This is a genomic window from Flavobacterium caeni (genome assembly GCF_900101895.1).
Taxonomy (GTDB): domain Bacteria; phylum Bacteroidota; class Bacteroidia; order Flavobacteriales; family Flavobacteriaceae; genus Flavobacterium; species Flavobacterium caeni.
Genome location: NZ_FMVF01000009.1, coordinates 1 through 57,671 on the forward strand (window position 1 = coordinate 1; position 57,671 = coordinate 57,671).

Consider the following 57,671-nt stretch of genomic DNA (forward strand, 5'->3'; position numbering starts at 1 on the left):
CTCTACACAGCGAAGTTTGAAATCATAACTGTGCTTGACTTTTCTTTCCATAAATACCCTCAAATAGTGTCCAACTTTTGGGGGGCAGTTCAAAGTGTGGTGAATTTTTTGTGATAAAAAAAACACCACAGAAATTTTACCACAAAACAGCATGTAGCTGTTGTCGAACACCGCGAGAGATTTGCATTTATAGTTTAATGTCGCAATGAAACTGGCTACGGATAACGCAAAACAAAGACCTTGAGCAAGCCGAAAAAACCTCGGCCGGCCTATTTTAAACCAACGAAGGCAACACTATATGATCTACATTCGAAGTTGTGACTTTTAATGAATTGTGGCGTGGAGCGCCTAGTGCGGGGTATTTTGACAGATTTTCTACACTTATTGTATTTTCTAATTCCGTAACTTTCAATCAGGGCGGGATATGGTGGGTTCCCTTATACAACAAATCAAATTAACTTCCCGGCAGATTTTCTACACTTATTGTATTTTCTAATTCCGTAACTTTCAATCAGGGCGGGATATGGTGGGTTCCCTTATACAACAAATCAAATTAACTTCCCGGCAGATTTTCTACACTTGTTGTATTTTCTAATTCCGTAACTTTCAATCAGGGCGGGATATGGTGGGTTCCCTTATACAACAAATCAAGTTAACTTCCCGGCAGATTTTCTACACTTATTGTATTTTCTAATTCCGTAACTTTCAATCAGGGCGGGATATGGTGGGTTCCCCTATACAACAAATCAAATTAACTTCCCGGCAGATTTTCTACACTTGTTGTATTTTTTAATTCCATAACTTTAAACCAGGGCGGGATGTAGTGGGTTCCCACCGCATCACGCTCCCAAACCAAAATTTTCCTTAAATTTGACCGTGACGCAATCCCAATCGAATTACCGTAACGACCATTTCTTTTATTTTGTACGACCAAATCAACAAAGCCATCTCGCGCTACGTCGCCTTCAAGCCCGACGAACTCGACGTTTTTGACGGGCTACTCGAACACCGCACCGTTCCCAAAAAAACCATCATGCTGCACGAAGGCGAAGTATGTAATTTTGAAGCGTTTGTCGTCAAGGGCTGTCTGCGCAAATATTACATCGACGAGAACGGACACGAAGTCATCATCCAGTTTGCCGTCGAGGATTCGTGGATCAGCGACATCTCGTTCAGCATCTACGAAAACCAACCCAGCCAGGTATTTATCGAAACCATCGAAGATTGCGAACTGCTTACGTTTACCCCCGAAGCCAAGGAAGCGCTGTTTTTGCGTGCGCCGCGTTTCGAGCGCGCCTTTCGGATCTTGATGCAACGCAACCTGGCCGTCACGCAAAACCGATTGTTTTGTACCATCACGCGCCGCGGGGTCGAAAAATACCAGGACTTTTTGGCCAAATACCCAACCATTCCGCAACGCGTGCCGCAACACTATATCGCTTCCTATTTGGGGATCACGCCCGAATTTTTGTCGAAAGTACGTGCCAAGCTTGCCAAATCCTAAAACTACAATACGCCCGAAGAAGTAAGCGCAAAATCGGCATGCGCCCACGCCTTGTCGAACCGTTCCTTTACTTTTTTGGCCTCGGCTTCACGCCCTTGTTTTAGAAGCGCCTGATAAAGCCCGATCAACGCCCATCCGTTTTCGCGAAAATGCAACAAATCTTCGCGGTAGATTTGCTCGGCCTGTTTGTATTTCCCGTCCTTCACCAGTAAAGCGCCCAGTTCGTGACGAACCGAGAAAAACCAGTCGGGCGGCTCGTCATAATTGAGTTGGTCCTCGAGCGCGATGGCCTCGAGAAAGAGTGTTCGCGCTTGGTCGTACTGTTTTTCGTCTTGCGCGATTTCGGCCCGCAGGACTTTGACGGCAATCTGGATCAAATCATGGGTGGTGTTGATGTTCCAGATGGTCAGGCTTTTGAGTTCAGCTTCTTGCGCGAGCTTTTGCAGGGCGGCCAACTCGGTCTTGGCCTTGATGCGATTGCCTTTGCCCAAATAGGCCATCCCGCGCGCATAATGCAAGACCGCCCTTGGATAAATCAGTTTCTTTTCGGGCATGGGCTGGGCCAGAATCGTGTCCCACATCTTGAGCTTGACGCCCACATAGTACGGGATGGTGTAGTAGTGTTGCAGCGTGGCCCATTCGGGTTGTTCCATGACGTCCTTTGCGGTGTTCGACTGCACTTGTTTGGCCGCCATCCATGCGGTTTTCGAGGCGCCCTCTAAAGTGGCCGTCGCCGACAAAAAATGATAATTGTGCGGATAGTACGCCAACGGATATGCCCCTTGCGCATGGCAGGCCGTAAAATAACTGCTGTCGATTTTTACGGCCGCGAGGTTGGCCAGCGTCGCCAAATGGTAATCGCCCGTATTGATGTAGATGTGCGACGACATGTGCACCAAATGTCCCGAACCCGGCACGAGGTCTTTGAACAGCTTTGCGCTGGGCACGCCTTTTTCGGGATACGCCGATGCTTCGACGGCATGGATGTAAAAATGATGTGCGCCCGGATGCTTGGGATGCAAATCCATCAAATGTTCCAAAACCGAAAGCAACTCGGGCGTCCAGGGTTTGGGCTTCTTGGTGCTTTTTTCGTACAGGTCCCACGGATGCAAATCCATGAGCGATTCGGCATACAATGCGCCTACATCGGGATCGTCGGGATACAGTTGGTAGACTTTTTTCATGGCCTTGTTGTAGGCGATGTCCAGCGCGCTGCGGTCTTCGGGCGGCTGTTTGGCATACCGCGTGGCCAACGCTTCGATCAATGCTTTTTCCTTGGCTGTGGCGTTTTTGGACAACCGAAAAGCCGATTGCGCCGCATCGTAGGCGCGCTCGAAATTGTCGGGTTCCATGCCAGCGTTGTAGTTCGGGCCCAGCACGTAGGCATAGCCCCAAAACGCCATCGCACAATTCGGGTCTAGCCGCGTGGCCTCGAAAAACGACCGCGCGGCCTCGGCGTGGTTAAAGCCATAGGCGAGCATGAGCCCTTGGTTGAAATACGTTTGCGCTTCGGGATGGTTGGTGGATATTTTAAAGGTGATGCCTTCGAGCCCTTTGAATTTGGGCGCCTTTTTACCCGATGTGTACCAATCCTTATCGTTGGTTTGCGCTTTGCAATGGTAACGCGCGCCCACTTTGGGTGGGGTTTCGGCGGGCTCTTTTTGACGGCACCCCGTGAGCAGACAGCCCATGAGGCCCAAGTAGAAAATCAATTGCATGATGTTAATTTTTAGACACTTACATCAAATATAGCAAATATTTCGTGCCGGATCGATTTTGCGTGAGGGATGGTAGCGGCATCCTTTTTTGCCGAGGCACGAAGGCAAAAAAGATAAAGCGGACAGCCCGACGGCGGCCCACTCGACATTCTGACAACCTCAAAATCCCCAGCCGCCGGCACGCCCAAATCACTTCCTTCAACTTTCGACTTTTGACTTTTGCCTTTCGACTTTCGACACACTTCTTGTCCTAGTTCAATGCACACGCCAACCCGCTACCCGAACTTTGCCCTATCTAAAACCACCACCATGGACAGAAAATCATTCCTAAAGAAAGGGCTTATGGGCACGGGCATGTTCGTGACCTCGGCCGCCGTCGGTGACATTTTGAAGAACGACATCGACGAGATCAAGCAACCCGAAGCGATCGGTTTTAATCATTTACCCAACACCAATTCAAAAATTATGGACAACACTGTTTTGCACAAAGCCGCGACACGTGGCCACGCCAACCATGGATGGCTCGATTCGCACCACACGTTTAGTTTTGCCAATTACCACAACCCAGACCGCATGCACTTTGGTGTGTTGCGCGTGCTGAACGACGACCGCGTCGATGCGGGCATGGGCTTTGGCAAGCACCCGCACGACAACATGGAAATCATCTCGATCCCGCTCGAGGGCGATTTGGAACACCAGGATTCGATGGGCAACAAGGCCGTCATCAAAAAAGGCGACATCCAGGTCATGAGCGCGGGCACCGGCATCATGCACAGCGAATACAACCGCAACGCCGACCAGCTGACCAAGTTTTTGCAGATTTGGCTGTATCCGAACAAACGCAACGTGACACCGCGTTACGACCAGATTACGCTCGACCAAAACGACCGCCACAACAAACTGCAGCAGATTTTGTCGCCAAGCGCAGACGATGAAGGCGTTTGGATCCACCAGGACGCGTGGTTCCATTTGGGTACTTTCGACAAGGATTTCTCGACCGAATACGGCTTGAAGAAAAAAGGCAACGGCGTGTATACGTTTGTGATCAAAGGCGATTTTACGATAGGCGATATTGCACTCAACCAGCGCGACGGGCTCGGCATTTGGGACACCAACGCGATTCAGATTACCGCGAATTCTGCCGATGCCGAGATTTTGCTGATGGAAGTGCCGATGGTTTTGTAAACAGACTAGAGTCAAGAGTCAAGAACCAGGAACCAAGAATCTAGAGTCAAGATTCAAGAGTCAAGAATCAAGATTGACTCGTTTGACCCAACCGTATTGGTTCTTGCAGCGAAGCGGTCTTGATTCTTAAAGCGCAACGGTCTTTCTTGTCCTAGTTCAATGCCCAACGAAAAAAACCGACCGAACTTTGCCCCAGAAATAAAAAATAAATAATAACAATAAACAATAAAAAAATGTCAACAACCAAATGGGTCATCGACCCCACCCACTCTGAAATCGGATTCAAAGTCAAACACATGATGTTTACCAACGTGTCCGGGAAATTTACCAAATTCGACGCATCGATAGAAACCGAGGGCGACGATTTCGAAAACGCCAAAATTCACTTTACAGGTGACGTAGAATCGATTGATACCGGCAACAACGACCGCGACGGCCACTTGCGCAGCGCCGACTTTTTTGACGCCGCACAATATCCGGAGATCAAATTCGAAGCCACGTCGTTCACCAAAAAAGACGAAGGCGAATATACCCTCAAAGGTGACTTGACGCTACACGGCACCACCAAACCCGTAACGCTCGACGCCGAATTCAGCGGACAAATGAAAGATCCGTGGGGCAACACCAAAGCCGGTTTTGGGCTCAACGGTAAAATCAACCGCAAGGATTGGGGACTCAACTGGAACTCGGCCCTGGAAACAGGCGGCGTTCTGGTGGCAGAAGAAGTTAGATTGGTGATTGAGCTGCAGTTTATCAAACAATAAACCAGCAAACAAAAGCCCCGCTACAAGAGCGGGGCTTTCCACCAATTATTATTTTATGAAAAAAAATTACTATTAGTCTTCTGCGGCCAATGCCGAATTTTTGTCCTCGGCCTTGACTTGCAAGGTTGTTGCAACACCCTGCTCGTTGACCATCGTCATGTTGAGCGTATCGAGTTGCGCGAGGTTTCTCGAAACCAATCCCGAGAATTGGTTGTAAGAGATGTTCATTTCCTTAAGCCCGTTGATTTTCTCTAAATCGAAAGGCACCTGTCCGTCGAGGTTGTTTTCGAACAAGCTCAGGTTCTCCAGGTTAGACAGGTTGGCCACATCGGGGCTCAATTTTCCGGTCAGTTTATTGCTGCTGAGCAACAAAACCCTTAACGACGTCATGCCGTATACGGTGGTTGGGATGCTTCCGTTCAATTCGTTGTTGTACAAAGACAAGGTCTTGAGATTCTTGAGTTTTCCGATCTCGCTCGGGATATTGCCCGAAAGACGGTTCATGTACAATTCCAAAGACTCCAAAGCGGTCAGGTTGCCCATGCTCGTCGGGATGTTGCCCGACAATTTGTTGAACGCCATGTTGAGCGATTTGAGCGATTTGAGTTGACCAATCTCGGCTGGGATGTTGCCCGTCAAACTGTTGCGGAACAAACGCAAATCCTGCAAGTTTACAAGTTGCTTGACTTCTTTCGGCAATTCGCCGCTCAGGTTGTTGTTCGACAAATCAATCGCGACCACTTTGTCGTTTTGTACCTTTACGCCATACCAGGTAGTAACTGGTGCTTTGAGGTCCCATGTTTTTTTCCATTGCGCGCCGTTGGTCGCATGGTATAATTTGAGCAACGCTTCTTTTTCCGAAGGTGATACGTTGGCCATCACCGCAGAGGCGATCATCAACATCAGGAGTGTAGCAATATTTTTCATAGTAGGGGTATTTGAAATTTCTACGGTGTAAAAGTATGACAGTTTATCGATAATAAGCAAATAAAATCGATGAAATGCATATTTTTGAATTATTTATGGTATTTTTTCTTACAAATATGCATTTCGTCGACAATTTCTTTGGTCACCCGCACCCCGCTAATAACTAAATCGTTAGCGTATTTTCAAAAATTCCTATATTTGAATCACTAACCAACAAAAACAAAAAACCATGAGCATTAATTTTCTGGCGATTCTTGTCGCGGCTCTTTCTACACTACCCGTGGGATTCATCTGGTACAACCCAAAAGTTTTTGGCAATTTGTGGATGCGCGAAAGCGGCATGACCGAAGACAAAGCCAAATCGGGCAACATGCTGAAAATATCGGCACCACCATTGTGTTTGCCTTTTTCATTGCCTTTACGCTACAATTTATGGTGATCCACCAATGGGGCGCCACCGGCATGATTGGCGGCGACCCTAGCGTAGCCAAGCCATCGTTCAACGCCTTTATGGCCGACTACGGCACGGCGTTCCGCACCTTCAAGCACGGCATGCTGCACGGCTTTTTCGCAGGGCTGTTCTTTGCGCTGCCCGTTGTGGGCACCAATTCGCTGTTTGAACAGCGCAGTTGGAAATACATCTTGGTCACCGGCGGCTATTGGGTGGTGTGCTGCATGATCATGGGCGGCATCGTCTGCGCATGGCAATAACAACCAAACAACAATGAACAAGACCGCTCTATGGGCGGTCTTTTTGTATAGGCCTTTTGCGTATCTTTGACAAAATCTCTAGACCGATTTGAGTACCCCCTATACTTTTGCGATTTTCACCAGCGCGGCGTCGTTGCCCAAGGATTGGGACCAACTGGCGCAACACAATTTGTTTTTGGGCCGTGAATATCTTTCGATCCTTGAAACATCGGCGCCAGAGAACATGCGTTGCCGTTTTGTAGGTGTTTTTGATGGCGATGGACTCGTGGGTATCGCAGTGAGCCAGTTTGTCGATTTGAGCAATGTCGAATCGTTTGGCGACCGCGATTCATGCCTCAAGACCAAGGTGCGCAACATCGTCTTCAAGAATTTCTCGTCGAAAGTGTTGTTCATGGGCAACAACATGCTTACGGGGCAAAATGCGTTTGCTTTTTCCGATGGCATTGCCCCGCGCGACTTGTTGCAAATACTGCAAAAAGCCGCCGGGCAACTCTTGGCCGAATTTAAACCGCATCTGGTCGTATGGAAGGATTTCACGACCCAACAGGCCGAATGGTTTACCCAAGGTTTTGCTAACTATTTCCAGTTCCAGACCCAACCCAACATGGTTTTCGACATTCCGTCGTGGCGGTCTTTTGACGACTATCTTGCGGCCTTGCTCAAAAAATACCGCGACCAATACAAACGCGCGCGCAAAAAGGCCGAAGGACTCGACAAACGCAAGATGACGCTCGACGAAATCCGACACCATCAACCCGACATCTACCGGTTGTACCGCACCGTGGCCGACAAGGCGCCGTTCAATACGTTCTATTTACCCGAAGACCATTTTGCCGTGTTCAAACAAGCGCTGGGCGATCGGTTCTTGTTTTACGGTTATTTCGACGAGGGACGGATCGTCGGTTTCAGCACGTTAATCAAGAACGGTTGCGACATCGACACTTATTTTCTAGGCTACGATGCCGATTGCCAGCGCGACAAAATGTTGTATCTGAACATGCTTTACGACATGACGGCCTACTCGATCAACAAAGGATACAAACGCATCATTTTTGCGCGAACCGCTTTGGAAATCAAGAGTTCGGTGGGTGCCGTCCCGAAAGACGCCTGGGGATTCATCCAACACCGCAATGCCTTGGCCAACCGATTCATGCCCAAACTGTTCAAATACTTCGAGCCCGAATCTGTCTGGCAACAGCGCCACCCGTTTAAGGATTAAGGCACCGCCACGCGCATTTGTCGGTGCAGCACGTGGATGTGGAGGTTGGTTTCTTCGCCCACATATTCCCCATCGATTTGAAAATGGACAGGCACCGAGGTGTTGATCGTGGCTTTCTCGGCCGTGATGATTTCGACGTCGTCGGTATCGAGCGGCATGTTGCCCGCGACTATTTTGCCGATGGTGATCAAGTCGGTGTTCTTGAGGATGATGATTTCGAACTTGCCATCGTTCATGCGACCGTTCGGGTTGATGGTCACGCCCGTACCATACTTTTGCGAATTGGCGATCACAATCATACGCGCTTCACATTCGATGATACAACCGTCGGTGTCGATCTTGGCGTGGAATGGCGGATCTTGTTCGTTGAGCGTTGTAATCGCTTGCAACGCATAACCCAGCATACCGCGCGTGTCGCTGGCTTCGTAGTTTTTGACGAGTTGCGCATTGAGTCCCAAATCGCTCAAATGCAAACTTTTTTTGCCGTTGATGCAAACCATGTCCATGTCCATGAACCGGTCGCGGAATGCAATCGCAAGGTTTTCGTCCAAGCTTTTGGGCAAATCCAAGTCTACCGACAAACCGTTGGCCGACCCCGCGGGCAAGATGCCCAACGGCACGTCGTGGTGCTCGACCGCTTCGGCGACGATTTTGATGGTTCCGTCGCCCCCTGCCACGAGGATGCGCTCGGGTTTGTGCTCGTGGTATAACTTTGAAATTTGTGCGCAGTCCTTTGACCCCGTCGTTTCAAACACGACGAGTCGGACCTTCTTTTGGTCGGCAAACTGCTCGACCGTAGCCACAAGGTCGGCTTTGTCGAGACCACCGGCAATGGGATTCACCACCAAGAGCACATTCTTTTTCACGGATTCGCTTCGTTTTATCCTTAAAATTAGCTAAATTAGAAAGTCCCTACAAAACCATTTAACATTTCATGAAGCCGATTTTAAAATTGTACCGAGGATACGCCAACGAAGAAGAATTGATTGTCATGGGACACGTGTTTCGGCCAACCACCAAACAAGAATACGACTTCCAGAAAAAGAATTTCCGCAATGCACGCTCAGTCATCAGGATGTTCCGCATCAAGACCAAGCCCAACGCAAGCGTATATCTGCATTTGGGGACGCAAAAAATCCACACCAAAACGCTCGACGACGGCTACTTCAAGTTTTCGATCCCGCTTCAAAAAGAATTCGGGCACGGCTGGATGGACTACCGCGTCAGCATCGAACACGAAGACGAAGAGATCGTCACACGGGGCAGCTTCCTGAGGCCTTTCGAAGGAAAGTTGGGCTTTATTTCGGATATCGACGATACGTTTTTGGTGTCGTACACCAGAAATCCGTTCCGCAAACTTTATATTTTGTTGTTCCGGAACCTGCGCGGACGCAAAATCTTTGAAGGCGTCGTACCGCATTACCAGGCGCTCAGTACGGCCGGGCGCAACAACAAGCAGGAAGAGAATGCTTTTTTTTATGTGTCGAGCAGCGAGTGGAATTTGTACCGGTTCATCATCGATTTTACCGAACTGCACGATTTGCCGCGCGCCGTGCTGCTTTTAAAGGACATCAAGACAAGCCTGACCGACTTTTTCATCACGGGCCGCGGCGACCACAACCACAAGTTCGAAAAAATCAAACACATCCTCGAGTTCTATCCGCATTTGACCTATACGTTGCTCGGCGACGATTCGCAGCAGGATCCGTATTTGTACGAAGACATCTGCAAGATTTTCCCGATCAACGTCAAGGCGGTGTACATCCGGCAAACGGGCAAGCGAAAAAAGCAAAAAGCGGTCGAAGCCTTAAGAAATATGGAAACGCTGGATGTAGCCACCTGCTATTTCGAGGAGTCGAGCGAAGCCATCGAACATTCCAAACGGATCGGGCTGATCCACTAAATGTCGCCTCAAGAATTTTCGATTTCCAGCTGTACGGCCTCCCATTCGGCCAACAGGCGTTCCAATTCGGCTTTTTTCTTGTTGTAGGCGGTAAAGAAATTGGCGTCCTCGAGGTGTTTGTCGTAATTTGATTCGAGCGCCTTGTCGTCGTTCTGGATGTCTTTCTCGAGCTGCGCGATCTGGCTTTCCACCTTGCTCAATTTGTTTTGCAGCGCCTTGCCTTTCTTTTGGTCTTCGTACGACAATTTGGGTTGTTCCTTGGGCGCCTCTTTTTTGACGGCATCCTTCTTCTCTACTTCGCGCATGTTCTGCAAGCTGCGTTGTTCGAGAAAGAAGTTGATATCGCCCAAATATTCCCTGACCTTTTGGTCCTTGAATTCGTAGACGATGTTCGACATGCCCTGTAGGAAATCACGGTCGTGCGACACGATCAAAAGCGTGCCTTCGTATTTTTGGAGCGCGGCTTTGAGCACATTCTTCGATTTGATGTCGAGGTGGTTCGTGGGTTCGTCCATCACCAATACGTTGATGGGCTGCAACAACAACTTACAAAGCGCCAACCGGTTGCGTTCGCCGCCCGAAAGCACCTTGACTTTCTTTTCGACATCGTCGCCGCGGAACAAAAATGCCCCGAGCATGTCGCGTACTTTGGCGCGGTTGGTGTCGGTCGCGGCGTTTTGCATTGTTTCCAGGAGCGTGATCTCGCCATCGAGGTATTCGGCCTGGTTTTGCGCGAAGTAGCCCACCTGTACATTGTGCCCCAACTTGATGGTCCCGTCGAACGGAAATTCGTTGACGATGGCCTTGATAAAAGTCGATTTGCCCTGGCCGTTTTGCCCGACAAACGCAATCTTGGAACCGCGTTCGACGAGCAGGTTGATGTCTTTCAAAACCGTCTTCTCGCCAAAACGCTTGGTGACGTGCTCGGCTTCGATCACGACCTTTCCGGGCACTTTCGAGACCGGAAACGAGATCGTCATGACCGACGTATCTTCTTCATCTACCTCGATGCGTTCGACCTTGTCGAGTTTCTTGATCAGCGATTGCGCCATCGACGACTTGGTCGCGCTGTAACGAAAACGGTCGATGAGTTTTTGGGTCTCCTCGATTTTCTTTTGCTGGTTTTTTTGCGTCGCCAATTGCTTTTCGCGGATTTCCTGTCGCAACACCAGGTATTCGGTATACGGCTTGTTGAAATCGTAGGCCTTGCCCAATGAAATCTCGATGGTGCGGTTGGTCACGTTGTCGAGGAACATCTTGTCGTGCGAAACGATGACCACCACGCCCGGGAAATTCCGGAGAAATCCTTCGAGCCAGATGATCGACTCGATGTCGAGGTGGTTGGTAGGCTCATCGAGCAACAGCACATCGTTCGATTGGAGCAGCAATTTGGCGAGTTCGATACGCATGCGCCATCCGCCCGAAAAAGTATCGGTAGCGTTGTTGAATTCTTCGCGTTTGAACCCAAGACCTAGCAACACCTTTTCGGTATCGCCCACGTAATTGTATCCGCCAAGCAACTCAAAACGATGCGTATAATCGGATAAATCCTCAATGATTTGCGAATAGGCTTCGCTTTCGTAATCGGTGCGGGTGACAAGTTGATGGTTGATCTGTTCGAGTTTCTGTTCGACCTGTTTGATGTCGATGAACGCCTGATAGGCTTCCTCGAGCACGGTGCGGCCTTGCTCAAAGTCGATGTCCTGACGCAAAAAACCAATCTTGACTTCTTTTTCGGTGGCGATGCTGCCCGAATCTGGGGCGATGTCCCGCGACAAAATCTTGAGCATCGTAGACTTGCCCGCGCCGTTTTTACCGACCAGTCCTACGCGATCGCCTGCGCCAAGCCGAAATGTGACTTCTTCGAACAAATAGGTCCCGCCAAAAGAAACCGAAAGATTGTGGATGTTAAGCATTTATTGTGATTTAAACGATGGTGAAAGCCGTATCTTTGCGTCAACCAAAACGAACAGCGAAAATTTTTGCAAATGTTAAAAAAAGGATCCAAACTCAATAGCATTTTAACAGGAAGTTGCCCCAGATGCCAGCAGGAAAGCATGTATGTTGCCAAGAACCCCTACACGCTGGGCAAAACACTCAAAATGAACGAACATTGCAGCCACTGCGGACTCAAGTACCACATGGAACCGTCGTTCTTTTTTGGTGCGATGTACGTAAGTTATGCCGTTAATGTCGCGTTGGCGATTGCGGTGTTCGTGATTTGCTGGGGACTGTTCGGAATGGGCTTGCTGGCCACTTTTGGATGCATTTTCGGGGTGATGCTGTTGCTGATGCCACCCATCTTGCGTTGGTCGCGCACGTTGTACATCAACATGTTTGTATCCTACGACCCCAATGCCGCGCGCTGATCACGCAAACCGTTTGATGTCGAGCGATGCCGGAATGGCCGTTCCCTGTTCGATATGCTCAAAAAGGATTTGTGCGCAATAAGGCCCGAGCATCACGCCACGCGTACCCAACCCGTTGAGCAGATGAAGCCGATTGTATTGCGCATGTGTTCCAAGCAAGGGCTTGCGGTCTTTCACCGTTGGGCGGATGCCCGCTTGTTGATCGACGATTTCATAGTCACATGAGATCAATTCCGTTAACTTTTCGATGAGTTCTTGCCTGGCTGCCGGGGTCGCTTCGGTGGTTTTGTCTTCCCAGTTGTAGGTGGCGCCCACTTTGTACAGGTCCGAACCCATGGGCAATACAAAGACATTGCCTTTGATGATGGCATCGAGGCTTAGTTTTGGGGCGCGAATCAGCAACACTTCTCCCTTGGTCCCGTTGAGCGGCAAATGATTGAAATACGGATTGCTTTTTAGTCCAAAACCTTCGGCAAACACAACATGGTGCGCGCGGAGGTCTTGATAGGCAACCCCATCGTCACTGACAACCAATTCCTGTGGGTTGAACGACGTGCGAAAAAAGCACCCTTTGTCTTGCAGATACGAATGGTAAGCGCGCAACAGCGCTTGGGTGTCTACGTAACCCGTATGCGTGACCAATCCAAAATCAAAAGGCGATTCGACGTAGGCGTAATGGTCTTTCACAAGCTGCGTAGACAAAAAATCCGACAACCCCGGACGATCCGACGCGGCAAACCAATTGTTCTGTTCCTCGACCGAAAAAAACCTGCGCAAGATGGGCATCGGAAAATTCACTTTGACACCCAGCCTAGCTTCAAGTCTTTCGTAAAAAACCCGTAGCCCTTCGAGTTGCTCCTGCGCGTGTTGCAAACCGCTAAAACGTTTCAGAATCACCGGGTTGTAGACGCCGGCAGCTACACCCGATGCATTGGCCAAGCCGCTGTCAAACACCGCCACCGATTTTCCTTTGGCCAACACCGTTTCGGCCATTGCGATTCCGGCCAACCCACCTCCTACAACTATGTAATCTATCATGGTACAAAAATAAAAACTCCCGCCGATTGGCAGGAGTTTCTATACTGAAATATGGTTTTAATAATTCCACATGTCTTGCTCAAAGTCGCGGATCTTGCTTTTGACGCGTTCCGACTCGAGGAGCTGCATTTGCGAGTTGTCCTTGAGGTACTCGGCAATCTCACGGTCGCCGTATACGTTTTCCTCTTTGTAGATCACCGCATTGAAACGTCTCGAATTAAGCAAGTGGTCGAACGTGATTGGCATGGCCGAGTTTCGGTCGTTGAAAGCCTTGGCTTCGTGCAACACGTCTCTGGCTGCCGGGAAATAAATCCAAAACAGTTCGATATAATCTTGTTCTTCCTTACCTACTGTAAATACATCGGGGGTTACCGGGCACAATCCCAAAAGACGGTACTTGAGTTCGCTTTGACGCTTGTCAAAATACCAATATCCCTTGATCTTGTAATCGGATACGTCGATGGCACCCAAATCGGTTCTCACGATGTACTGCGGATCGATCGTAATCCCGGCATTGAATTGCTCTCTACCTGGGTCGGTCGTGTCGATACGCGTCAATGAAGACTCGATGTCCTTGAGTGTTTTTTTGGTGTTGAAATAGCTGTCGGTATACACTTCTGTGATTTTACCTTGCTTCATCGCCTTGGTCAGTACGTCGTACAACGAACGTCTGTCGGTACCGATGTTGGCGCTATCGATCGGGTAATACATCGGGAAGTTGATCCTTTCGTCAAGGTCGATGATTTCCCATGTGGTCTTCCCCATCAATACATCCCTGTCGTGCACGTAGCCATAAGGCAACGGCTTGTCGTTGTCAGAAATGAGCTGGGCAGCCGTCTTCTTCCCGATTTCGTCAGGCGTCTTTGCGTTGAGCAAATTCGACTGCGCAGCGGCAGAAAGGGTTCCGGCGGCAAAAGCAATAACCATTAAAAAATTTCTACACTTCATTTTTTTAACTTTAAGTTATTTAAGTAGGTTAACGGCTAACTTAAATTATTATTGTACTTCAAAAATAACCGGAGCGGTTCTTGGCAACATATAGTTTCCTGCGCCGTCCAATTTTACCTTGATCTCAGAAATCGTAACCTGATCGCCGCGTGACACGGTAGACAATACCGCTTGCGCTTGAGAATTCAGTTTGTTTCCTGAAACCACTACGGTTGGTTTACCAGCTACTTTCAAGTTGAATCCGGTAACGGTCAAGCCCACCTCGAAATCGAAGTCGTTGAGCTTGGCACCAACAGTCGAAACGAGTAAGCTTGACTTAGGACCTTTAACCACACCTTGCTCACCACGAATGGTACCGGCCGGTGCTGGAATACCTTTGATACGGAATGTCTTCTTGTCGCTGACCGATTTACCGTCTGGCAATTTGGCGTTGACGTTAATGGTCAACTCAGTCCCTTGACCAGGACGGATTTCGTACTTACCTGGCTTACCACCTTTGGTCATACCTGGCGCCGAAGCTGATACGTTGTTGTCAGAAACACCTGCAAACGAGATGGTCATCGGGTTAACAACGCCGCGGTAAACCACGTTCATCTTATCGGCTGAAATCGTTGCAGAGTTTGGTTTAGGAACCACTACGTAAGAACCTTCGATTGGAATCGGCACTTCTTTGCCGTCTTCGATAAAGGTAAACTTACCGTTGATGTCGTGCTCACCTACAGATCCTGCTCCGAAAGAGAATACGGCTTGACCGTTCTCGATCTTAACAGCACTACCATTTACGGTTACTGCAGTTGGTACGGTAGACTCGTCATAACGACCGAGTACGACACGACCAGTTACAGACTCTCCAGAGAAGAATGCGTTTTTGTCGGTGATGACGATTGCCTTGTAATTTTTCATCGACGCAGCCTTGGCCTGCGTGTTTCCGATCAAACCATTGTAAATGTCCTGCTCGGTCTTACGGATGTCGTTCTGCACGGCAGACAACTTGGTCAATGACGCAATAGACGGGAAGCCTTTGTAATGGTAATCCAAGTACATTTTCTTGGCACCGTCTTGTGCTTTTACATCAGCGGTGCTGAACTTAGAGTTGATGTCGTCTACAATGAACTTGTATTTTACATCGTTGCCCATAGCCGCGATAAGGTCTTTTTTGTACTTGTCGATCGTCGACATGATTTCCTTACCTTTTTTAGACAAGCCGTCACCTTCGAACCAATCTTCGTCGATTTTGTCTCCCTTGTCCATCGCTTCGTACGGAAGCTTACCGTCTTTGTCTTTCTCAATTCCGGTGGTGATGTCTTTCTTAAGGGATTCGACATACTTGTAGAAGTTATCCGAGATAACCTTTACTTCCTTGGCCTTGCGGAACGGCTCAGCAAACTGGGCTGCGTTCTCACCGGCTTTGGATTCCAATTGGCCAAACAAACTGCCGTTGTACTCAGCGGCATCTTTGTTTACACCTTCGAATTTTTCATTCATGAGTCCAAAAGCCGACAAGACTTCTTTGGACATGTTCAATGCTAACATGGCGATGAAAACCAGATACATCAGGTTGATCATCTTTTGCCTAGGGGTTAATTTACCTGAAGCCATTTCTAATAATCAGTTAGTTAAGTTAATAAAAATAGTCAGGAATTATCCTCTGTTGCTCATTGCAGACAACATACCGCCGTAAACATTGTTCAATGAAGACAAGTTTGACGTAAGCGATTGCATTTGGTCTTTCAATTTTAAGTTGTTTTCTGCTACTTCGTTGTTGATTTGTGCGTTTCTTGAAGCACTTTCCAACTGAATTTTGTACAGGCTGTTCAAAGACTCCATCTGGGCTGCAGCCATGTTCATCTCTTCGCTGTATTTTTTAGTAGAAGCAATCGCGTCTACTGTAGGAGAAATACCTTTGGCAGCACCTTCGAAGTTTCTGATGCTGTTGCCCAAGCTCGCCATCAAATCGGCATCGATTTTGGCTTCTTTAAGCATGTTGTCCAATTTTTGTGACAACAAACCTTGTGCGTCTTTTGGATCTTCTTTGGCTTCTCTTTTCTTGGCTTCGCCACCGGCCAATTCAGGGTAAACAAGTGACCAATCTACTTCTTGATCTACTGGATCAAACGCAGAAAGACCGAAAATCAAAGCCTCTGTTCCAAGACCAACAATAAGCATGACGCTCGCTCCTGGCCAGTGCATCAACTTGAAGAGTGCCCCGACGATTACTACTGCCGCTCCCATACCGTAAGCGAAATTCATTGCTTTTTTGCTTAAAAATGCCATAATAATAATTTTTAGTTAGTTAAGTTAATATATAAAATTGGTCAAATTTTATCTTCCTGGTGTGCCGGTAATGTCTGTCCCCATGTAATCCTGAACAGTCCTAAACCCGATGTAGCTTCTTGCCGTGTCTGCGTATTCGAAGTCACGCGTACTTACTTGGAGGAAATAAGCCACATCTTTCCACGAACCACCTCTAACGACTTTTCTCATGTTCTTAGAATCGCCAACAGTTGGGTTCATGGTCGAAACGTATTCGTAGGCCGCCGCGTCGTACGATGAATCGGTCCACTCGGCTACGTTACCAGCCATATTGTAAAGGTTGTATCCGTTTGGTTCGAATGATTTGGCCTCGACCGTGTACAAAGCCTGGTCGGCAGCATAATCACCACGGTTTGGCTTGAAGTTGGCCAAGAAACAACCACGGTCGTTTTTGGTATAAGGACCACCCCAAGGGTAAGCGCCCGATTCAAGACCACCACGCGCAGAATATTCCCACTCTGCTTCGGTTGGCAAACGGAAAGAGTTTACCAAGTCACGTCCTTTTTTCTTAGACTTGATCCAAGTATTTTTCTTCAAGGTTCTCCAGGCGCAAAACGCTTTGGCCTGCTTCCAGTTCACACCCACAACCGGGTACTCGCCGTAGGCTTGGTGCCACAGGTAATCGTTGTGCATTGGCTCGTTGTAAGAGTATGCGAAGTCTTTGATCCAAACCGTAGTATCGGGATAAACCTTAACCTGCTCGGTCTTGATGAAGTCTTTTCTTTTGCCCACCTTGGCTTTGGCCGCCGCCTGGATGTCCATCCAAGAATAACGGAATTTTAGTTTGCTCACGTCTACGGTGCGCAATCCGTTGTAAGCCTCGGCAACAGGGATGTACATACTATCCATTACTTCGGTGTAGTATTCGTCTGGATACTTAGAGGTATCGGTGATCAGCTTCACTTTTCTGTTCAGCTTTCTTCCCGCATACGGATCGTCGTCGGTACCTACACTATAATAGTTCTCGTACATGTACTTGTCATACGGCGTCATTTTCGCAGGGTCGGCATCGTTGAATGCAAAGTCGCCAATACTGCCGCCTTTACCGCTCTTCTTGCCATCGCCTCCGGTTGCGCCACCGCCACCGACTTCGTCGGCCAAAATCGCCAGACGAACGCGCATGGTAGAATCTTTAACCCACTCTACAAACTCGCGGTACTCACTGTTGGTGATCTCGGTTTCGTCCATGTAGAAAGACCTAACCGTAACAGTTTTCGTAGGCGCGTCCTGCACATTGGCCAAATCGTCATCGGATTTACCCATGATAAAAGAACCGCCAGGGACCAGTGTCATACCGTAAGGTTTCTCAGGATGCCATTTTCTACCTTTGACACCCACCAATTCACCTTTGTCACTAGACCCTCCACAGCCAACCAAAAAGGCCGAAATTACTGTAAATGCAATGAATTTCTTCATATAAATTTGGGTTATGTATGTATTCATAATTTTAAGGGCGTAAACCTATTTATTATTTTTCAAAAAAGCAATTTATTTATCGTAAAATTTCTTTCACGAACCAAAATTAGAATTTAATACGAATAAAAAAAACTTTTTAATCGATAAAATGCAAAAAACATCGTCAAAATACACTTTTTACATGTATTTGTAATCTTATTCGCTCAATAAATTGTTAAACTGTTCTAAAATAAAACCAAAATTAACTTTAAAAAGTTGCGAATACGTTTTCGAATTCCGTTAAAATGTTACAAGATATTCTTGCGTTGGGCTTTCCACCATCTTTCGGGCACTTCCTGGTTGCAAGCAGCCAGATATTCTTCGTAAGAACATGGTAATAACGTACTTTTTTTGAGTTTATTATTACCGGTTACCACAAACGGGATTTCTATCCACCAACGGTCTGTTTTGTTGCTCTTGTAAAAAACCAATTCCTCGCTTTCCGAAGGAATGATGTATTTCAAGTACTGTTCTTTGCTTCCGTAAGGGTATTCGTTCGACCGGTAGTGGAACCCCTCAATGAAATACCACATGATTTGTGCGACCAATGTCGCCTCCTGCTTGGCGTTGTCCTGGTTGAATATCCCCAGCACACTGACTTTATCGCTGATTCCCGCATACCTTGACAAAGCACATATCTCTTTGCCGTTGAATCCGTTAGGCATAAAAGTAGTGAAATTTCCTGAACTCGATGACTGAACCGATGTTAAATCGATGCTCACCAAGTCGGCGTCGCGAAAAACGGGTTCGGCGATGGCAATGTTGTTCGACACGTCGCCCAAGCGGTACGCATCAAAAAATAACTTGTCGATCAGGTCTATTTCTTCCTGCGAATTATAGTAGGTTTGGAAACCAATGTTGCAATAGTTGAACAAATTGTTGGGCTCGTCCACTACGACTTTGGTCAAATACGAATTGGCCGAAATCGGTTCGCTCTCTTTCCCGAAATCGAAACGGCTGTCTACCGCAACCAGGTTCACCATTTGCTCGAGACCGTCATACGCGCGGTACAGTGCATAGGTCAAATCCTGCGAACCGCCAATCACCACCGGAATGATGTTGCGTTTGAGCAGCTCGGCCACGGCCCGTTGCAGCGCAAAATAAGAATCATCTAGTGAGTCGCCCGGAAGTATGTTTCCCAGGTCGGCAATCGACACATGCCAATTCCCCGGAAACAGCGAATAAAAAGCGCGGCGGATGTGCGCGAGTTCCACCTCTTGGGCGTGACGCCCGCGGTGTTCCATCGCACCTATGATGGCGATCTTGACCTGGTTCAAATCGGGAAAATCGCTTTCGGTATGAAAAACGACTTTGCTGCCCAAATGCTGCGAAGTGAGATTTTCTATGAACTTCATCATTTCGGCATCGAGCGGCGCTAGGAAATCAAGTCCCATGGTCTATTTCTTTTTGGTGGTTGCTTTTTTTGCGGTGGTTTTGGTGGCGGTCTTTTTGGCTGCCGTTTTCTTGGCCGGCGCCTTCTTCTCGATCAGGTCCTTGACTTGGTCGAGCGTCAGTTTCGAAGCATCGACGTCTTTGCTGAGCTCGATCTTGATTTTGCCCTTGGTGATAACCGATCGGCCCCAGCGTGCCTTCTCGACCACGATGCCTTCCGATTCCCAATTGTGGATCACTTTGTCGATATCCTTTTGCAACTTGTCTTCGATGAGCTCGACGATGTCGGATTGCGAAAGGTTATCGAAATTGTATTTACGGCTCACGTTGATGAACAACCCATTCCATTTGATGAACGGCCCAAAACGGCCCACGCCCTTCTGTACGCCCTCGCCTTTGTAGGTGGCAATCGGCGCATCGGCCTTGAGTTTTTCGTCGATGAGTTCCTGCGCGCGCACCATCGTCACGTCGAGTGGGTCTTCGCCCTTGGGCAGCGAAATGAATGTCTTGCCAAAACGCACATACGGTCCAAAACGGCCATTGCTGACTTCGACGTCTTCGCCTTTGTAGGTCCCCAGGTTTTTTGGAAGCAAGAACAAATTCAACGCTTCTTCGAGAGTGATGTTTCCGATGTTCTGGTCTTGGCGCAGGCTCGCGAACTGTTTGTCGTCGTCGTCGGGTTCGCCGATTTGCGCCATCGGACCAAATTTGCCCAAACGCACGCTCACGGGTTTGCCGGTTTTCGGGTCTTTCCCCAGGATGCGCTCGCCGCTTTCGCGATCGGCATTGGCCTCGACTTCCTTCACGTTCGGATGGAAATGCGCATAAAAATCCTTCATCATGTTGGCCCAGTTGCGGTTGCCCTCGGCGATCTCGTCGAAGTCCTGCTCTACCCTGGCCGTAAAATTATAATCGAGGATGTTTTCGAAATTCTTGACCAGGAAGTCGGTCACAATCGATCCGATATCGGTTGGCACCAATTTTCCTTTGTCGGAACCTGTGTTTTCGGTAAGCGTCTTTTGGTTGATTTTGCCCGACTCGAGCGTCAGCTGCGCATACTGGCGCTCCTGCCCGTCCAGATTTCCTTTCTCTACATAATTGCGGTTGATGATGGTCGAAATCGTCGGCGCGTACGTCGACGGACGGCCTATCCCCAATTCCTCCAACTTCTTGACCAACGACGCTTCGGTATAACGCGCCGCGGGTCTCGAATAGCGCTCGGTGGCCGTGATGGATTGGTTTTGGAGCTTCTCGCCCACCTTCATGGCCGGCAACATGCCCTCTTGTTCTTCGTCGTCGTCGTCGTTGCCTTCGAGGTATACTTTGAGGAATCCCTCGAAAAGCAACACTTCGCCAGTGGCCGCAAACAATTCCGAATGGTTGTTGGCTTCAATCTTGACGTTGGTGCGCTCGAGTTCGGCATCGCTCATTTGCGAAGCCAGTGTCCTTTTCCAGATCAAATCGTACAAACGGGCCTGGTCGCGCTCTACGTTGACCGAATGACGCGACATGTCGGTCGGTCGGATGGCCTCGTGCGCTTCCTGCGCGCCCTTGCTCTTGGTCACAAAACTGCGCGGCTTTGAAAATTCCTTGCCGTACGAACGCGTGATTTCGTCTTCGGCGGCTTTCATCGCTTCGGCCGAAAGGTTCACGCTGTCGGTTCTCATGTAAGTGATGAGTCCGGCCTCGTACAAACGTTGCGCGAGCTGCATCGTGATGCCCACCGGCAAATACAGTTTACGCGCGGCCTCCTGTTGTAAGGTCGAGGTCGTAAACGGTGCGGCGGGTGATTTTTTGGTCGGCTTGGTTTCAAGATCCGACACCTTATATATAGAACCGATATTTTTCTGTAAGAAATCTTCGGCTTCTTTCTTCGTATTGAAATTTTTGGGCAGTCTTGCCTTGAACGACTTGCCCGATTCGTTCGTGAACTCGGCCACTACCGAAAAAGTCGCGACCGGCTTGAAATCCTGGATCTCGCGTTCGCGCTCGACGATCAAACGCACCGCCACCGACTGGACACGTCCGGCCGAAAGCCCGCTTTTGATTTTGCGCCAAAGCACCGGCGAAAGTTCGTAACCCACCAAACGGTCGAGCACGCGACGCGCCTGTTGCGCATTGACCAAATCGTAGTTGATCTCGCGCGGGTTGTCGATGGCCTTGAGGATGGCCGACTTGGTGATCTCGTGAAAAACGATGCGCTTGGTCTTGGCCTTGTCGAGTTTCAATTCTTCGGCCAAATGCCATGAGATGGCCTCCCCTTCGCGGTCCTCATCGGAAGCGAGCCAAACCGTTTCGGCATTTTTGGAAAGCGTCTTGAGCTTGCTCACCAGGGCTTTTTTGTCGGGCGACACTTCGTATTTGGGCGTAAAACCGTTCTCTACGTCGATGGCCATTTCCTTGGACGGCAAATCGACGATGTGCCCGTAACTCGACTCGACCTGAAAATCGCTGCCTAGGAATTTCTCTATCGTCTTTGCCTTTGCAGGCGACTCCACAATCACTAAATTCTTTGCCATATGCGCTTTTAATTTGTCGCAAAAGTATGGATTTTTTTTAAAGTCGGATTTTTTTTGACGACCACCATCAACGAAGCACGCGACGGCCTTTCTAAATCAATGTTAATCTTCGACTGCCATCTTGTCAGATTTTGATTTTTAGTCTTATCTTTGCAAGCCGACGAAAACCCGTTTTGAACCGTATGGAAAAGATCATTGAGGAAAGCAAGCAAGGCGAAAGTCTCGTACTCGAACACAACCCGCAAAACAAAAAGAAACTTTTTATCGAGAGCTATGGCTGCGCGATGAATTTTTCCGACAGCGAAGTCGTCGCGTCTATTTTGGCGACCAACGGCTACAACACCACGTCTGTTTTGGAGGAAGCCGATTTGGTATTGGTGAACACCTGTTCGATCCGCGACAAAGCCGAACAAACCGTGCGCAAACGCCTCGAAAAATACAATGCCGTCAAACGCAAGCAAAACCCGACCATGAAAGTGGGCGTACTGGGTTGTATGGCCGAACGTTTGAAAGAAAAGTTTCTCGACGAAGAAAAAATCGTCGACCTGGTCGTAGGTCCTGATGCCTACAAGGACTTGCCGAATTTGCTCAAGGAAGTCGAAGATGGCCGCGATGCCATCAACGTCATCCTTTCGAAAGAGGAAACCTACGGCGACATCGCCCCGGTGCGTTTGGGCAGCAACGGCGTATCGGCCTTTGTATCGATTACACGCGGATGCGACAACATGTGTACGTTTTGCGTCGTGCCGTTTACACGCGGACGCGAACGCAGCCGTGAACCGAAAAGCATCATGGACGAAATCCGCAATCTTTATGAAAACGGCTATAAGGAAGTGACTTTGCTTGGCCAGAACGTAGACAGTTATTTGTGGTACGGCGGCGGACTCAAGAAAGATTTTGTCAAGGCCACCGACATGCAAAAAGCCACGGCCGTCGATTTTGCGCAGCTGCTCGAAATGGCCGCCGTCGCGTTCCCAAAAATGCGTTTGCGTTTCTCGACGTCGAATCCGCAGGACATGCACGAAGAAGTGCTGCACGTGATCGCGAAATACCCGAACGTGTGCAAACACATCCATTTGCCGGTACAATCGGGCAGCGACCGCATTTTGAAGGAAATGAACCGCCAGCACACACGCGAGGAATACATGCGTTTGATAGACAAGGTGTATTCGATCATTCCGGGTTGTGCGCTCACGCAGGACATGATTGCAGGCTTCCCGACCGAAACAGAACAAGACCACCAGGACACGCTCAGTTTGATGGAATACGTCAAATATGACTTTGGCTACATGTATGCCTATTCCGAAAGACCGGGCACGCTCGCCGGGCGAAAAATGGAGGACGATGTGCCCGAGGAAACCAAAATCCGCCGATTGATGGAAATCGTCGATCTGCAACGCGAGCACAGTTTGTTCCGCAGCAAAGAATACATCGGGCAGGTGGTCGAAGTTTTGATCGACAAGACGTCTAAAAAATCGGAAGCTGATTTCTCGGGAAGGAACACGCAAAACGTCACCGTGGTATTTCCGCGCGAAGACTACAAAATTGGCGATTTCGTCAACGTAAAAATCACCGATTGCACCAGCGGCACGCTCATTGGACACGCCGTCGGGTATTCAAATATGATGAATTAAACTCCAAGCACCAAATTCCAAATCCCAAGCACGCCTATTGGGATTTGGAATTTGGAATTTGGGATTTCAACCTTGAAATTATGGAATCTGTACAAGCCATCAAACAACGTTTCGAAATCATCGGCAACGACCCGAAACTCAACCGTGCCGTCGAGAAAGCCATCCAGGTCGCCCCGACCGATATTTCGGTATTGGTGGTGGGCGAAAGCGGCGTGGGCAAGGAAAGTATTCCCAAAATTATCCATTCGCTCTCGCACCGCAAACACGGCAAATACATCGCGGTCAACTGCGGCGCGATTCCCGAAGGCACGATCGACAGCGAACTTTTTGGGCACGAAAAAGGGGCGTTTACGGGCGCGACCGGTACACGCGAAGGCTATTTTGAAGTGGCCAACGGCGGAACAATTTTCCTGGACGAAGTGGGCGAATTGCCGCTGACCACCCAAGTTCGTTTGCTGCGCGTACTCGAAAACGGCGAATTCATCAAGGTGGGTTCGTCGCAGGTGCAAAAAACCAATGTGCGTATCGTGGCGGCCACCAACGTCAACATGTTCGATGCGATCCAAAAAGGCAAATTCCGCGAAGACCTTTATTACAGGTTGAGCACGGTAGAGATCCATTTGCCGCCGTTGCGCGAACGCAAAGACGACATCCATCTGCTGTTCCGTAAGTTTTCGTCGGATTTTGCGCACAAATACAAGATGCCGCCGCTCAAATTGGATGACGCCGCGGTGAACCTACTGCAAAAATTCCGCTGGGGCGGCAACATCCGTCAATTGCGCAACGTGGCCGAACAGTTGTCGGTTTTGGAAACCAACCGCGATATTTCGGGCGCGACGTTGCAAAGCTATTTGCCCGAAGAAGGTTCGAATTTACCGTCGGTCATCTCGGATAAAAAATCGGAAAGCGATTTTGCAACCGAGCGCGACATCCTGTACCGCGTGTTGTTTGACATGAAAAGCGATTTGAACGATCTGAAGAAACTCACGCTCGAACTCATGAAAAACGGCGCGTCGAAAGTACAGGAGACCAATCCACATTTGATCCAAAAGATATACGGCGCACACGACGACAGCGAAATCGACTATGTTCCTACGCGCGAGTTGTCGGTGATTCCTTCGCAAAAACCCGTCATTGAAACCGTCGACCCAGACGACAACTATTCGTTTGCCGAAACCATCGAGGAAGAGGAAACGTTGCGTTTGGAGCAAAAAGAAATCGAGATGATCAAAAAATCGCTCGAGAAAAACAAGGGCAAACGCAAGGCCGCGGCCGATGAACTGGGCATTTCGGAACGCACGTTGTACCGAAAGATCAAACAATTTGATTTGTAAAAACTTGAATCTACCCCATGAAAAAACTTCAACTCCTCGCGTTGTTTTTTGTCGGCCTTACCTTTAGCGGTTGCTCGGTCTACAATTTTACCGGCACCGGCAAGATTGACGCCGAGACCGTCCAGGTCAACTATTTCCTGAACAACGCGCCACTAGTCGAGCCCGGGCTTGACCGTACGTTTACGCTCAAATTGCGCGATTTGATCCAGAACCAAACCAACCTGAACCTTGTCAATACAGGCGGCGATTTGGTGTATGAAGGCGAGATCGTCGATTACCGCATCAGCCCGATGACGGCCACTGCCGACCAACGTGCGGCGCAAAACCGACTCACGATTTCGGTGAATGTGCGCTTTACCAACAAAAAGAAAGAGGCCGACGATTTCGAGAAGCGCTTTTCGTTCTTTCACGATTACCCCGCGGCAACGCAATTGGTAGGCGCTCCGTTCAACACGGCCGTCGAGGAGATTTTCGAGCGCATCACGCAGGACATTTTCAACGAATCGCTCGCCAAATGGTAAATTTTGAATTGGCGAAGTTTATTCGTTAATTTGCTTGACAAACCCTTTACTTTGAACCTGACCGAATACATTTACCTGATCAACAAACCCGAAGCCATCCACGAGAAGCAGACGGCGGTATTGGAAAAAATCGTTCAGGAGTTCCCGTATTTTCAAAGCGCGCGCGCCCTTTACCTCAAAGGGTTGTACAACCAGAACAGCTTCAAATACAATTACGTTTTGAAGGTGACCGCGGCCCATACCTGCGACCGGAGCGTGTTGTTCGATTTTATTACGTCGGATACGTTCACGTCGGTCAACCGCGGGCTGCTCGACCAAAAACTGCGGGCCATCGAGGCGATTCCCGTAGCCGACAGCGAAGTTGTAGAACATAAACTCGAGGTGCGCGAGAACACCATCGAACAATCGATCCTTTCGTCTATCGAAAAAGCCGGACAAGAGCCAGAACCATCGGATATTCCTGCCGAAATAGCGTCGGAAATAGAGCCGATGGTGCTGTCGAAAGCCGCCGATGAAGAAGACGATTGGAAAGACCCGACCGCAATCGAAGTTGTGGAAACGCTCGAAATAGAAGCCCCAAAGGAATTTGTCTTTGAACCGGTAGCCGATGTGCCCGTCGTGTCTTCTCCCGAAGAAGAAATCGTGATTCATGCGCCTGAAATTGACCAGCCAGCACAAAACCTTGAGCTCGGCAAACCGCTGGCGTTCGCTAGGGACGAACGACACTCTTTTCAGGAATGGTTGCAGCTTTCGCAGTTCAAACCCATCGACCGAAACCAACCCGAGCCCACGCCCGATAGCGAACCATCAGCCGACGAAAGCACATTCTCAGACTCCGATCTCGAGAAGCAAAAAAAAAACGAACTGATTGATCGTTTTATCGAAACGAGCCCGCGCATCCCGCCCGTCAAGCACGACGCCCCGCTTACGGCAAGCATGATCGTCGAACCCAGCATGGACGACAAGACCTTCCTGATGACCGAAACGCTCGCGCGCGTGTACCTCGAACAAAAGAAGTACAACAAGGCGATCCAGGCCTATGAAATTTTAATTTTGAAATATCCGGAAAAAAGTAGTTTCTTTGCAGACCGAATTTTAGATATCAAGAATTTACAACAAAATAACAAGTAATAAAAAATGAGCACTTTTTCAATTTTCTTAGTTTTAATCACGATCGTTTGTTTCCTGTTGATCATCGTGATCATGGTACAAAATCCAAAGGGTGGCGGTTTGTCATCGTCATTGGGCGGTTCGCAAATGTTGGGCGGTGTACAAAAAACCACCGACTTCCTCGACAAAAGCACCTGGACCTTGGGAACTATTTTGATCGTGTTGATTATGTTGTCGAGCTTGAGCTTTAGCGGTTCACTCAACGACAACAGTTCTAAGATCATCGACGAAATTCCGGCTGCAGAAGCACCTGCGGCTGCATCGGCTACTCCGGCTACCGAAACACCGGCTTCCGACGCTGCAAAAACCGAAGCGGCTCCGGCCGAAGCTACGCCTGCAACCGAAGCGCCTGCTACAAAATAATCTGCGCGTCAGACACCCCAAAATGCCAGCTTGTCACCATGCTGGCATTTTTTTTACCAATTTGTCAGTTTGGGCGACATGGCACAATTTCTGACAAACGCACACCCGAAAAACAACAAATCAAAATACAACCATTATGGCATTAAACATCAAACCGCTTTCAGACCGTGTCTTGATCGAACCTGTGGCAGCCGAAACGCAAACTGCTTCAGGTATTTTTATTCCCGATACCGCCAAGGAAAAACCGCAAAAAGGAACCGTGGTGGCCGTAGGAAACGGCACCAAGGACCACACGATGACCGTCAAGGTGGGCGACACCGTGCTGTACGGCAAATACGCCGGAACCGAGCTCAAACTCGAGGGCAAGGATTATTTGATCATGCGCGAAGACGACATCTTGGCCATCATCTGATCCAAATAAACGATTCAACAATTAAACGATTCAACAAAAAATGGCAAAAGACATTAAATTCGATATTGAAGCACGCGACGGACTCAAGCGCGGCGTAGACGCATTGGCCAATGCAGTAAAAGTAACCCTGGGACCTAAAGGACGCAACGTCATCATCGGCAAGTCATTCGGCGGGCCGAACGTGACCAAGGACGGCGTAACCGTAGCCAAGGAAATCGAACTCAAGGACGCACTCGAGAACATGGGCGCGCAAATGGTAAAGGAAGTGGCCTCTAAAACCAACGATTTGGCAGGCGACGGAACGACAACCGCAACGGTTTTGGCGCAGGCCATCGTCAAGGAAGGCTTGAAGAACGTAGCCGCAGGCGCCAATCCGATGGATTTGAAGCGCGGGATCGACAAGGCCGTAGAGGCCATCGTCACCGATTTGGGCAAACAGGCCAAAGAAGTCGGGTCATCTTCCGAAAAAATCAAGCAAGTTGCTTCTATTTCGGCCAACAACGATGAAACCATCGGCGAACTGATCGCCAAGGCGTTCGGCAAAGTCGGCAAAGAAGGCGTAATTACCGTCGAGGAAGCCAAAGGAACCGAAACCTATGTAGATGTAGTAGAAGGCATGCAGTTCGACCGCGGCTACCTGTCGGCTTACTTTGTGACCAACACCGACAAAATGGAAGTCGAACTCGAAAGACCGTACATTTTGCTGTATGACAAAAAAGTATCGTCGCTCAAGGAACTACTTCCTGTGCTCGAACCGGTTGCGCAATCGGGCAAACCGCTTTTGATCATTGCCGAAGACGTAGACGGCGAAGCTTTGTCGACGCTTGTCGTGAACAAATTGCGTGGCGCGCTCAAGATTGCGGCCGTAAAAGCACCTGGTTTTGGTGACCGCAGAAAAGCGATGCTCGAAGACATTGCGATTTTGACCGGCGGTACCGTCATTTCGGAAGAAAGCGGTTACACTTTAGAGAACGCTACATTGGAAATGCTCGGAACAGCCGAAAAAGTCACCATCGACAAAGACAACACCACCATTGTGAACGGGGCGGGCGATGCCGCGACCATCAAGTTGCGCATCAACCAGATCAAGTCGCAAATGGAAACGACCACTTCTGACTACGACCGCGAAAAATTGCAGGAGCGTCTGGCCAAACTGGCCGGAGGTGTGGCTGTATTGTATGTAGGTGCTGCTTCAGAAGTCGAAATGAAAGAGAAAAAAGACCGCGTAGACGATGCGCTTCACGCCACCCGTGCAGCCGTCGAAGAAGGCATCGTAGCCGGCGGCGGCGTAGCGTTGTTGCGCGCCAAATCGGTTTTGGGCAGCATCAAGGCCGACAATGCCGATGAAGCGACCGGCGTGCAGATTGTGGCGCGTGCCATCGAAGCACCGTTGCGTACGATTGTCGAAAACGCAGGCCTCGAAGGATCGGTTGTGGTAGCCAAAGTAGCCGAAGGCAAAAAAGATTTTGGTTACAACGCCAAGACCGACGAATACGTAGACATGCTCAAGGCGGGCATCATCGACCCGAAAAAAGTAACCCGTGTGGCGCTTGAAAATGCCGCCTCGGTTTCGGGAATGATCCTGACCACCGAATGTGCGCTTGTCGACATCAAAGAAGAAACCCCTGCAGGCGGTATGCCGATGGGCGGTGGAATGCCGGGGATGATGTAATTCCCGATCCGTTAAAAATAAAAATCCCGCCTCGAAAGAAGCGGGATTTTTTTGGTCTAAACCAAATATTTTTTACACGGCTGGCTTCGGCTTCTTCAACAACTTCAAAAACACCGGCACCGTCGACAGCAAGATGATGATGATGATGATGTATTCGATGTAATGCTTGAGGTCGATGCCAAATTTATCGAGGAACAACCCGTACAGGTAGTGCCCCGCGAACACCAACGTAAACGACCAAAGGAACGAACTCAGCACGTTGTAGAACATGAATTTCTTTTTGTCCATGGTCACGATGCCTGCAATGATGGGCGCAAAAGTCCTGAAAATAGGCAGGAAACGCGCAAAGATAATCGCCTTGCCGCCGTATTTCTCAAAAAAATCTTTCGATTGCAGCAGGTATTTTTTCTTGAACCAGAAACTGTCTTCTTTCTTGAACAGGTAGTATCCGCTTTTGGCGCCAAACCAATAGCCCACCATGTTGCCCAAAATCCCCGCCGCGGCGATGATGGTGGCCAACAGCGTCACATTGGCCAAATCACTCGAAATGATCAGGACGTTCTCGATCAAATCGCGGCTGTAAATCCCCGAAAGGAACAGCAAACTGTCACCTGGCAAAAAGAATCCGGCAAACAAACCCGTCTCGGCAAAAACGATGAACGCAACGATATACAAACCCCATTCGATCCCGCCTATTTTGAGCGTGATGTAAAATTCGGGGTTGAGCAATTGGGTCCATTCAAAGTTGTCCATGGGGTGTTTTGTTTTTTGAGCCGTGAAAGTAATCAATATTTGCGCAACCCGCAATACATCGCAGAACTTTTAGCTTTTCTTAACGGTTTACATGTGGTTCCAAATCATCAAAAGTGCCATGACGATCATGATGCTGTTTTCGATAAACGTCGCCTTGGTCATCGGCAATTTGAGCGCCGTGCCCAAACATGCACATTGGATCGCCTTTTTGTCGAGCAAAACCCTGGTCACGCCATAGGTTGTGATGCCCAAAATGACGAGCGTCGCGTAAAGCGCCACGTCGGTCTGGAACCGCAGCAGGAACATCAGCCCCAACGCCGTCTCAAGGAACGGGTAGATTGTCGCATAAAAGGGTACTTTCTTGGCCAGCGGATCGTACATGCGGAACGAATCGGGAAACCCTTTCAAATCGAGCATCTTGAAAAAACTGAACACGATGTAAAACAACCCCATGAAATCGAGCATAAAACCTTCGCCATCCCACGGACTGCGGTTGATCAGTACCGCCGCAACGGTGATGTATCCGAAAATCAGGAACAACGGGGTCAGTTTCTTCCAATCCGATACTTCTTCCTCAGACGTCATCATGAGCATGTCGTTCTTTTCGTAGATTTTGTATTTGTCGCCAATCGCGTTCTGCAACGCACCTGTCGAAATGTGCGTTTTCATCTCGATCACGGCCTCCGATTGCTCGAGGCTTACCGTCGCACGGACCACCCCCGGGATCCTCCCGAGTTTGTCCTCGATACCCACCCTGCATCCGTTGCAGGTCATTCCGGTTACTGTATAGGTATGGGTCATGGCTTTCTTTCGTAAAGGCAACAGTGGTGCAGTTTTTCGTAATCTTCATCGGTCGATTTGACCTCGTCTGTATCGTGTCCTACCTTGGCGATGGCTTTCTTGACTTGTGAAACCGACGACTTTTCTTCATTGAGGATGATGTTGAGTTGGTGTGTATCGACATCCCAAACCGCCATCTTCACGCCCGAGACCGAGTAAGCGGCTTTTTCGATGCGTTTTTTGCATTGGTCGCAATTGCCGTTGACCTCGAAAGTGTGTTTGGCGCTTTTGCTTTTTTGCTGCGCTTGTGCCGTGAATCCGATCAGGGCAACAAGCAATATCAGTATGTTTTTCATCTTTGTTTTTTATTTATTTGATTTTGAACCGTAGGCCCGCATAATACATTTGGCCAAAAACAGGTCCGTAAATGATTGAACTGTCGAACGTTGGGCCAAAAGGGTTATCGGCACCCAAAATGGCTTGGCTTTGCTGGTAATTGCCGATGTTCTCACCGCCCACATACATCTCGAACGTAGACGAAAAGGTACGGGTTATTTGCGCATTCATCAAAGAAAATGGCTTCGAAAAATCGGGCAAACGGTCTGTTTCAGGGTTGGTGCCCGTGTAAGGCAACTGCTGCGCGCCCATCCAGTTGTAGGTGAAATCGAATTTCCAACGGTGTCCTTTGTCATCAATGTGCGTCGCGTACTCCAAATTGGTAAAAAAGCGGTGCTTGGCCTGCAACGGACGTTGTTCGGAACCTCCCAGGTAATCGGTTTGGATGTCGTAAAACTTATACGCCGTACGCACGTTCAAATGTTTGACGGGCTCGATATTGAAATCGACCTGCAGGCTGTTGGCGAACGACTTGCCGTCGAGGTTGTAAAACAAAGCCTGTTGCGGCGATGCATACCAATCCACCACGGCCTGGTTCACAAAATCGGTGCGGTACAAATCGAATCCTGCATCGGCACCCATGCCAAAAACTTTAAACTGCTGGTTAAAACTGATGCCATAATTCCAGGCGATTTCGGGGTCGAGTCCGTACACTTTGCCACGCGTGTCCAAAATCGACAGCACGCGGTTGGTGGCAAAAAGCTGCTGGTTCTCGGCAAAAATATTGGCCGCGCGTTTACCTCTTCCGGCCGAAGCGCGAAACGTAGCTTTCTCCCACGGGTTGTAGCGCAAATGCAAACGCGGCGTGGCAAAAACCCCCAAGCGGTTGTGGTTGTCGATGCGTCCGCCCGCAATGAGGCTAAAATTGTCGTTGTTGTCGTAGGTGTATTCGAAAAACGCGCCGATGTTGTTGTCGATGCGGTCGAAATTGCCGTCGATGCCCGACGCAAGCACGCGTTCGTCGTAACGGTCGTAGCTAAAGTTCAAACCCGTCGCGAACTTGTGCATGGTATTGCTGATGATCGAATTGAAAATCAAATTCGAATAATAGCTGAGCTGGCCAATGTCGTAGACGTTCAAACCAAAATACGATTCCTGGTTGTGGTTGCTCAGCGCGTTCTGGAAACCGATGCTTTGGTACGGCGCGTCGGGAAACACATAACCCACCTTGGTCGAAACATCGAAGCGCTGGGTGTTGATCTCTGAACCCCAGTGGTTGGTCGTGAATTTGTCGCGGTCTGGGTTAAAATCGACCATACCGGTTTGCTTCTCGTCGTTCATGTAGCGAAAGTTGATGAAGCTCACCCAGCCTTTCTCGGCATCGGCATACTGCCATCGGTTCATCACGTTGACTTGCTTGCCGAGCGGGTTGTCGAGGAAATGGTCGTCGTTCATGTCGTTCTTCGACAAACGCGTGTTGGTGTGCAAAAACAACGACGTCGCCCATTTGTCGGACAATTTTTGGTTGAAATGCACATTGCCCTCGAAACGCGAATCGGTCGAACCGTAAACGTTCAGAAAAAACGGAATGTCGTTCATGGGCTTGAGTAGTTCGGTGTTGATTTGGCCCGAAATGCTCTCGAACCCATTGACCACCGACCCTGCACCCTTGGTGATCTGGATGCTCTCGACCCAGGTACCCGGCGTAAAGGTCATGCCATAGGCTTGCGATGCACCGCGCACCGACGGAATGTTTTCCTCGGCGATGACCAGGTACGGACTCGTCAGGCCAAGCATCTTGATTTGCTTGGTGCCCGTGAGTGCGTCCGAGAAATTGACGTCGATGGACGGATTGGTTTCGAAACTCTCGGCCAAATTACAACACGCCGCCTTGAGCAATTCGCGGCTCGTCATGATCGAGGTATTGGCGGTAATCGTCGAAGATTTCTTGATGCTTTTGCGCGAACCTTCGATCGTGACACCTTGCAAGGTATCTTTTTGGGTGTCTTCCTGTGCGCCCGCATAAAACGTGACCAACAACAGGAAAACCGTTATTTTCTTATACATAAAAAGATCTTTAATGTTTGTAATCGATTAAAGCCCTAAGGCCGTCGGGAAAACATCAAAAATCTCAGGCGTAAAAAATGTATTGGGAATACAGCTGGTAGAGCGGCGGCGCATGGGCCTCGCAGTAGTAAGCCGCGGGTTGCGACGGCGTGGTTTGCGGCACCGAACCAAAAACGATGGGTTTCCAGCTTTCGGCCAAAAAAGGCGCCTCCAATTGCAACGAAAATGTCTTGACAACGGTTTGCGAATCGGTCTTTTTATCGACCTTGACGAGCTTGTTGTCGCAACAGCCCTTCTCGCCCGCTTCGGTCATGCAGCATGATTTTTCTACCGATTGAAAATCGTCGGTAGAAATATCCGAAAGGTTGTAGGCTGTAGAAATCCCGGCGATTTGTCCGCCGCAATAGTGCACGTTGACCGCCAGCCCGATGTGCGAAACCATCACGAGCAAAGCGAGTAACAAACTGGTGCCTTTTTTGAATTTCATGCGCCAAAGGTATTTAAAATTCCAATTGGTGGTTCTTTACGAAATGTTATTTTTTGCCGAACGTTTCTGATAGTAGAAAGCGGGAATGAACAAAAGCACGAATATTGGCTGGATCAAGAAACGCCTGACATAGAAGATGATAAAATTGTTCTCGTTGCCCGAAAACGTGATCAGCGCGAAAAACGACACAATCAAAACAACATAAAAAAGACCGTACAATACCGCCGAGAATTTCGTCAGCGGCACATCGCGGAACAGTACAAAAATGATCGCGAGCGAAATCATGGCGTTCAAGGCATAGCGTCCGGTAAGGCTACCCAGCAACGCCCAACCTTTGTATTCGGGAAACGTCAAATTCAAATAATCGCCTTCGAAATAGTACGCGAACGGATCGTAAAACAACGCATGTTCGAAAATCCTGACCAGCGCCAGCAAAAACACGAGCAGCAACGCCACGGCGATCTTGAGTCTATTTTTCCACAGGTTTTGCAGCATACAACGAAAATTTATTGACCCAAATTACCCATAAGATAAAAACGACCCCGTAAATGATCAGCGGAAAAATCACGCCGTGCAACAGGTCTTCGTATTCGGGAAAATGGTACAACGCCACGACCAAAAAAGCAATCCGCGCTATGTTAAGCACGTGCACAAGCAAACTTCCTGCAACGATGTACCCAATGGTGGTTTTGGTTTTTCCCGTAAAGGCCACCACAAACGAAACAAACAAGATAATGACACTCAGCGCGTTGCACCCCTCTACAATGCGCGCCACAAACCGGTGGTGGTAAAACATTTTGATGCTGGCTTGCTCCAGATGGGGCGCCGTAGCCACTTGGTTGTCGAACACCGCAATAAGCCACTTTGTTTGGTGCGCGACCGATTCGGTAAATGAATCTACTTCGAAATCGGCTTTCGAGAATTGGCCCAGATACGCTTGGTACACCAATGTGAGCAGCGCATAGGTCAACAGGAATTTCCCGAGAAAAACCAAAAAGGGCTTGTATTTGACGAAGTACTCGGTCACGGCGATTTTTAACAAATTTATAAAATTTATGTTCCCGCGAAGCCGTACTTTTACGGAATACAAATTCCACACCCATGACGCTCGAAGAATTAATGCCCAAAGTAGACGATATCCTGCACCACACCAGCCAGTTGCGCGACGACAAATTACTTCAAATTTGCCACCTGTTGCGCGACAACATCGACTACTACGACTGGGTTGGGTTCTACTTTCGCAACGGCGACAAAGAGGAGCTGATCCTCGGACCGTACGCGGGCGAGCCCACCGACCACACCGTGATTCCTTTCGGAAAAGGCATTTGCGGACAGGTAGCCGTTTCGAATCAAAACTTCGTGGTTCCCGACGTGACCGCACAGGACAATTACATCGCCTGTTCGATCACGGTAAAATCTGAGATTGTCGTGCCTTTGTTTGTCGATGGTGCAAACATCGGTCAAATCGACATCGATTCCAATTTGATCGACGCGTTCGACGAAGCCGATGAGCGTTTCTTGGAGTTTGTCAACAACGGCATCGCAAAGTTGTTCTAAAAAGAAAACCCACCCTCAAAACGAGCGTGGATTTCCGACCTATTCAACTACCTAACTATTTTTTGCTTTCCAATTCCGACAGCCTGTGCAACACCTTTTGCAGCAAGGCCTCCTGCGCTTGGAGTTGTTTTTCGAGCGCCCTTTTTTTGTCGTTGAGTTCCTTGAACGCATTGACCGACGCGACCAGAACCGAATAGATGTTCAAATTCAAGTAACCGTCGTCATCGACGCCCACGGCTTCGGGAAAAATATTTTTCACCTCTTGCGCGCTAAAACCTGCATATTCGGTGTCTAGTACTTGTTTTTCGAACGTTTTTTCGCCCACGTTTTTGTAATGGTAAACGATGGGTTGCAGCTTGACAATTTCAGACAATCCTTTGCCGTAATTGCCGTGAATGTTTTTGAGCCTTTCGTCGGATGGAACTGTCCAAGTGTTCGTGCCGGGCTTGCGGCCTTCGTCGAGCGACAATTGGAATTGTCCGCCGGGCGTAATGTTGCCGAGTGCCGTTCGTCCATTCTTGAGCATCAAAAAACCATTGCGCCGTTCGGTTTGCTCAACGATGCCGTCGTTGTTGCTGTCTATCGCATTGCCGATGACAAACAACCGGTCGGCACCATTGGCAGGACCAAACTCGGTAACGCCCGTAGCCGACGGCGTGAAATTGGCCGCTCCGATCCCGAAAACCGTTTCCCCAAAAGTATAAGCCGTATTCAAAATCCCGAAACCCATGGAATAATTTCCCGTCGCACGCGATTGTCGTCCCCATGAAAGCGAACCCATGCCTTCGGCGACATTAGAAAAGCCCATGCTGGTACTAATCATGCCACTGGCACGCCCATTGTTCCCCAAAGCGACTGAATGATCGCCGCTGGCTTGGTTGCCATTTCCGAAACTGACCGAAAATTTGCCGACATTGTTCTCGTCCCATTCGCCCGCGCTGCACCTTCCTGCGCGGAACGCCGCTTTTCTGGGATTCCAAAAAAACTTAGAGCCGTCGCCGGCTGGAATGGTGGCGCCTGCATCCAAAGTACCTGTCGAGACGATGCCGTCGGTGCCATTGATCAGCAGTGCACCTGCATCTGCCGTGATGGTACGACCCAGGCCCGCGCCGCCAAAATCATACGCCTGATCGAGCGTTCCGCTGGCGAGCGTACCCACGGCGGTCCAAGAGGCCGTACCGTTGGCGTTGCTGGTCATGATACGACCATTGGCTTGTGTGCCGTCGACCATCCTGATTTTGCCGACCACATGCAACCGCTCTTGCGGCGTAGTGGTGCCGATACCTACATTCGTATCGGCGGTCGCGCTGTTGACGCCGTTGATACTGCCCAAAACCAATGAATTGCTCGCCCCTGCTTCGGCTCGTGCTCCTATAGCCGTAGCGTTGGTCAACGCACCCGCCGCCACGTCTGCCGCGGCGCCCAAAACAGTATTTGACGATCCTGTGGTGTTGGTGACCATCGCGGCATAGCCCACCGCCACGTTTCGGTCTCCATCGGAATTGGCTTGCAGGGTGTTGGCCCCCAAGCCCACGTTGAAACCGCCTGTAGTATTGACAGACATCGAATCTGAGCCCAGCGCGGTGTTTTTATAGCCGACTGAATTGGCCGTCAAGGCACTTTCGCCAATGGCGACATTTTCATTCCCGCCACTGTTGGCCGCCAACGCGCTTTCGCCAAAAGCACTGTTGAAAGAACCGGATACATTTGCCAGCAGCGCACGGTCGCCCACGGCCACGTTCCGCGTACCTCCGGCGTTTTCGTGCAAGGCATCGGTGCCGATTGCTATATTTCTGGCGCCGATTGTGGTTTGCAGTGCATTGGTGCCAAGCGCGATATTGTTATTTCCGCCGTTGGTTGCAAGCGCATTGGTGCCGAATGAAACATTGCTACCGATACGCCCTGAGAGAACGCTGTTCCTTCTGAATACCAAATCGGCGTCGGTGGTGGTACCGATAAAATTGATCGACGGATTGGTCCCAGCATTTCCCGCCAGCCCCCAAGCATTCGTCGCCGAATTGACTTGCCAGCTTGCGGTACCGTTGGCGTCGCTGACCAAAATGCGGCCGGCGGCTTGACTGCCGTCCTGAAGTCTGAGGTTTCCGACAACATGCAAACGCGTCTGCGGTGTGGTGGTGCCGACACCCACATTGACGTTGCTTGTCGCCGAATTGACACCCGCCACACTGCCCAAAACAAGCGTATTGCTCGCGCCTGCAACGGCATAATTCCCGACGGCGGTGGCATTGGTCAACCCATCTGCGGCGACATCGGAAAAATAGCCGATGGCGGTATTGTGATTGCCGGTAAGGTTGCCGTCGAGCGCGCGGCGGCCAACGGCGGTGTTGTAGCTGCCGCTGCTGTTGTCGAGCAATGCTTGGCGTCCGATGGCGGTGTTTTGGTTGCCCGCGAGGTTGTTGCGCAGCGATTGGTATCCGTAGGCGGCATTCGATTCGCCCGAGAGATTTTCGAACATCGATGCGCGCCCGAAAGCTGAGTCGTAATAGCCATCTGCATTGTTCTGCAGCGCGGCATAACCTACCGCTGTATTTTCATAGCCCGTGGTACTATTCGAAAGGGCCATTGCTCCTATAGCAGTATTGAAATTTCCGGTAGCTCCCGAATTGGACAATGCCGCAAACCCGAATGTGGTGTTCGTTTCTCCGAGGCGCCCTGAAAGTATGCCGCCACGCCTAAAACGCACGTCGGTGAGATCGGTGGTGCCGATAAAATTGGCGCTCGTGATTCCGGAATTGCCCGACAATCCCCAACTCGGAAACGGTGTGACGGGTTTCCAAAGCGCGGGATTGTTGTCCCAATAATAAAAACCAGGCAGTTGCGTCCCGAAACCGTTGTTCATGAATACCAGCATGCCGTGTTGGGCAATCGTAGGATTGGTGGTGGGGAACGCATTGATCCGGGGAATCAAAATCCCGTCGGTGTTGGAGGGGGCGGCGGGATTGCTCGCGCGGATGTCGAGTTGGGCCTGTGGCGAAACGGTGTTGACGCCGACCTGCGCAAAAACAGGAATGGCGAAAAGCAGGACGAGTAAGTGTAGTCTCATGGGATTTTACTTTGCGGTAAAATTCTGACTTTATGATTGTGGGCGCAATACGATTATGGGCGTAGGGCTTTATTGTTATTGTTTATTGTTTATTGTTTATTTTCAGTGAATTACAAAAAATTTCGCTTGTAGACATTGTTACTTTGGGATTGAAAAATACGCCAAAGCGCGTAGGGACGTTTTGCGAAGATTGACATGCCCGTGTGGATGCGTTAGCGATAGAGGCAGGCACCGCGTGCGGCCGATAGCGCGGCCGCGGCCAACAAACGCAAAACGAGGCAGAAAACTTGTTCCGCGGAAACGCCCCAAAAAAAATTGATTTCGACAAACGACATTTAAAACATTTGCAATTCCAAAAAATAAAATTACCTTTGCGCACGAATTCGGAAAGTCCGGGTTCCTACATAATAATCATTTTAACAATATTAGCATGTACTTAACATCAGAAGTAAAAGCTGAGATCTTCGCTAAACACGGAGGAAAAGCAGAGAACACAGGCTCTGCAGAAGGACAAATCGCTTTGTTCACATTCAGGATCAACCACTTGACCGAGCACTTGAAAAAGAACCGTCACGATTACAACACCGAGCGCTCACTCGTGAAGTTGGTAGGTAAAAGAAGAAGCCTTCTCGACTACCTGAAAAAGACTGAAATCAACAGATATCGCGAGATCATCAAAGAATTGAATATCAGAAAATAATCAAGAAGAGGTGCCAGCGCGCCTCTTTTTGTTTTTACGTTCTTACAAAATACGCCGAATCCGAGAGGACGGGCGAACCGAAAAAAAGTAATGGTTTTTCATTGGGTTTTAGATAACTACGCAACAACTACAACAACTACAACACAACTAAAACCCATTGTTTAATCATCAAAAATAACTTATGATTCCACAAGTTACGAAGGAAGTAATCGATTTGGGAGATGGCAGAAGCATCTCGATCGAGACCGGAAAATTGGCCAAACAAGCCGACGGTTCAGTAGTAGTACGCATGGGAGACGCTATGTTGCTCGGCACCGTAGTCTCTGCCCGTAAAGCAAGTCCAGGCGTGGACTTTTTACCACTCACGGTAGATTACCGTGAAAAATTTGCCGCAGCGGGCCGTTTCCCGGGCGGATTCTTTAAGCGCGAGGCGCGTCCATCAGACAAAGAGGTTTTGACCATGCGTTTGGTAGACCGCGTATTGCGTCCGTTGTTCCCCGATGATTACCATGCCGAAACGCAGGTGATGATCCAACTCATGTCGCACGACGAAACCGTAATCCCTGATGCATTGGCCGGTTTGGCTGCATCGACGGCTTTGGCTTTGTCTGACATTCCGTTCGAAACGTTGATTTCTGAAGTGCGTGTGGCGCGCGTTGACGGACAATTCGTCATCAACCCAAGCCCGGAGCAATTGGCGCTTTCAGACATCGACATGATGATCGGTGCGTCCGAAGATTCGATTGCGATGGTCGAAGGCGAGATGAAAGAAATCTCGGAGAAAGAAATGGTCGAGGCGATCAAATTCGCACACGAAGCCATCAAGGTCCAGATCGCAGCGCAAAAAAGATTGCAGGCGGCTTTCGGCAAGAAAGACATCCGCGAGTATGAAGAAGAGCGCACCGACGACGACATCAAGAAAAAAGTATACGATTTGTCATACGGCCAATACTACGCCATCGCGCAGGAAGCTTCGGCCAAGCACGAACGTTCAGAGAAATTCAGCGCCGTAAAGGACGAAGTACTCGCTGCGTTTACCGAAGAAGAATTGCTCGAAAACGGGGATTTGGTTTCGAAATATTTGTACAAGTCACAAAAAGAAGCCGTCCGCAACGTCATCCTCGATTTGGGATTGCGTCTTGACGGTCGTAAGACTACCGAGATTCGTCCGATTTGGTGCGAAATCGACTACTTGCCACGCGCACACGGTTCGGCCGTATTTACCCGTGGCGAAACCCAGGCTTTGGCTACGGTCACTTTGGGAACGTCACGCGAGGCGAACATCATCGATGCGCCGAGCGAGCAAGGCGAAGAAAGATTCTACTTGCACTACAACTTCCCGCCGTTCTCTACCGGTGAAGCAAGACCTTTGAGAGGTACTTCACGCCGTGAGGTGGGTCACGGGAACCTGGCGCAACGTGCCTTGAAAAACATGATTTCTGAAGAAAATCCGTATACGGTTCGTGTGGTTTCTGAAGTTTTGGAATCGAACGGTTCGTCTTCGATGGCTACGGTTTGTGCCGGAACTTTGGCGCTCATGGACGCGGGTGTGAAAATGTCGAAACCGGTTTCTGGTATTGCGATGGGATTGATCACAGACGGCGAAAGATTTGCCGTTTTGTCGGACATCTTGGGCGACGAGGATCACTTGGGCGACATGGACTTCAAGGTAACCGGTACCGCCGACGGTATCACCGCTTGCCAGATGGACATCAAAATCGACGGTTTGCGTTACGACATCATGGAACAAGCGCTCGACCAGGCACGCGATGGCCGTTTGCACATTTTGGGCAAATTGACCGAAGTGATCGAAACGCCGCGCGAAGATGTGAAACGTCACGCTCCGAAGATCATCATGGCTTCTATCCCATCAGACTTGATCGGCGCGTTCATCGGACCAGGTGGAAAAGTCATCCAGGAATTGCAGAAGAACTCTGGCACTACAATCGTAGTTACAGAAGCCGACAACTTGGGTATGATCGAAATCTTGGGTACTTCTCCAGAAGGCATCGATATGGTTCTCAAGAAAATCGACTCTTTGGTGTTCAAACCGCAAATCGGAGAGATTTACAAAGTGAAAGTCATCAAGATCATGGATTTTGGCGCGGTCGTAGAATACATGGACGCTCCAGGAAACGAAATCTTGCTCCACGTATCTGAACTTGCTTGGGAACGTACCGAAAATGTTACCGATTTGGTAAACATGGGCGACGAATTCGAAGTGAAATACATGGGCATCGATCCGAAGACGAGAAAAGAGCGCGTGTCTAAGAAAGCGCTGACGCCACGTCCACCACGCGACGAGAATGCACCGCGTCCGGAAAGACGTGACGGCGACCGCGGACCAAGACGCGACGACCGTGGCCCAAGACGTGACGACAGACGTCGTGACGACCGTGGCCCACGTCCGGAAAGAAGGGAAAACAATGAAAACAAAGAATCCGGCGAGTCAGCTCCGCAGGAATAATCATTTTCTTTCCAAATAGTAAAAACCCGATCAATCACTTGATCGGGTTTTATATTTTTAATAAATTGTTTGTCAGCAAGTTAAATGAAGTTCGATTGTTTTTTATCGTGCTTCTGCAAATTTTTTGTAACTTTTTGAAACCCCTTTACGTACAAGACCCGTACGCTCTTAAAAAAGGACACGAAAAACATGAGACAACTCAAAATTACCAAGCAGGTAACCAACCGGGAAACTGCATCTCTAGACAAGTACCTGCAAGAAATTGGAAAAGTCGATCTGATTACCGCCGACGAGGAGGTAGAATTAGCACAAAGAATCAAGGCCGGAGACCAAAGAGCACTCGAAAAGCTCACCAAAGCGAACTTGCGTTTCGTGGTTTCGGTGGCCAAACAATACCAGAATCAAGGACTCACCCTCCCCGATTTGATCAACGAAGGAAATTTGGGTCTCATCAAAGCGGCACAACGTTTTGACGAAACCCGAGGATTTAAGTTCATTTCTTACGCCGTTTGGTGGATCCGTCAGTCGATTTTGCAGGCATTGGCCGAACAATCGCGTATCGTGCGTTTGCCGCTCAACAAAATCGGCTCGATCAACAAGATCAACAAGATGTATGCTTTGCTCGAGCAATCGAATGAGCGTCCGCCAAGTGCCGAGGAAATTGCAAAAGAGCTCGACATGACGGTCAACGATGTCAAGGAATCGATGAAGAATTCCGGTCGTCACCTGTCGATGGATGCGCCGCTCGTAGAAGGCGAAGATTCGAACCTGTACGACGTTTTGCGTTCGGGCGAGTCACCAAACCCAGACCGCGAACTGATCCACGAATCGTTGCGTACAGAAATTGAGCGTTCTTTGGAGACTTTGACGCCGCGTGAAGCCGATGTCGTTCGCCTTTATTTCGGGCTCGGCGACCAGCATCCGATGACGCTCGAAGAGATCGGCGAAACCTTCGATTTGACCCGCGAACGTGTGCGTCAAATCAAGGAAAAAGCCATCCGCAGGCTCAAGCATACCTCAAGAAGTAAGATTTTAAAGACTTATTTAGGTTAAATTTTTTAAATTTGTAGGTACAAATAATAATTTTGATTATGTTTGAAACCTGAACGAAATCTATTTATCGAAATTCTGGCACAGAATTTTCTATATAACCGCAACAACAGTCTGATTAACTGTTCGTTTTTTGATTGATGATTGAAACTCCGGCTGATTACCGGAGTTTTGTTTTTTTAAGCATTTGGGCGTTGCCTTTCACACCGGCCTACGCACCTCCTGGCTCCTCGCTAAAACAGTCCACTGGACTGTTTCTTAACGCTCGGCCCTGGCCCGCGCTTTCCGTTCCAATCTTTATTGTTTCGCTACGCCGCACAATAAAGGATTTTCACTTCAAACGAAGTTCACTGAACACCTATTAAAAATATTAACTCAGTGAAGTAATCGCTAACGCGACCATCTGCAATATCGACGCTTAATTTATCCCACAACTTCGCGTTCTTTGCGAAAATCTTTGCTGCCTTTGCGGTAAAAAACTACTTTTGCACAACAACACCACTACAATGAAAAATACACTCATCGCTCCATCGGTATTGGCCGCCGATTTCGCCAACCTCCAACGCGACATCGAAATGGTCAACAACTCCAACGCCGACTGGTTCCACATCGACATCATGGACGGCGTTTTTGTCCCAAACATTTCATTCGGCATGCCCGTTTTGGAAGCCATCACCAAGCACGCCCAAAAAACCATCGACGTCCACCTGATGATTGTCGATCCAGACCGCTACATCAAAACCTTTGCTGATTTGGGCGCCAACAACCTGGCCGTCCATTTCGAAGCGTGTACGCATTTGCACCGCACGTTGCAAGCCATCAAGGCCGAAGGGATGAAAGCGGGCGTTGCGCTCAATCCGCACACCAACGTGGCGCTTTTGGAAGATGTGATCAACGATGTCGATTTGGTTTGTTTGATGAGCGTCAACCCAGGATTCGGCGGACAATCATTCATCGAAAACACGTACCGCAAAATCCGCCAGCTCAAGGAAATCATCGCGCGCAACGGTGCGTCGACCTTAATTGAAATCGACGGTGGTGTCAACGCGCAAAATGCAGTCGCCTTGGTCGAAGCGGGCGCCGATGTTTTGGTGGCCGGAAACTTTGTCTTTCGCGCGCAAAACCCAACGCAAACCATCGCGGAACTTAAGGCGATGACTTCGCTCGCGGTTTAGGGTTTGAACATCGACCTTTGCGTAACTTATCTGGCAGGTATCGTCAGTGACAGCCCGAACTTTTCGTTCATCTTCTTGATGAAATGCCCGGCCAAAAGCGGCGACTCGAGCTCGATGTTTTGGTGTACAAAGAAATAGAGCTTTTGCAGGCCCTCGGCGCGCCACTTCTCGATCCGCTCGATCCAATCGTCAAGCCTGTCGACATCGGTAGGATGGTTCGCCCCTACGTAACGCACAAAAGCCTCGGGACCCGTGAGCCGCATGTGCAGCATGTCACGGCGGCCGGCCGTATCGACCACGATGTTGGCCATTTGAAGTTCCTCGAGCAGGTTGCAAAAACGATCCAAATTATCGGGCGCAAACCATTCGGCATTGCGCACCTCTACCGCGAGCGGAAACCCTTGCGGAAACATCCTGAGTGCCGCGTCGAGCTTCGCAAAATCCTTGGGTTTGAAATTGTCGTGCAGCTGTAAAAACGCCATCCCTAGTTTTTCCTGAAAGTTGCTCACCGCGTTCGAAAACGTCGCGATTGGTTCGTCTACATTGTTGAGCCGGCGGTAGTGCGTGATCAAATCGCTCACCTTGGGGAAAAACTTGAACCCATCGGGGGTTTTCTCACGCCAGGTCTCGACCTGCTCCCATTTGGGCATGCCATAGAACGTGGCGTTGAGCTCGATGGAGTTGAACTGCGTCGCGTAATACGTCAGCTCGTCCTTGGTGCCGCGCGGATAAAAACCTTTCAAATCCGATCGGTTCCATTTGGCGCAGCCGATGTATACCTCGAAAGGCGCATTGGTTTTGTTTTTTTCGAGTATCGCCTTGGTTTGTGGCGCATCGGGCGGAAGCGTAAAATCGACGGCTTCGGGGTGTTCTACTTGACCGAATTTCATGGTATCGTTATTTATTGCAAGATAACGATTATTGCGTTACGCGTGTCGGTGGTTGAGCATCAGTTCTACATTGCGGTACAATTTCGGATGCTCCTGTTTGAATTGGTCGGGCGTTTCGAAATAATGTTCGACCAGCACGGCAAGGAATTCAAAATCGTTTGTATAGGCATAGATCCTGAAATAGTTCGAATCGATGAGCTGTTGCCGCGTCGCGCCGCGAACCTCGCTGGTGATTCGTTTGTACATCCTGGCAAAAAGAATCGCGCTGCTGTCTTCATTTTGCGTGCCGTGGTAATGCACCACATGCGCAAACTCGTGCAACCCCAGGTTCAGGTTGTCGTTAGCGTCGAATCCGCTTTTAAAATCTTCCCAGGAGAACACTACCGCGCGGTGCCTTGGGTTGAATTCGCCTTTGTGGTATTCGTTGGTGATGGTCGACAGATAAACCGACGGATACACAATGATTTTATCGACGATCTCGAACAGGTAGCGACGCATGCCAAAGGTTAGCATGACGGCCGTGGCCGCAACCATGACACGCACCTCGTCGGTGATCACAAAACCTTCCTTGCCTACGAATTCGTGTTTTTTGATGAAACGCGCCACACGGTGCCTGAAATAACCCTGGTGCTTTTCGGACAGGTTGTTATAGAACGGAAATGCACGTCTCAGGATACTGGCCTCGGCATCGGTCAAGTCCTGTCGGTTGGGATAAAAGTGTACGTATATTGGCTTTTTAAAGACGTGCATGTACATTTCCTCGGTGACCGAAACAACAGTCAGTCCAACCAACCAAATTGTCATCGCGATAACGACCAAAAAGATAAGCACAGCAAGTAGCATAGTGTGAATTTTGAACCGCAATATAGGCAAGATTGGGCATTGGACGTTATGTAGGTTGGATTTTGTATTGGGGATTGAAAATGGTAGGCGCTTTAAAAAGTTGGAAGCTATACGTTCGGGCTTTTGATGAATTTAAAATACCTGACAGCCACTGGCTGTCCTCCTTTTAATTTCAAATGCGCTGAAAAACAAAACCCCAGAAAAAGAAAATTGAAAGCGAGCTTAGACAACGAGAGGACTGAACTCCGCTGCGCTGCGTTCTTCCTCACAGCGCTCCGCGCTGAAAAAAGAACCGCCCAAAAAATGCTCAAGCGAGCTTGGCATTTTTTGGGCTTGTTCTTTTTATTTGTGATCCCGAGAGGACTCGAACCTCCATCATCAGAACCGGAATCTGACATTCTATCCGTTGAACTACGGGACCTGTATTTTTAGGAAAGCAATTTCTTGACGATGGTCGAGATGGTCTTGCCGTCGGCTTTTCCGGCGAGTTCGGCAGAAACCAAGCCCATGACCTTGCCCATCGACGCCATGCCCGACGCACCGCTTTGCGCGATGGTACGCGCTACGACCGCTTCTATTTCGGCTTCGCTGAGCTGCGCGGGAAGGAACCGCTCGATGATGGCGGCTTGCGCGAGCTCGGGTTCGGCCAAGTCGGGACGATTTTGTTCAGTAAAGATGCGCGCGCTTTCCTTACGGGTCTTGACCAGTCGCTGGAGCAACTTGATTTCTTCTTCGGGAGATACTTCTTCCTTAGAACCCGTTGCGGTTTGCAACAACAGCAACTCCGACTTGACGGCGCGCAACGACTCGAGCGCGACGGTATCTTTGGCTTTCATGGCGTTTTTGATTTCGTCCATGATTTGGGTTTGTAAACTCATCTTGATTGTGGATTTACTCCGCTGCGCTCCATACAGTTCGGCTGCGCCTCGGGTTGTTAATTCGTGGATTGGTTATTCGTTACACAGGACCGGCCCCCGGATGGCAGCGGAAAGCCTTTTGGAGAAAAACCTATTTTTTTCACGACGATGACGGCGACCAGCGGAAGCCGAAAGCGGCGCAGTAAAAAAAGGTTTTTGACAAAAGCTTGCAGCGTACAGCCGGAATTGTGGCCCCAAACCAAAACCTGCGCGAAGATAAAAAAAATAACCCGAACTTAATACTAAATTCGGGTCAAGGCTAGAGTTTGAGTTAGCTTAATCGACGTTGTCGTGCAGGAACGAATTGTTGGAACGCAACTGGATGTCGTCGTTGCTGTCGGTCCCGAGCGATGTACGCGATTGGTTATTGTTTTCGGGCTTGCCCGATATGTCTATTCCGAGTCTTTTGTAGGCGGGTTCTTTTTCGAATTCCTCCATGCGCGATGGGTTGTTGTGGAATTTGTAGTTGAACTCCTTTAACTTTCTGCGGCGCTCGTCGGCGCGGAATTTAAGCGTCTCCTCGATCGACATTTCCATAGGCGACACCTCTTCGAACGCTGGCGAGAAAGCCGATGGCACTTCTTCTTTTTGCGTCATTTTGATGTCGAGTTCGGGCGCGATCGGTTCGGCCACTTCTTTGTTCTCGACCGGTTTCGAGCCAAGCAGGTCGTTCTCGAGTTCCATGTATTCTTCGAGCGAATACTTGACGATGCCGTTCTCGTTGAGTTCGGTCATGGGCACCACCTGTACCGGCTGGTTGACCTTGATTTCCTTGGTTTCGTCGGTGAGTTCGAAAAGGATTTTGTTCTCGTCGATAAAGGCTTCGGTCACTTCGGGCTTGGCCACGGGCAACTCGAAAGAGAACGACAATTCTGGCGTCTCGACCTGGTGGTCGACCACCTTGATCTCGGTCACGTCGAAAGCTGGCGTAGCGGTAAAGTCGAGCGGTTTTTCGGGCGATACGATTTCGAACGTCACGTCTAAGTTCTTGATGAATTCAGAGATGACGATGAGTTCGTTTGGGTCAAGCACGGGTTCGTCGATCGTATTGATGATGGGCGCTTCGACCTCGGCCACAGGCGTTTCGGCTTGGGCGGCGGGCTCTTCTTCGGTCAGTTCAAAAACCACTTTCTCTCCGGCCTTCGCGATCGGCTGGTCGAAACCCACGTTAAAAGACGCGAGGTTTTTCTTGGTCAAATCGTGCGTCAGCTTTTGCTCGCCGTCGAGCGAATGGATGATCTTTTTGGGTTCGGTATTGACGATTTCATTTTGTTGTTCGACGTTGAATCCCGTGGCAATGATGGTCACGGCAATCGAATCGCCCAAGGTTTCGTCTTCGCCCACACCCATAATGATGTTGGCGTTGTAACCGGCCTCGGCCTGGATGTGGTCGTTGATTTCGCCGATCTCGTCGATCGTGATTTCGTTGGTGCCCGAAACGATAAGCAACAATACGTTTTTGGCGCCGGTGATTTTGTTGTCGTTCAAAAGTGGCGAATCAAGCGCAGCAACGATCGCTTCCTTCGCACGGTTTTCGCCAATGGCCACAGCCGATCCCATGATGGCCGTTCCACTGTTCGACAATACCGTCTTGGCATCTTTCAAGTCGATGTTTTGGGTGTAATGGTGCGTGATGACCTCGGCAATCCCGCGGGAGGCGGTCGCCAAGACTTCGTCGGCTTTCGAGAACCCTGCTTTAAAGCCCAGGTTGCCGTATACCTCGCGCAATTTGTTGTTGTTGATCACAATCAGTGAATCGACCTGCTTACGCAATTTCTCGACCCCGATAAGCGCTTGGTCTGAACGAACCTTGCCCTCGAACTGGAAAGGGATGGTCACGATGCCCACAGTCAGGATGTCGCGCTCTTTGGCCAATTGTGCGATCACTGGGGCCGCACCGGTTCCCGTACCACCGCCCATACCGGCCGTGATGAAAACCATTTTGGTATTCGAGTCGAGCATCTTTTCGATGTCGGCGATGCTTTCGATGGCCGATTGCTGGCCTACTTCAGGGTTGGCGCCCGCACCGAGTCCTTCGGTAAGGTTCACCCCGAGTTGGATTTTGTTCGGCACGGCGCTGTTTTGCAGGGCTTGCGAGTCGGTGTTACAGACGATGAAATCTACACCCTTGATGCCCTGCTTGAACATGTGGTTGATGGCGTTACTCCCGCCGCCGCCAACACCGATTACTTTGATGACGTTCGACTGGTTCTTTGGTAGGTCGAACGAAATGCTGCCAAAATCTGAGTTGCTTGTCATAATATTTTGGTTTACTGTTTTATGCTTTTGTTTCTTGTTTGCTTTACTGTCGGGTTTCTAATCACTCTGCATTGTCTAGAAACTCCTTGATCTTGTCTACGTACTTGTCAAAAAACGACTTGCGGATCTTGACCTCGGTAGACTCCTGCTTGGGCTGCGCCGTTTCGTGATAAACGGCCACAGGCTCTGGCTTAGGCTCGGCAGGTTGTTCCTGATAAGCCGCAGGTTCTGGTGCCTTGACGGTGTCGAACTGGTACTCCTTTTGGAACGTCACCTTTTCTGGAACCACTTGGGTTTCGATCTTGACCGCGCTTTGCGTCTTGTTCTCGATGCTGTTCATCACAAGCCCAACCGCCGTGGCATACAATGGGCTCGAAATCTCCTCGTCTGAATTCCCCGCGAGGTGCTCGTTCGGATAACCGATACGCGTATCCATGCCGGTGATGTATTCGACGAGTTGCTTGATGTGTTTCAAGTTCGCGCCGCCGCCCGTTAGAACGATGCCTGCGATCAATTTCTTGCGCGGGTCTTCGTGCCCGTAGGCTTTGATTTCGGCAAACACCTGCTCGATGATCTCGACCACACGTGCGTGAATGATTTTCGACAGGTTTTTGAGCGATATTTCTTTTGGTTCGCGTCCGCGCAAGCCCGGAATCGAAACGATTTCGTTGTCTTTGTTTTCGCCCGGCCATGCCGATCCGAATTTCACCTTGAGCAATTCGGCTTGCTTTTCGATGATCGAGCAGCCTTCCTTGATGTCGTCGGTGATGACGTTGCCGCCAAACGGGATCACGGCCGTGTGACGGATGATGCCGTCCTTGAAAATGGCGAGGTCGGTGGTGCCGCCGCCGATATCGATCAAGGCCACACCCGCTTCTTTTTCTTCCTGAGAAAGCACCGCATCGGCCGAAGCCAACGGTTCGAGCGTGAGTCCAGACAATTCGATGCCCGAACTTTGGATGCATCGGCCCACATTGCGGATCGAAGACGCCTGCCCTACGACCACGTGGAAACTGCTTTCCAAACGTCCGCCGTACATACCAATCGGCTCTTTAATGTCGGACTGCCCGTCGATCTTGAACTCCTGCGGCAACACGTGGATGATTTCTTCGCCCGGCAACATTGCGAGTTTGTGCACCTGGTTGATGAGCAAATCGATGTCTTTGCCGCCGATGACTTCTTCGGCATTGCTGCGGCTGATGTAATCGGAGTGCTGGATGCTGCGGATGTGTTGTCCGGCGATGCCCACCACCACGTCCTTGATCTTGTAGCCCGATTTGTTCTCGGCTTCGGTGATCGCGAGTTGGATGGATTGGATCGTTTGCGTGATGTTGTTCACCACACCGCGCGCCACACCAAGGCTCTTTGACTTTCCGACACCCAAAATCTCCAGCTTGCCGTACTCGTTTTTCTTGCCGATCATCGCAACAATCTTGGTTGTCCCGATGTCTAAACCTACTGCAATGTTTTCTTTTTCCATATTCCTTTATTTGGTGCACACGACTTGCTGTGTGAATTTCAGGTTGATGTTTTTATACTTGTACAAAGAACTGTCGGTAACCGCTTTTTGAAAAAAGGCTTTGTAATTGCCGAATTTTCGTTCGATGTTGATGGTTTTCCCGAAATCGATCGCAAAATCGAAATCCCTGTTCAACATTTTTAGGCTGCCATTGGACAAAACTTGGATGCCAATGATATTCTTTCTCAAAAATTCATCGTCGTAAACAAATTGCAACAATTTGCTCAGTTCCTGTCTGTTTGCTTTGTTAATTTCCCCCGAAATGATTGGAACCCTTGCGGTAAATTCTTCCGAAAGCGGCATCTCATTTCCTTGATAGTCAATGTAAAAAGACCCGCTTTGGTCGAACACCCTCGCGATGGGCGTCTTTTGTTTGACGACCGCTTTGAGGACGCCATCGATGCTCACAAAAACCTCTGATTTTTCGATCATCGGGTTGCTGTCGATGGACTTTTCCAACTTGTTCAAATCTACTTTATCTTTTCGGATGCTTCTCGCGTCGTTTCTATTTTCTATTAACAATTTATTAACCGCTTCCTGTTTGATAAACGGGTCTGAATCGGTGCTGAAAACCACAACCGATTTGGCCAATTTCCTTTGTGCATTGCGGCTTGACGTAAACGAATACAATCCTATTACTAACGCCAACATTAGTAACAATCTGATGCTGTCCCAGTTGATTTTATTTTTCATAACAACGCTTTTTTGATGTCGTTTACCATTTCTCCGATGTCGCCCGCGCCTATGGTCACGATGACTTTTTTGCCGCTGTTCTTGATCGACGCAATCAAATCGGTTTTGGCGACCAATTTGGTGTTCGGATTCGTCATTTTTTGCATCAGCCAACCCGACGTAATTCCTTCGATCGGCTCCTCGCGCGCCGGATAAATATCCAGCAGGATCACCTGGTCGAATGCCGACAGGCTTTTGGCGAAATCATCGGCAAAATCCTTGGTACGGCTAAACAAATGCGGCTGGAATACGGCCAACACTTCGCGCTCCGGATACAGCTCGGAAACGGCCTGGTGTACCGCGTTGATTTCGGTCGGATGGTGTGCATAGTCGTCGATGTACACCAAATCGTCGGTTTGGATCTGATACGAAAACCTGCGTTTGATTCCTTTAAATGACACCAAGGCTTTGGCGATACGGTCGGTCGGGGTGCCGAACGTTCTGGCCATGGCCAAAGCCATCAGCGCATTTGTTAAATTGTGCGTACCCGGCAGGGCAAACCGCAAATCTTTGATGATGCCGGTAGGCGTCTGCACGTCAAAAACGTATTGGGAATTGTCGATGCGGATGTTGAACGCCTTGTACTCGGCATCCTGGTTGACCGCCACCGTAACGCCTTCGAGCGGCAGTCCTTTGGCGATGAACAACTTGCTTTTGTCTTCGACTTTGTCGGCGAATTCGGTAAACGATGCCTCAATGGCCGACGCATCTCCGTAAATATCCAAATGATCGGCATCCATCGACGTCACGCACGCAATGTCTGGATGCAGGTGCAAAAACGACCGGTCGAACTCATCGGCCTCGACTACCGTCACCGATTTTCCGGTACCAATAAGGTTCGAATCGTAGTTCTCGACGATACCGCCCAAAAAGGCCGTCACATCGGCACCGCTCTCGTACAAGATGTGCCCAAGGATGCTCGACGTGGTGGTCTTGCCATGCGTGCCGGCCACCGCAAAACAAAACGTGTCCTTGGTGATCAAACCCAACACGGCCGCGCGTTTCATGACCAGGTATTGGCGCTCGACAAAATAATTCCACTCCGAATGGGTGATCGGCACCGCGGGCGTGATGACCACGAGCGTATTCTCGACATAAAAATCTTTGGGAATCAAATCGATCTCGTCGGTAAAATGGATGTCGATACCGTCGGCCGCAAGCTGGTCGGTGAGCATGGTTCGCGTTTTGTCGTAGCCGCGCACATTTTTGCCGATGTGCTTGAAATACCGCGCGAGTGCACTCATGCCGATTCCGCCGATGCCGATGAAGTAGACGTTATGGATTTGACTTAAATTCATGTCTTAAGGTCTTTAAAGTCTTAAGGTCTTAAAGGCAGTGCCTTTGTTTGTTTATTTATTTATTGAATCATCTTCGGTCGCAAGCCTTTATGACTTTAGGACCTTACGACTTTACGACTTGATTAATTTCACGATTTCGTCGGCGATGTCTTTGGTCGCATTGACTTTCGCCAGTTTCTTCATGTTGTCAGACAATTGCCGTTGCAGGTTTTCGTCTGAAACCAGTTTGTTGAAAATCCCAGAAAATTGGGTATCGAGTTCGCTTTCGCGGATCAGGATCGCGCCGCCTTTGTCTACTATTGATTGCGCATTCTTTGTTTGATGGTCTTCGGCCACATTCGGCGACGGGATAAAAACCGTCGGTTTGCCCACGATGCACAGCTCCGAAACCGACGAAGCGCCGGCGCGCGAAATCACGAAATCGGACGCGGCATACACCAGATCCATGCGGTCGATGAACGCCAACACCTGAACATTCGTTTTTTCGTCAAAATGCTGGTATTGCTCGTGGTACAATTTGCCGCATTGCCAGATGACCTGCAACCCCAGCGCTTCGAACACAACCAATTCCTTGGCGATAAGTTGGTTGATGCGTCGCGCACCCAAACTCCCGCCCAGTACGAGCAATGTTTTTTTGTTCGGATCGAGATTGAAATAGGCCACGGCCTCTGCCCTTTTGCCCGCCACATCGATCAAATCCTGCCGCACCGGATTGCCCGTGAACACGATTTTTGATTTCGGGAAAAACCGTTCGAGCCCGTCGTAAGCCACGCAAATCTTGCTGGCCTTTTTGGCGAGCAGCTTGTTGGTGATGCCGGGGTAAGAGTTCTGTTCCTGAATCACGCTCGGCACGCCCGCAAACGAAGCGACCTGCAACAGCGGGCCACTCGCAAATCCGCCCGTACCGATCACGACATCGGGTTTAAATTCGGCCAAGATTCTTCTTGCCTTGAGCAAACTGGTGATCAGTTTTACGGGAAACAACGTATTGTCGAACGTGAGTTTGCGCTGCAGTCCAGCAATCCAAAGGCCTCGGATTTTATAACCCGCCTGCGGCACTTTTTGCATCTCCATTTTGTCCTTGGCGCCAACAAACAAAAACTCGGCGTCGGGAAAACGCGACTTCAATTCATTGGCAATCGCAATGGCCGGGTAGATGTGCCCGCCGGTGCCGCCGCCGCTTAGTATGAATCGAAATTTATTCATTATTGTTTATTGTTATTATTTATTGGCCTCTCGACCTTATGGCTTTATGGCTTTACGACTTTATGACTTTATGACTTTATGACTTTACGACTTTACGACTTTATAACCGCGTTCATCGGGTTGGTGGTGTTGTCTTCTATCGAATAGCCGTCTGATTTTTCGAGTTCTTCCTGTTCGCGCAACGCCGCTTCGGCCTCTTCCTCGCGTTTGATTTGCGCGTCGATCATGCGCGCGAGTGTTTCTTCGCGTTTTTGTTTTTCTTCTTTTTCGGCGGCGATTTCTTCTTCTTTCTTGGTCACGCCTATGATGATACCCAGCGCGATACACGTCATCCAAATCGAACTACCACCCGAAGAAATCAGCGGCAACGTTTGCCCTGTTACCGGAAGCAATTCGACCGCCACGGCCATGTTGATGAGCGCCTGGAACACAATCGGGAAGCCTACGCCCACGACCACCAGCTTGCCGAACATCGTATTGGCTTTGTGCGCGGCCACGATGAACCTAAAAAACAGCAGCATGTACAGCCCCAGCACAGTGAATCCGCCAATGAGACCATATTCCTCTACGATGATCGCATAGATAAAATCGGAGGACGACTGCGGCAGAAAATTCTTTTGCACCGACTTGCCTGGCCCGAGCCCTTGGATCCCGCCCGAAGCGATCGCGATTTTTGCTTTTTCGATCTGGTAGTGCTCGTCGTCGGTGTCTTTGTTTTCATCGTTGGATGCAAAGCTCTCGAGCCGGCTTTCCCAGGTGTGCACACGGCTAAAGAAACGCGAATCGGGAAACGCCTTGCTCAAGAGCACGAACAACATCAGCGCCGCAATACCCGCACCGATGATGATGCCGATGTATTTGAGCGGATACTTGCCGATAAAAGTCAGCATGAGCACCATCGAAAACATGAGCGCCGCCGTCGAAAAGTTGGCAGGGAGGATAAACCCGAGCGTCACGAACACCGGCGTCCACAGTTCCCAAAACGAATTTTTGAACGTAAGCGGCGTTTCGCGTTTTTTTGACAGGTAACGCGCCACGAAAATCATCAGCACGATGAACGCCAAAGTCGAGGTCTGGAACGTGATCCCGATGAAAGGTACCTGGATCCAACGGCTCGCATTGGCCCCCGCAATCACGGTTCCCTTGACGAGCGTATAGGCGAGCAACAGCCAAACGACGGGCAGCGCCACGATCGAAATCGCCCTAAAATAATGGTACGGCACCTTGTGCACCCAGTAAATGATGCCAAGCCCGATGCAAATGTGCACAAAATGCTTGGCCAAATAACCGAGCGTATTGCCCGTACCGTGGCCCATGTAGGCCAGGTTCGAGCTCGCGCTAAAGACCGGCATGAACGAAAACAACGCGAGCAGTGCGACGAACGTCCAGATGACTTTGTCTCCTTTTAAACTTTGCAGCAGCTGCTTCACTTTGTTATTGTTTATTATTTATTGTTATTTTTTATTCTGGGCGTTGCCGCGCATCACATCTTATCTTCTAATCTAGTTTAGTTCGCGCGGCCGGGCTTTACGCGGTGCGCGGCACCCAGCTTCAATCCCTAACGCGGGCCCTGTCGTTTATTTCGAGCCCTAGCCCTGATAGAGCCGATATCCTCGCAGCGCAGCGGAGAGATAAAGGCGAAAGCAGGTTCCCGGCTCCAAGTCCTTCGACTTTTGACTTTCGACATTCGACTTTATAAATTCTGCACCGCCTGCTTAAACTGTCTTCCCCGATCCTCGTAATTCTCAAACAAATCAAAACTCGCGCACGCCGGCGACAACAACACCGCGTCGCCTTTTTCGGTCATGCGTTGGCCCATGCGCACGGCATCGACCATGTTGTCTACTTCGATCATCACGTCGACGACGGCGCCAAACGCGTCGATGATCTTTTTGTTGTCGAGCCCGAGGCAAATGATGCCTTTGACTTTCTCGCGCACGAGCGGCATCAGTTCTGAATAATCGTTTCCTTTATCGACACCCCCAACAATCCAAACCGTTGGCGTGGTCATGCTGTCGAGCGCAAAAAACGTCGCGTTGACGTTGGTGGCCTTCGAATCGTTGATGTATTGTACGTTCCCAATCTTGAGCACCTTCTCTAACCGGTGTTCGACACCCTGGAAGTTCGAAAGGCTCTCGCGGATCGTGGCTTTGCGAATCTGCATCAACTTGGCTACCGAGGTGGCCGCCATTGCATTTTTCATATTGTGCTTGCCTTCGAGCGCAATATGTTCGGTTTCCATGATGAATTCTTCTTCGTTGATGTTTACTTCCATGTTGTTGTCTTTTAAGTAGGCTCCGTTCTTGAACTGTTTGGTGATCGAGAAAGGAATTAGTTGGGCTTTTATTTTGTTATTTTGGAGCCAATTCGTGATGGCTTCGTCGTCTGCGTCGTAAATCAAAAAATCGTCTTTCTTTTGATTCATGGTGATCCGAAACTTCGAATCGATGTATTTCTCGTATTTGTAATCGTACCGGTCGAGATGGTCCGGGCTGATGTTGGTGATGATCGCAATCTCGGGCTTGTAATCGACGATACCGTCCAATTGAAAACTCGAGAGTTCCAACACATACCAGTCGAATTTGTCCTCGGCCACCTGCCAGGCGAAACTCTTGCCGATGTTCCCGCCAAGACCCACATTCAACCCGCCCGATTTGAGCAAGTGGTAGGTGAGCATCGTGGTCGTGGTCTTGCCGTTGCTTCCCGTGATGCCGACCGTTTTGGCCTTGGTGTGCTTACAGGCGAACTCGATTTCCGAAATCACCGGAATCCCTTTTTCCCGAAGCGCCTTGACGATGGGCGATTTATCGGGAATACCGGGGCTTTTCATGACCACATCGGCATTTAGGATTTTTTTCTCGGTATGGGTTTCGTCTTCCCATTTGATGCCATTAATCGTAAGAACTTCGCGGTAGTTGTTTTTTATTTTTCCCTTATCGGACACAAACACATCGTATCCTTTTTTCTTCCCCAAAATGGCCGTGCCGACACCGCTTTCGCCACCGCCCAGGATTACAAGCCGCTGCATCTACCTTAACTTTAGCGTTACGATCGACAAAATGGCCAGTATTATGCCCGTAATCCAAAACCGCGTCACGATCTTGCTCTCGTGGTATCCTTTCTTTTGGTAGTGGTGGTGCAACGGCGACATCAGAAAAATCCGCCGGCCCTCGCCGTACCGCTTCTTGGTCCATTTGAAATAGGATACCTGCAATACCACCGAGAAATTCTCGACCAGGAAAATCCCGCACAACAGCGGAATCATCAGCTCTTTTCTCACCGCGATGGCGAGCACCGCAATGATGCCGCCTATGGTCAACGAACCCGTATCGCCCATGAACACGGCCGCCGGGTACGAATTGTACCACAGAAAGCCGATGAGCGCCCCGGCAAACGCCGCGATGAACACCGTCATTTCGCCCGAATTCGGGATGTACATGATGTTCAGGTAACTCGAAAAAATAATGTTACCCGACACAAACGTGAAAATGCCCAGCGCCACCACTGAGATGGCCGAAGTTCCCGCCGCGAGCCCGTCGATGCCATCGGTCAGGTTCGCACCATTGGACACCGCCGTGATGATGAAAATCACGATCGGGATGAACACCAGCCAGGCCCAGTTTTCGTAACCGTCGCCCATCCATTGCAGCAAATCGGCATAGTCGAGTTCGTTGTTCTTGAAAAACGGGATCGTGGTTGCGGTCGATTTTTCTTCGATTGGCGCCTGCGTGATCACGTTCTCGGTTTGGCGCAGCGAAATCGTAGACGGGGTTTCTTTTCTAAGCGTCACGCCCGGATGCAGGTACAAAACCGTACCCACGATGACGCCCAAACCTACCTGCCCCACGACTTTGAAAATGCCTTTGAGTCCTTGTTTGTCTTTTTTGAAAATCTTGATGTAGTCGTCGATAAAGCCGATGGTGCCCATCCAAAGCGTGGTCACGATCAGCAAAATGATGTAAATGTTGTTGAGTTTGGTGAACAAAAGCACCGGGATCAGCGTCGCGATGATGATGATGAGCCCGCCCATGGTGGGTGTGCCCGCCTTCTCGTTTTGGCCCGCCAACCCCAGCTCGCGCACCGTCTCGCCTACCTGCTGGCGCTTGAGGAACCCGATGATTTTTTTACCGTAAATCGTCGAAATGAGCAGCGACAAAATCACCGCCATCCCCGAACGGAACGTGATGTACTGGAAAACCCCGGTACCCGGCACGTTGTGTTCTTTGTACAGATATTCAAACAGATAGTACAACATAGTCTTCTATTTATGGAGTTCTTCGAGCAATTCGGTTACTATTTTCATATCGTCGAAATCGTGGCGCACGCCGTTGATTTCCTGGTACGTTTCATGTCCCTTTCCCGCAATCAGGATGATGTCGCCCGGGCTGGCCAACTGGCACGCGGTTTTGATGGCCTGCTTGCGGTCAGTAATCGAGAGCATCTTTTTATAATTCTGCGCTTCGACACCAGCTTCCATCTCGGCGATGATCTGGTTCGGGT

Annotated in this window: 49 protein-coding genes, 1 tRNA gene and 1 pseudogene (1 of these 51 running past the window's edge); 19 read left to right on the forward strand and 32 right to left on the reverse strand. The window is 49.6% G+C overall.

Annotation, left to right across the window (positions count from 1 at the left end; translation table 11 throughout):
* Nucleotides 1-922: 922 nt before the first annotated feature.
* The gene (locus tag BLP55_RS09860; RefSeq protein ID WP_091142936.1) at nt 923-1,504 is read left to right on the forward strand and encodes a Crp/Fnr family transcriptional regulator; all 582 of its coding nucleotides are present in this window, start codon (nt 923-925) and stop codon (nt 1,502-1,504) included.
* Between the two features lie 2 nt (nt 1,505-1,506).
* On the opposite strand, the gene BLP55_RS09865 is transcribed toward BLP55_RS09860, so the two are convergent.
* Nucleotides 1,507-3,222, reverse strand: coding sequence for a tetratricopeptide repeat protein (locus BLP55_RS09865; protein WP_091142941.1), 1,716 nt, complete (start codon nt 3,220-3,222; stop codon nt 1,507-1,509).
* A gap of 465 nt (nt 3,223-3,687) precedes the next feature.
* On the opposite strand from BLP55_RS09865, the gene BLP55_RS09870 reads away from it, so the two are divergent.
* Nucleotides 3,688-4,407, forward strand: a complete 720-nt coding sequence (locus BLP55_RS09870; protein ID WP_211516822.1) for a pirin family protein — start codon at nt 3,688-3,690, stop codon at nt 4,405-4,407.
* Between the two features lie 233 nt (nt 4,408-4,640).
* On the forward strand, nt 4,641-5,171 hold the full coding sequence (locus BLP55_RS09875; protein ID WP_091142949.1) for a YceI family protein: 531 nt from the start codon (nt 4,641-4,643) through the stop codon (nt 5,169-5,171).
* Nucleotides 5,172-5,243: 72 nt separating this feature from the next.
* Here the strand turns inward: BLP55_RS09875 and BLP55_RS09880 are convergent, their stop codons facing one another.
* Complete coding sequence (locus BLP55_RS09880) at nt 5,244-6,098, reverse strand: Two component regulator three Y domain protein (protein WP_091142952.1); 855 nt, start codon at nt 6,096-6,098, stop codon at nt 5,244-5,246.
* Between the two features lie 229 nt (nt 6,099-6,327).
* On the opposite strand from BLP55_RS09880, the pseudogene BLP55_RS09885 reads away from it, so the two are divergent.
* Together BLP55_RS09885 and BLP55_RS09890 are read left to right on the forward strand one after the other, a co-directional pair.
* A pseudogene (locus BLP55_RS09885) lies at nt 6,328-6,809 on the forward strand (DUF1761 domain-containing protein).
* 88 nt (nt 6,810-6,897) lie between these two features.
* Nucleotides 6,898-8,028, forward strand: coding sequence for a peptidogalycan biosysnthesis protein (locus BLP55_RS09890; protein WP_091142955.1), 1,131 nt, complete (start codon nt 6,898-6,900; stop codon nt 8,026-8,028).
* Here the strand turns inward: BLP55_RS09890 and BLP55_RS09895 are convergent.
* Nucleotides 8,025-8,894 (reverse strand): diacylglycerol/lipid kinase family protein, encoded by an 870-nt coding sequence (locus BLP55_RS09895; protein WP_091142959.1) that lies wholly within the window; start codon nt 8,892-8,894, stop codon nt 8,025-8,027. The two genes, BLP55_RS09890 and BLP55_RS09895, sit on opposite strands and share 4 nt — an antisense overlap.
* 68 nt (nt 8,895-8,962) lie before the next feature.
* Here BLP55_RS09895 and BLP55_RS09900 point away from each other — a divergent pair, with 68 nt between their 5' ends.
* A complete protein-coding gene (locus tag BLP55_RS09900; protein WP_091142963.1) occupies nt 8,963-9,931 on the forward strand; it encodes an App1 family protein in 969 nt (322 codons plus the stop codon).
* Between the two features lie 8 nt (nt 9,932-9,939).
* On the opposite strand, the gene BLP55_RS09905 is transcribed toward BLP55_RS09900, so the two are convergent.
* Nucleotides 9,940-11,847: an ABC-F family ATP-binding cassette domain-containing protein gene (locus BLP55_RS09905; RefSeq protein WP_091142966.1), complete on the reverse strand. Its 1,908-nt coding sequence runs from the start codon at nt 11,845-11,847 to the stop codon at nt 9,940-9,942.
* Between the two features lie 72 nt (nt 11,848-11,919).
* Between BLP55_RS09905 and BLP55_RS09910 the strand changes: the two genes are divergently transcribed.
* Complete coding sequence (locus BLP55_RS09910) at nt 11,920-12,300, forward strand: DUF983 domain-containing protein (protein WP_091142970.1); 381 nt, start codon at nt 11,920-11,922, stop codon at nt 12,298-12,300.
* On the opposite strand, the gene BLP55_RS09915 is transcribed toward BLP55_RS09910, so the two are convergent.
* The 7 genes from BLP55_RS09915 to topA form a co-directional block, all read right to left on the reverse strand.
* Entirely contained in the window at nt 12,301-13,338 is a 1,038-nt protein-coding gene (locus tag BLP55_RS09915) for an NAD(P)/FAD-dependent oxidoreductase (protein ID WP_091142973.1), read from the reverse strand. It lies immediately after the preceding gene.
* A 57-nt stretch (nt 13,339-13,395) separates the two neighbouring features.
* Entirely contained in the window at nt 13,396-14,286 is an 891-nt protein-coding gene (gene porN, locus BLP55_RS09920) for a type IX secretion system ring subunit PorN/GldN (RefSeq protein ID WP_091142975.1), read from the reverse strand.
* 48 nt (nt 14,287-14,334) lie between these two features.
* The gene (porM, locus tag BLP55_RS09925; protein WP_091142979.1) at nt 14,335-15,885 is read right to left on the reverse strand and encodes a type IX secretion system motor protein PorM/GldM; all 1,551 of its coding nucleotides are present in this window, start codon (nt 15,883-15,885) and stop codon (nt 14,335-14,337) included.
* A 42-nt stretch (nt 15,886-15,927) separates the two neighbouring features.
* Entirely contained in the window at nt 15,928-16,560 is a 633-nt protein-coding gene (porL, locus tag BLP55_RS09930) for a type IX secretion system motor protein PorL/GldL (RefSeq protein ID WP_091142983.1), read from the reverse strand.
* A 48-nt stretch (nt 16,561-16,608) separates the two neighbouring features.
* Nucleotides 16,609-18,015, reverse strand: a complete 1,407-nt coding sequence (porK, locus tag BLP55_RS09935; protein WP_091143503.1) for a T9SS ring complex lipoprotein PorK/GldK — start codon at nt 18,013-18,015, stop codon at nt 16,609-16,611.
* A 287-nt stretch (nt 18,016-18,302) separates the two neighbouring features.
* Nucleotides 18,303-19,448: a formimidoylglutamase gene (locus BLP55_RS09940; protein WP_091142987.1), complete on the reverse strand. Its 1,146-nt coding sequence runs from the start codon at nt 19,446-19,448 to the stop codon at nt 18,303-18,305.
* A gap of 3 nt (nt 19,449-19,451) precedes the next feature.
* On the reverse strand, nt 19,452-21,965 hold the full coding sequence (gene topA / locus BLP55_RS09945) for a type I DNA topoisomerase (protein ID WP_091142990.1): 2,514 nt from the start codon (nt 21,963-21,965) through the stop codon (nt 19,452-19,454).
* Nucleotides 21,966-22,147: 182 nt separating this feature from the next.
* Between topA and miaB the strand changes: the two genes are divergently transcribed.
* The 7 genes from miaB to groL all read left to right on the forward strand — a co-directional run bounded on the left by miaB (nt 22,148) and on the right by groL (nt 29,071).
* Nucleotides 22,148-23,599 (forward strand): tRNA (N6-isopentenyl adenosine(37)-C2)-methylthiotransferase MiaB, encoded by a 1,452-nt coding sequence (miaB, locus tag BLP55_RS09950; protein ID WP_091142993.1) that lies wholly within the window; start codon nt 22,148-22,150, stop codon nt 23,597-23,599.
* 80 nt (nt 23,600-23,679) lie between these two features.
* Nucleotides 23,680-24,933, forward strand: a complete 1,254-nt coding sequence (locus BLP55_RS09955; RefSeq protein WP_091142995.1) for a sigma-54 interaction domain-containing protein — start codon at nt 23,680-23,682, stop codon at nt 24,931-24,933.
* Between the two features lie 17 nt (nt 24,934-24,950).
* The gene (locus BLP55_RS09960; protein WP_091142999.1) at nt 24,951-25,454 is read left to right on the forward strand and encodes an LptE family protein; all 504 of its coding nucleotides are present in this window, start codon (nt 24,951-24,953) and stop codon (nt 25,452-25,454) included.
* A gap of 51 nt (nt 25,455-25,505) precedes the next feature.
* Complete coding sequence (locus BLP55_RS09965; protein WP_091143003.1) at nt 25,506-26,585, forward strand: tetratricopeptide repeat protein; 1,080 nt, start codon at nt 25,506-25,508, stop codon at nt 26,583-26,585.
* A gap of 6 nt (nt 26,586-26,591) precedes the next feature.
* On the forward strand, nt 26,592-26,987 hold the full coding sequence (secG, locus tag BLP55_RS09970) for a preprotein translocase subunit SecG (protein ID WP_091143007.1): 396 nt from the start codon (nt 26,592-26,594) through the stop codon (nt 26,985-26,987).
* Between the two features lie 136 nt (nt 26,988-27,123).
* Nucleotides 27,124-27,399 carry a co-chaperone GroES gene (locus BLP55_RS09975; protein ID WP_091143011.1) on the forward strand — a complete coding sequence of 92 codons (276 nt, stop codon included), beginning with the start codon at nt 27,124-27,126 and terminating at the stop codon, nt 27,397-27,399.
* 40 nt (nt 27,400-27,439) lie between these two features.
* Entirely contained in the window at nt 27,440-29,071 is a 1,632-nt protein-coding gene (gene groL, locus BLP55_RS09980) for a chaperonin GroEL (RefSeq protein ID WP_091143015.1), read from the forward strand.
* A 72-nt stretch (nt 29,072-29,143) separates the two neighbouring features.
* On the opposite strand, the gene BLP55_RS09985 is transcribed toward groL, so the two are convergent.
* The 7 genes from BLP55_RS09985 to xrtF form a co-directional block, all read right to left on the reverse strand.
* Nucleotides 29,144-29,824: a DedA family protein gene (locus BLP55_RS09985; protein ID WP_091143017.1), complete on the reverse strand. Its 681-nt coding sequence runs from the start codon at nt 29,822-29,824 to the stop codon at nt 29,144-29,146.
* 87 nt (nt 29,825-29,911) lie between these two features.
* Nucleotides 29,912-30,625 carry a heavy-metal-associated domain-containing protein gene (locus BLP55_RS09990; RefSeq protein WP_091143020.1) on the reverse strand — a complete coding sequence of 238 codons (714 nt, stop codon included), beginning with the start codon at nt 30,623-30,625 and terminating at the stop codon, nt 29,912-29,914.
* A complete protein-coding gene (locus tag BLP55_RS09995) occupies nt 30,622-30,960 on the reverse strand; it encodes a heavy-metal-associated domain-containing protein (protein ID WP_091143024.1) in 339 nt (112 codons plus the stop codon). Before BLP55_RS09995 ends, BLP55_RS09990 begins: the two co-directional genes overlap by 4 nt.
* Nucleotides 30,961-30,973: 13 nt before the next feature.
* Nucleotides 30,974-33,007 (reverse strand): TonB-dependent receptor plug domain-containing protein, encoded by a 2,034-nt coding sequence (locus BLP55_RS10000; protein ID WP_091143028.1) that lies wholly within the window; start codon nt 33,005-33,007, stop codon nt 30,974-30,976.
* Nucleotides 33,008-33,071: 64 nt separating this feature from the next.
* Entirely contained in the window at nt 33,072-33,494 is a 423-nt protein-coding gene (locus BLP55_RS10005) for an HYC_CC_PP family protein (protein WP_091143030.1), read from the reverse strand.
* Between the two features lie 36 nt (nt 33,495-33,530).
* Complete coding sequence (locus tag BLP55_RS10010; protein ID WP_091143035.1) at nt 33,531-33,989, reverse strand: exosortase F system-associated membrane protein; 459 nt, start codon at nt 33,987-33,989, stop codon at nt 33,531-33,533.
* On the reverse strand, nt 33,964-34,536 hold the full coding sequence (gene xrtF / locus BLP55_RS10015; RefSeq protein ID WP_394331919.1) for an exosortase family protein XrtF: 573 nt from the start codon (nt 34,534-34,536) through the stop codon (nt 33,964-33,966). The genes BLP55_RS10010 and xrtF overlap by 26 nt, the downstream gene beginning before the upstream one ends.
* Nucleotides 34,537-34,595: 59 nt before the next feature.
* On the opposite strand from xrtF, the gene BLP55_RS10020 reads away from it, so the two are divergent.
* On the forward strand, nt 34,596-35,051 hold the full coding sequence (locus BLP55_RS10020; protein ID WP_091143038.1) for a GAF domain-containing protein: 456 nt from the start codon (nt 34,596-34,598) through the stop codon (nt 35,049-35,051).
* A gap of 55 nt (nt 35,052-35,106) precedes the next feature.
* On the opposite strand, the gene BLP55_RS10025 is transcribed toward BLP55_RS10020, so the two are convergent.
* Nucleotides 35,107-38,115 carry a tail fiber domain-containing protein gene (locus BLP55_RS10025; RefSeq protein ID WP_091143042.1) on the reverse strand — a complete coding sequence of 1,003 codons (3,009 nt, stop codon included), beginning with the start codon at nt 38,113-38,115 and terminating at the stop codon, nt 35,107-35,109.
* 430 nt (nt 38,116-38,545) lie between these two features.
* Here BLP55_RS10025 and rpsO point away from each other — a divergent pair, with 430 nt between their 5' ends.
* The 4 genes from rpsO to rpe all read left to right on the forward strand — a co-directional run bounded on the left by rpsO (nt 38,546) and on the right by rpe (nt 43,507).
* Nucleotides 38,546-38,815, forward strand: coding sequence for a 30S ribosomal protein S15 (gene rpsO / locus BLP55_RS10030; protein ID WP_091143045.1), 270 nt, complete (start codon nt 38,546-38,548; stop codon nt 38,813-38,815).
* 181 nt (nt 38,816-38,996) lie between these two features.
* A complete protein-coding gene (locus BLP55_RS10035) occupies nt 38,997-41,282 on the forward strand; it encodes a polyribonucleotide nucleotidyltransferase (RefSeq protein ID WP_091143049.1) in 2,286 nt (761 codons plus the stop codon).
* A 189-nt stretch (nt 41,283-41,471) separates the two neighbouring features.
* On the forward strand, nt 41,472-42,335 hold the full coding sequence (locus BLP55_RS10040; RefSeq protein ID WP_007804760.1) for a sigma-70 family RNA polymerase sigma factor: 864 nt from the start codon (nt 41,472-41,474) through the stop codon (nt 42,333-42,335).
* A 503-nt stretch (nt 42,336-42,838) separates the two neighbouring features.
* Nucleotides 42,839-43,507 (forward strand): ribulose-phosphate 3-epimerase, encoded by a 669-nt coding sequence (gene rpe / locus BLP55_RS10045; RefSeq protein WP_091143053.1) that lies wholly within the window; start codon nt 42,839-42,841, stop codon nt 43,505-43,507.
* Between the two features lie 26 nt (nt 43,508-43,533).
* Here rpe and BLP55_RS10050 read toward each other — a convergent pair whose 3' ends face one another.
* The 13 genes from BLP55_RS10050 to BLP55_RS10110 form a co-directional block, all read right to left on the reverse strand.
* A complete protein-coding gene (locus tag BLP55_RS10050) occupies nt 43,534-44,397 on the reverse strand; it encodes a DUF72 domain-containing protein (protein WP_091143057.1) in 864 nt (287 codons plus the stop codon).
* A gap of 36 nt (nt 44,398-44,433) precedes the next feature.
* Nucleotides 44,434-45,240 (reverse strand): zinc-dependent peptidase, encoded by an 807-nt coding sequence (locus BLP55_RS10055; protein WP_091143060.1) that lies wholly within the window; start codon nt 45,238-45,240, stop codon nt 44,434-44,436.
* A gap of 349 nt (nt 45,241-45,589) precedes the next feature.
* Nucleotides 45,590-45,661: transfer RNA gene (locus tag BLP55_RS10060), tRNA-Arg, on the reverse strand.
* 7 nt (nt 45,662-45,668) lie between these two features.
* Complete coding sequence (locus BLP55_RS10065) at nt 45,669-46,118, reverse strand: GatB/YqeY domain-containing protein (RefSeq protein ID WP_091143063.1); 450 nt, start codon at nt 46,116-46,118, stop codon at nt 45,669-45,671.
* A 315-nt stretch (nt 46,119-46,433) separates the two neighbouring features.
* Nucleotides 46,434-48,416, reverse strand: coding sequence for a cell division protein FtsZ (gene ftsZ / locus BLP55_RS10070; RefSeq protein ID WP_091143065.1), 1,983 nt, complete (start codon nt 48,414-48,416; stop codon nt 46,434-46,436).
* 61 nt (nt 48,417-48,477) lie between these two features.
* Entirely contained in the window at nt 48,478-49,896 is a 1,419-nt protein-coding gene (gene ftsA, locus BLP55_RS10075) for a cell division protein FtsA (protein ID WP_091143067.1), read from the reverse strand.
* Between the two features lie 6 nt (nt 49,897-49,902).
* Complete coding sequence (locus BLP55_RS10080; RefSeq protein WP_170826842.1) at nt 49,903-50,628, reverse strand: cell division protein FtsQ/DivIB; 726 nt, start codon at nt 50,626-50,628, stop codon at nt 49,903-49,905.
* On the reverse strand, nt 50,625-51,965 hold the full coding sequence (murC, locus tag BLP55_RS10085; protein WP_091143073.1) for a UDP-N-acetylmuramate--L-alanine ligase: 1,341 nt from the start codon (nt 51,963-51,965) through the stop codon (nt 50,625-50,627). The genes BLP55_RS10080 and murC overlap by 4 nt, the downstream gene beginning before the upstream one ends.
* A 111-nt stretch (nt 51,966-52,076) precedes the next feature.
* The gene (gene murG, locus BLP55_RS10090) at nt 52,077-53,171 is read right to left on the reverse strand and encodes an undecaprenyldiphospho-muramoylpentapeptide beta-N-acetylglucosaminyltransferase (RefSeq protein WP_091143077.1); all 1,095 of its coding nucleotides are present in this window, start codon (nt 53,169-53,171) and stop codon (nt 52,077-52,079) included.
* A gap of 92 nt (nt 53,172-53,263) precedes the next feature.
* Nucleotides 53,264-54,601, reverse strand: a complete 1,338-nt coding sequence (locus BLP55_RS10095) for an FtsW/RodA/SpoVE family cell cycle protein (RefSeq protein WP_091143082.1) — start codon at nt 54,599-54,601, stop codon at nt 53,264-53,266.
* 263 nt (nt 54,602-54,864) lie between these two features.
* Nucleotides 54,865-56,199, reverse strand: coding sequence for a UDP-N-acetylmuramoyl-L-alanine--D-glutamate ligase (gene murD, locus BLP55_RS10100; RefSeq protein ID WP_091143086.1), 1,335 nt, complete (start codon nt 56,197-56,199; stop codon nt 54,865-54,867).
* Nucleotides 56,200-57,426: a phospho-N-acetylmuramoyl-pentapeptide-transferase gene (gene mraY / locus BLP55_RS10105; protein WP_091143089.1), complete on the reverse strand. Its 1,227-nt coding sequence runs from the start codon at nt 57,424-57,426 to the stop codon at nt 56,200-56,202. It abuts the gene before it with no gap.
* A 6-nt stretch (nt 57,427-57,432) separates the two neighbouring features.
* On the reverse strand, nt 57,433-57,671 hold the final stretch of the coding sequence (locus BLP55_RS10110; RefSeq protein ID WP_091143093.1) for a UDP-N-acetylmuramoyl-L-alanyl-D-glutamate--2,6-diaminopimelate ligase. Its footprint extends 1,225 nt past the window's final position; only the last 239 of its 1,464 coding nucleotides appear in the window; the start codon falls outside the window, past its right edge — the gene reads right to left on this strand; its stop codon occupies nt 57,433-57,435.

Coding starts and splice junctions, on each gene's coding strand:
- BLP55_RS09865 (WP_091142941.1), bottom strand. CDS start 3,222: ATGCAATTGATTTTCTACTTGGGCCTCATGGGCTGTCTGCTCACGGGG.
- BLP55_RS09870 (WP_211516822.1), top strand. CDS start 3,688: ATGGACAACACTGTTTTGCACAAAGCCGCGACACGTGGCCACGCCAAC.
- BLP55_RS09875 (WP_091142949.1), top strand. CDS start 4,641: ATGTCAACAACCAAATGGGTCATCGACCCCACCCACTCTGAAATCGGA.
- BLP55_RS09880 (WP_091142952.1), bottom strand. CDS start 6,098: ATGAAAAATATTGCTACACTCCTGATGTTGATGATCGCCTCTGCGGTG.
- BLP55_RS09900 (WP_091142963.1), top strand. CDS start 8,963: ATGAAGCCGATTTTAAAATTGTACCGAGGATACGCCAACGAAGAAGAA.
- BLP55_RS09905 (WP_091142966.1), bottom strand. CDS start 11,847: ATGCTTAACATCCACAATCTTTCGGTTTCTTTTGGCGGGACCTATTTG.
- BLP55_RS09910 (WP_091142970.1), top strand. CDS start 11,920: ATGTTAAAAAAAGGATCCAAACTCAATAGCATTTTAACAGGAAGTTGC.
- BLP55_RS09915 (WP_091142973.1), bottom strand. CDS start 13,338: ATGATAGATTACATAGTTGTAGGAGGTGGGTTGGCCGGAATCGCAATG.
- porN (WP_091142975.1), bottom strand. CDS start 14,286: ATGAAGTGTAGAAATTTTTTAATGGTTATTGCTTTTGCCGCCGGAACC.
- porM (WP_091142979.1), bottom strand. CDS start 15,885: ATGGCTTCAGGTAAATTAACCCCTAGGCAAAAGATGATCAACCTGATG.
- porL (WP_091142983.1), bottom strand. CDS start 16,560: ATGGCATTTTTAAGCAAAAAAGCAATGAATTTCGCTTACGGTATGGGA.
- porK (WP_091143503.1), bottom strand. CDS start 18,015: ATGAAGAAATTCATTGCATTTACAGTAATTTCGGCCTTTTTGGTTGGC.
- BLP55_RS09940 (WP_091142987.1), bottom strand. CDS start 19,448: ATGGGACTTGATTTCCTAGCGCCGCTCGATGCCGAAATGATGAAGTTC.
- topA (WP_091142990.1), bottom strand. CDS start 21,965: ATGGCAAAGAATTTAGTGATTGTGGAGTCGCCTGCAAAGGCAAAGACG.
- miaB (WP_091142993.1), top strand. CDS start 22,148: ATGGAAAAGATCATTGAGGAAAGCAAGCAAGGCGAAAGTCTCGTACTC.
- BLP55_RS09955 (WP_091142995.1), top strand. CDS start 23,680: ATGGAATCTGTACAAGCCATCAAACAACGTTTCGAAATCATCGGCAAC.
- BLP55_RS09960 (WP_091142999.1), top strand. CDS start 24,951: ATGAAAAAACTTCAACTCCTCGCGTTGTTTTTTGTCGGCCTTACCTTT.
- secG (WP_091143007.1), top strand. CDS start 26,592: ATGAGCACTTTTTCAATTTTCTTAGTTTTAATCACGATCGTTTGTTTC.
- BLP55_RS09975 (WP_091143011.1), top strand. CDS start 27,124: ATGGCATTAAACATCAAACCGCTTTCAGACCGTGTCTTGATCGAACCT.
- groL (WP_091143015.1), top strand. CDS start 27,440: ATGGCAAAAGACATTAAATTCGATATTGAAGCACGCGACGGACTCAAG.
- BLP55_RS09985 (WP_091143017.1), bottom strand. CDS start 29,824: ATGGACAACTTTGAATGGACCCAATTGCTCAACCCCGAATTTTACATC.
- BLP55_RS09990 (WP_091143020.1), bottom strand. CDS start 30,625: ATGACCCATACCTATACAGTAACCGGAATGACCTGCAACGGATGCAGG.
- BLP55_RS09995 (WP_091143024.1), bottom strand. CDS start 30,960: ATGAAAAACATACTGATATTGCTTGTTGCCCTGATCGGATTCACGGCA.
- BLP55_RS10000 (WP_091143028.1), bottom strand. CDS start 33,007: ATGTATAAGAAAATAACGGTTTTCCTGTTGTTGGTCACGTTTTATGCG.
- BLP55_RS10005 (WP_091143030.1), bottom strand. CDS start 33,494: ATGAAATTCAAAAAAGGCACCAGTTTGTTACTCGCTTTGCTCGTGATG.
- BLP55_RS10010 (WP_091143035.1), bottom strand. CDS start 33,989: ATGCTGCAAAACCTGTGGAAAAATAGACTCAAGATCGCCGTGGCGTTG.
- BLP55_RS10020 (WP_091143038.1), top strand. CDS start 34,596: ATGACGCTCGAAGAATTAATGCCCAAAGTAGACGATATCCTGCACCAC.
- BLP55_RS10025 (WP_091143042.1), bottom strand. CDS start 38,115: ATGAGACTACACTTACTCGTCCTGCTTTTCGCCATTCCTGTTTTTGCG.
- rpsO (WP_091143045.1), top strand. CDS start 38,546: ATGTACTTAACATCAGAAGTAAAAGCTGAGATCTTCGCTAAACACGGA.
- BLP55_RS10035 (WP_091143049.1), top strand. CDS start 38,997: ATGATTCCACAAGTTACGAAGGAAGTAATCGATTTGGGAGATGGCAGA.
- BLP55_RS10040 (WP_007804760.1), top strand. CDS start 41,472: ATGAGACAACTCAAAATTACCAAGCAGGTAACCAACCGGGAAACTGCA.
- rpe (WP_091143053.1), top strand. CDS start 42,839: ATGAAAAATACACTCATCGCTCCATCGGTATTGGCCGCCGATTTCGCC.
- BLP55_RS10050 (WP_091143057.1), bottom strand. CDS start 44,397: ATGAAATTCGGTCAAGTAGAACACCCCGAAGCCGTCGATTTTACGCTT.
- BLP55_RS10055 (WP_091143060.1), bottom strand. CDS start 45,240: ATGCTACTTGCTGTGCTTATCTTTTTGGTCGTTATCGCGATGACAATT.
- BLP55_RS10065 (WP_091143063.1), bottom strand. CDS start 46,118: ATGAGTTTACAAACCCAAATCATGGACGAAATCAAAAACGCCATGAAA.
- ftsZ (WP_091143065.1), bottom strand. CDS start 48,416: ATGACAAGCAACTCAGATTTTGGCAGCATTTCGTTCGACCTACCAAAG.
- ftsA (WP_091143067.1), bottom strand. CDS start 49,896: ATGGAAAAAGAAAACATTGCAGTAGGTTTAGACATCGGGACAACCAAG.
- BLP55_RS10080 (WP_170826842.1), bottom strand. CDS start 50,628: ATGAAAAATAAAATCAACTGGGACAGCATCAGATTGTTACTAATGTTG.
- murC (WP_091143073.1), bottom strand. CDS start 51,965: ATGAATTTAAGTCAAATCCATAACGTCTACTTCATCGGCATCGGCGGA.
- murG (WP_091143077.1), bottom strand. CDS start 53,171: ATGAATAAATTTCGATTCATACTAAGCGGCGGCGGCACCGGCGGGCAC.
- murD (WP_091143086.1), bottom strand. CDS start 56,199: ATGCAGCGGCTTGTAATCCTGGGCGGTGGCGAAAGCGGTGTCGGCACG.
- mraY (WP_091143089.1), bottom strand. CDS start 57,426: ATGTTGTACTATCTGTTTGAATATCTGTACAAAGAACACAACGTGCCG.